At 67.8% G+C, this 51,429-nt stretch carries 53 protein-coding genes and 2 pseudogenes; 33 read left to right on the forward strand and 22 right to left on the reverse strand.

The window, feature by feature from the left end; genetic code table 11:
• Positions 1 to 322: 322 nt before the first annotated feature.
• Together ARC63_RS14695 and ARC63_RS14700 are read right to left on the reverse strand one after the other, a co-directional pair.
• On the reverse strand, positions 323 to 892 hold the full coding sequence (locus tag ARC63_RS14695) for a TlpA family protein disulfide reductase (RefSeq protein WP_019338136.1): 570 nt from the start codon (positions 890 to 892) through the stop codon (positions 323 to 325).
• A complete protein-coding gene (locus tag ARC63_RS14700; protein ID WP_019338135.1) occupies positions 889 to 2,163 on the reverse strand; it encodes a YihY family inner membrane protein in 1,275 nt (424 codons plus the stop codon). The genes ARC63_RS14695 and ARC63_RS14700 overlap by 4 nt, the downstream gene beginning before the upstream one ends.
• Positions 2,164 to 2,240: 77 nt before the next feature.
• Between ARC63_RS14700 and wrbA the strand changes: the two genes are divergently transcribed.
• The 3 genes from wrbA to ARC63_RS14715 all read left to right on the forward strand — a co-directional run bounded on the left by wrbA (position 2,241) and on the right by ARC63_RS14715 (position 3,731).
• Entirely contained in the window at positions 2,241 to 2,834 is a 594-nt protein-coding gene (gene wrbA / locus ARC63_RS14705) for an NAD(P)H:quinone oxidoreductase (protein ID WP_010481764.1), read from the forward strand.
• A complete protein-coding gene (locus ARC63_RS14710) occupies positions 2,831 to 3,166 on the forward strand; it encodes a DUF2069 domain-containing protein (RefSeq protein ID WP_057503651.1) in 336 nt (111 codons plus the stop codon). Before wrbA ends, ARC63_RS14710 begins: the two co-directional genes overlap by 4 nt.
• Before the next feature lie 79 nt (positions 3,167 to 3,245).
• On the forward strand, positions 3,246 to 3,731 hold the full coding sequence (locus ARC63_RS14715; RefSeq protein ID WP_010481766.1) for an asparaginase domain-containing protein: 486 nt from the start codon (positions 3,246 to 3,248) through the stop codon (positions 3,729 to 3,731).
• A 119-nt stretch (positions 3,732 to 3,850) separates the two neighbouring features.
• On the opposite strand, the gene ARC63_RS14720 is transcribed toward ARC63_RS14715, so the two are convergent.
• The 3 genes from ARC63_RS14720 to sufT all read right to left on the reverse strand — a co-directional run bounded on the left by ARC63_RS14720 (position 3,851) and on the right by sufT (position 7,746).
• Positions 3,851 to 5,590 carry a S8 family peptidase gene (locus ARC63_RS14720; RefSeq protein WP_057503652.1) on the reverse strand — a complete coding sequence of 580 codons (1,740 nt, stop codon included), beginning with the start codon at positions 5,588 to 5,590 and terminating at the stop codon, positions 3,851 to 3,853.
• Between the two features lie 450 nt (positions 5,591 to 6,040).
• A complete protein-coding gene (locus ARC63_RS14725; RefSeq protein WP_010481775.1) occupies positions 6,041 to 7,135 on the reverse strand; it encodes a branched-chain amino acid aminotransferase in 1,095 nt (364 codons plus the stop codon).
• A 59-nt stretch (positions 7,136 to 7,194) separates the two neighbouring features.
• Entirely contained in the window at positions 7,195 to 7,746 is a 552-nt protein-coding gene (gene sufT, locus ARC63_RS14730) for a putative Fe-S cluster assembly protein SufT (protein WP_005415385.1), read from the reverse strand.
• A gap of 122 nt (positions 7,747 to 7,868) precedes the next feature.
• Here sufT and ARC63_RS14735 point away from each other — a divergent pair, with 122 nt between their 5' ends.
• Entirely contained in the window at positions 7,869 to 8,192 is a 324-nt protein-coding gene (locus ARC63_RS14735; protein WP_057503653.1) for a hypothetical protein, read from the forward strand.
• 111 nt (positions 8,193 to 8,303) lie between these two features.
• On the opposite strand, the gene ARC63_RS14740 is transcribed toward ARC63_RS14735, so the two are convergent.
• Positions 8,304 to 9,764, reverse strand: coding sequence for an NAD(P)(+) transhydrogenase (Re/Si-specific) subunit beta (locus ARC63_RS14740; RefSeq protein WP_057503654.1), 1,461 nt, complete (start codon positions 9,762 to 9,764; stop codon positions 8,304 to 8,306).
• Positions 9,761 to 10,081, reverse strand: a complete 321-nt coding sequence (locus ARC63_RS14745) for an NAD(P) transhydrogenase subunit alpha part 2 (protein ID WP_019338116.1) — start codon at positions 10,079 to 10,081, stop codon at positions 9,761 to 9,763. Before ARC63_RS14745 ends, ARC63_RS14740 begins: the two co-directional genes overlap by 4 nt.
• A 98-nt stretch (positions 10,082 to 10,179) precedes the next feature.
• Between ARC63_RS14745 and ARC63_RS14750 the strand changes: the two genes are divergently transcribed.
• The 3 genes from ARC63_RS14750 to ARC63_RS14760 are packed head-to-tail and all read left to right on the forward strand — an operon-like array spanning position 10,180 to position 11,543.
• A complete protein-coding gene (locus tag ARC63_RS14750) occupies positions 10,180 to 10,764 on the forward strand; it encodes an RNA polymerase sigma factor (RefSeq protein ID WP_019338115.1) in 585 nt (194 codons plus the stop codon).
• Positions 10,761 to 11,087, forward strand: coding sequence for a hypothetical protein (locus ARC63_RS14755; RefSeq protein WP_049447330.1), 327 nt, complete (start codon positions 10,761 to 10,763; stop codon positions 11,085 to 11,087). Before ARC63_RS14750 ends, ARC63_RS14755 begins: the two co-directional genes overlap by 4 nt.
• Before the next feature lie 3 nt (positions 11,088 to 11,090).
• Entirely contained in the window at positions 11,091 to 11,543 is a 453-nt protein-coding gene (locus ARC63_RS14760; RefSeq protein WP_057503671.1) for a DUF3106 domain-containing protein, read from the forward strand.
• A gap of 85 nt (positions 11,544 to 11,628) precedes the next feature.
• Here ARC63_RS14760 and ARC63_RS14765 read toward each other — a convergent pair whose 3' ends face one another.
• Complete coding sequence (locus tag ARC63_RS14765; protein WP_057503655.1) at positions 11,629 to 12,708, reverse strand: NAD(P) transhydrogenase subunit alpha; 1,080 nt, start codon at positions 12,706 to 12,708, stop codon at positions 11,629 to 11,631.
• A gap of 52 nt (positions 12,709 to 12,760) precedes the next feature.
• Positions 12,761 to 15,082, reverse strand: coding sequence for a DUF1631 domain-containing protein (locus tag ARC63_RS14770; protein ID WP_057503656.1), 2,322 nt, complete (start codon positions 15,080 to 15,082; stop codon positions 12,761 to 12,763).
• A gap of 331 nt (positions 15,083 to 15,413) precedes the next feature.
• On the opposite strand from ARC63_RS14770, the gene ARC63_RS14775 reads away from it, so the two are divergent.
• Genes ARC63_RS14775 through ARC63_RS14790 form a run of 4 tightly spaced genes read left to right on the forward strand, consistent with a single transcriptional unit; the run spans position 15,414 to position 18,268 of the window.
• Complete coding sequence (locus ARC63_RS14775; RefSeq protein ID WP_010481787.1) at positions 15,414 to 15,995, forward strand: nitroreductase family protein; 582 nt, start codon at positions 15,414 to 15,416, stop codon at positions 15,993 to 15,995.
• Positions 15,992 to 16,927: a 5'-3' exonuclease gene (locus tag ARC63_RS14780; RefSeq protein WP_019338109.1), complete on the forward strand. Its 936-nt coding sequence runs from the start codon at positions 15,992 to 15,994 to the stop codon at positions 16,925 to 16,927. The genes ARC63_RS14775 and ARC63_RS14780 overlap by 4 nt, the downstream gene beginning before the upstream one ends.
• Complete coding sequence (locus tag ARC63_RS14785; protein ID WP_057503657.1) at positions 16,924 to 17,478, forward strand: NUDIX hydrolase; 555 nt, start codon at positions 16,924 to 16,926, stop codon at positions 17,476 to 17,478. The genes ARC63_RS14780 and ARC63_RS14785 overlap by 4 nt, the downstream gene beginning before the upstream one ends.
• Positions 17,471 to 18,268, forward strand: a complete 798-nt coding sequence (locus tag ARC63_RS14790; protein ID WP_010481793.1) for an N-formylglutamate amidohydrolase — start codon at positions 17,471 to 17,473, stop codon at positions 18,266 to 18,268. Before ARC63_RS14785 ends, ARC63_RS14790 begins: the two co-directional genes overlap by 8 nt.
• Before the next feature lie 96 nt (positions 18,269 to 18,364).
• On the opposite strand, the gene ARC63_RS14795 is transcribed toward ARC63_RS14790, so the two are convergent.
• Positions 18,365 to 19,036 carry a DUF7716 domain-containing protein gene (locus ARC63_RS14795; RefSeq protein WP_057503658.1) on the reverse strand — a complete coding sequence of 224 codons (672 nt, stop codon included), beginning with the start codon at positions 19,034 to 19,036 and terminating at the stop codon, positions 18,365 to 18,367.
• Entirely contained in the window at positions 19,033 to 20,451 is a 1,419-nt protein-coding gene (locus ARC63_RS14800) for an MFS transporter (RefSeq protein WP_057503659.1), read from the reverse strand. Before ARC63_RS14800 ends, ARC63_RS14795 begins: the two co-directional genes overlap by 4 nt.
• Positions 20,452 to 20,557: 106 nt before the next feature.
• Here ARC63_RS14800 and ARC63_RS14805 point away from each other — a divergent pair, with 106 nt between their 5' ends.
• The gene (locus ARC63_RS14805) at positions 20,558 to 21,442 is read left to right on the forward strand and encodes a LysR family transcriptional regulator (RefSeq protein ID WP_019337039.1); all 885 of its coding nucleotides are present in this window, start codon (positions 20,558 to 20,560) and stop codon (positions 21,440 to 21,442) included.
• A 71-nt stretch (positions 21,443 to 21,513) separates the two neighbouring features.
• Here ARC63_RS14805 and pip read toward each other — a convergent pair whose 3' ends face one another.
• Both pip and prmC read right to left on the reverse strand, forming a co-directional pair.
• Positions 21,514 to 22,455, reverse strand: coding sequence for a prolyl aminopeptidase (pip, locus tag ARC63_RS14810; RefSeq protein WP_049453817.1), 942 nt, complete (start codon positions 22,453 to 22,455; stop codon positions 21,514 to 21,516).
• 48 nt (positions 22,456 to 22,503) lie between these two features.
• On the reverse strand, positions 22,504 to 23,361 hold the full coding sequence (gene prmC / locus ARC63_RS14815; protein ID WP_057503660.1) for a peptide chain release factor N(5)-glutamine methyltransferase: 858 nt from the start codon (positions 23,359 to 23,361) through the stop codon (positions 22,504 to 22,506).
• Between the two features lie 353 nt (positions 23,362 to 23,714).
• On the opposite strand from prmC, the gene ahpC reads away from it, so the two are divergent.
• From ahpC to ARC63_RS14840, 5 genes are all read left to right on the forward strand, one after another.
• Positions 23,715 to 24,278, forward strand: a complete 564-nt coding sequence (gene ahpC, locus ARC63_RS14820) for an alkyl hydroperoxide reductase subunit C (protein ID WP_005408159.1) — start codon at positions 23,715 to 23,717, stop codon at positions 24,276 to 24,278.
• Between the two features lie 225 nt (positions 24,279 to 24,503).
• Positions 24,504 to 26,096, forward strand: coding sequence for an alkyl hydroperoxide reductase subunit F (gene ahpF, locus ARC63_RS14825; protein WP_057503661.1), 1,593 nt, complete (start codon positions 24,504 to 24,506; stop codon positions 26,094 to 26,096).
• 85 nt (positions 26,097 to 26,181) lie between these two features.
• Positions 26,182 to 27,144 carry a LysR substrate-binding domain-containing protein gene (locus ARC63_RS14830; RefSeq protein ID WP_010481807.1) on the forward strand — a complete coding sequence of 321 codons (963 nt, stop codon included), beginning with the start codon at positions 26,182 to 26,184 and terminating at the stop codon, positions 27,142 to 27,144.
• Positions 27,145 to 27,267: 123 nt separating this feature from the next.
• Positions 27,268 to 27,672: a nucleoside diphosphate kinase regulator gene (gene rnk, locus ARC63_RS14835; RefSeq protein WP_005408156.1), complete on the forward strand. Its 405-nt coding sequence runs from the start codon at positions 27,268 to 27,270 to the stop codon at positions 27,670 to 27,672.
• 50 nt (positions 27,673 to 27,722) lie between these two features.
• Positions 27,723 to 28,679, forward strand: coding sequence for a transaldolase (locus tag ARC63_RS14840; protein ID WP_057503662.1), 957 nt, complete (start codon positions 27,723 to 27,725; stop codon positions 28,677 to 28,679).
• A gap of 646 nt (positions 28,680 to 29,325) precedes the next feature.
• Here ARC63_RS14840 and msrA read toward each other — a convergent pair.
• Together msrA and ARC63_RS14850 are read right to left on the reverse strand one after the other, a co-directional pair.
• Positions 29,326 to 29,991, reverse strand: coding sequence for a peptide-methionine (S)-S-oxide reductase MsrA (msrA, locus tag ARC63_RS14845; RefSeq protein WP_057503672.1), 666 nt, complete (start codon positions 29,989 to 29,991; stop codon positions 29,326 to 29,328).
• A 30-nt stretch (positions 29,992 to 30,021) separates the two neighbouring features.
• Complete coding sequence (locus tag ARC63_RS14850; protein ID WP_010481810.1) at positions 30,022 to 30,285, reverse strand: putative signal transducing protein; 264 nt, start codon at positions 30,283 to 30,285, stop codon at positions 30,022 to 30,024.
• A gap of 154 nt (positions 30,286 to 30,439) precedes the next feature.
• Between ARC63_RS14850 and ARC63_RS14855 the strand changes: the two genes are divergently transcribed.
• From ARC63_RS14855 to ARC63_RS14880, 6 genes are all read left to right on the forward strand, one after another.
• A complete protein-coding gene (locus tag ARC63_RS14855; protein WP_019337032.1) occupies positions 30,440 to 32,188 on the forward strand; it encodes a glutamine--tRNA ligase/YqeY domain fusion protein in 1,749 nt (582 codons plus the stop codon).
• 43 nt (positions 32,189 to 32,231) lie between these two features.
• On the forward strand, positions 32,232 to 32,885 hold the full coding sequence (locus tag ARC63_RS14860; RefSeq protein WP_010481813.1) for a membrane protein: 654 nt from the start codon (positions 32,232 to 32,234) through the stop codon (positions 32,883 to 32,885).
• Positions 32,886 to 32,935: 50 nt separating this feature from the next.
• Positions 32,936 to 33,658, forward strand: coding sequence for a DUF6348 family protein (locus tag ARC63_RS14865; protein WP_057503663.1), 723 nt, complete (start codon positions 32,936 to 32,938; stop codon positions 33,656 to 33,658).
• 98 nt (positions 33,659 to 33,756) lie between these two features.
• A complete protein-coding gene (locus ARC63_RS14870) occupies positions 33,757 to 34,317 on the forward strand; it encodes a nucleoside deaminase (RefSeq protein WP_004154307.1) in 561 nt (186 codons plus the stop codon).
• A complete protein-coding gene (rlmM, locus tag ARC63_RS14875; RefSeq protein WP_057503673.1) occupies positions 34,301 to 35,368 on the forward strand; it encodes a 23S rRNA (cytidine(2498)-2'-O)-methyltransferase RlmM in 1,068 nt (355 codons plus the stop codon). The genes ARC63_RS14870 and rlmM overlap by 17 nt, the downstream gene beginning before the upstream one ends.
• Positions 35,369 to 35,417: 49 nt before the next feature.
• On the forward strand, positions 35,418 to 35,813 hold the full coding sequence (locus ARC63_RS14880) for an EF-hand domain-containing protein (RefSeq protein ID WP_057503664.1): 396 nt from the start codon (positions 35,418 to 35,420) through the stop codon (positions 35,811 to 35,813).
• A gap of 107 nt (positions 35,814 to 35,920) precedes the next feature.
• Here ARC63_RS14880 and ARC63_RS14885 read toward each other — a convergent pair whose 3' ends face one another.
• Both ARC63_RS14885 and ubiH read right to left on the reverse strand, forming a co-directional pair.
• Positions 35,921 to 37,102: a UbiH/UbiF family hydroxylase gene (locus ARC63_RS14885; RefSeq protein WP_057503665.1), complete on the reverse strand. Its 1,182-nt coding sequence runs from the start codon at positions 37,100 to 37,102 to the stop codon at positions 35,921 to 35,923.
• Positions 37,099 to 38,307: a 2-octaprenyl-6-methoxyphenyl hydroxylase gene (gene ubiH, locus ARC63_RS14890; RefSeq protein ID WP_019338106.1), complete on the reverse strand. Its 1,209-nt coding sequence runs from the start codon at positions 38,305 to 38,307 to the stop codon at positions 37,099 to 37,101. Before ubiH ends, ARC63_RS14885 begins: the two co-directional genes overlap by 4 nt.
• Before the next feature lie 106 nt (positions 38,308 to 38,413).
• Between ubiH and ARC63_RS14895 the strand changes: the two genes are divergently transcribed.
• The 10 genes and pseudogenes from ARC63_RS14895 (at position 38,414) to ARC63_RS14940 (ending at position 48,303) form a co-directional block, all read left to right on the forward strand.
• Positions 38,414 to 38,998, forward strand: coding sequence for a hypothetical protein (locus tag ARC63_RS14895; protein WP_019338105.1), 585 nt, complete (start codon positions 38,414 to 38,416; stop codon positions 38,996 to 38,998).
• 8 nt (positions 38,999 to 39,006) lie between these two features.
• Positions 39,007 to 39,561 carry a cob(I)yrinic acid a,c-diamide adenosyltransferase gene (locus tag ARC63_RS14900; protein WP_043398096.1) on the forward strand — a complete coding sequence of 185 codons (555 nt, stop codon included), beginning with the start codon at positions 39,007 to 39,009 and terminating at the stop codon, positions 39,559 to 39,561.
• Positions 39,562 to 39,570: 9 nt separating this feature from the next.
• On the forward strand, positions 39,571 to 40,509 hold the full coding sequence (locus ARC63_RS14905; RefSeq protein WP_010481827.1) for a histone deacetylase family protein: 939 nt from the start codon (positions 39,571 to 39,573) through the stop codon (positions 40,507 to 40,509).
• Positions 40,510 to 40,598: 89 nt separating this feature from the next.
• The gene (gene lptD, locus ARC63_RS14910) at positions 40,599 to 43,100 is read left to right on the forward strand and encodes an LPS-assembly protein LptD (RefSeq protein WP_082587878.1); all 2,502 of its coding nucleotides are present in this window, start codon (positions 40,599 to 40,601) and stop codon (positions 43,098 to 43,100) included.
• A pseudogene (locus tag ARC63_RS14915) lies at positions 43,097 to 44,428 on the forward strand (peptidylprolyl isomerase); the annotation flags it as partial. The gene lptD and the pseudogene ARC63_RS14915, both read left to right, overlap by 4 nt.
• Before the next feature lie 18 nt (positions 44,429 to 44,446).
• The gene (gene pdxA, locus ARC63_RS14920; RefSeq protein WP_057503667.1) at positions 44,447 to 45,427 is read left to right on the forward strand and encodes a 4-hydroxythreonine-4-phosphate dehydrogenase PdxA; all 981 of its coding nucleotides are present in this window, start codon (positions 44,447 to 44,449) and stop codon (positions 45,425 to 45,427) included.
• Complete coding sequence (gene rsmA / locus ARC63_RS14925; RefSeq protein WP_005408139.1) at positions 45,424 to 46,227, forward strand: 16S rRNA (adenine(1518)-N(6)/adenine(1519)-N(6))-dimethyltransferase RsmA; 804 nt, start codon at positions 45,424 to 45,426, stop codon at positions 46,225 to 46,227. The genes pdxA and rsmA overlap by 4 nt, the downstream gene beginning before the upstream one ends.
• 13 nt (positions 46,228 to 46,240) lie before the next feature.
• A complete protein-coding gene (gene apaG / locus ARC63_RS14930) occupies positions 46,241 to 46,624 on the forward strand; it encodes a Co2+/Mg2+ efflux protein ApaG (protein WP_005412297.1) in 384 nt (127 codons plus the stop codon).
• Positions 46,625 to 46,639: 15 nt separating this feature from the next.
• A complete protein-coding gene (locus tag ARC63_RS14935; protein WP_010481833.1) occupies positions 46,640 to 47,662 on the forward strand; it encodes a symmetrical bis(5'-nucleosyl)-tetraphosphatase in 1,023 nt (340 codons plus the stop codon).
• Positions 47,659 to 48,303, forward strand: coding sequence for a DUF1287 domain-containing protein (locus tag ARC63_RS14940; RefSeq protein ID WP_010481836.1), 645 nt, complete (start codon positions 47,659 to 47,661; stop codon positions 48,301 to 48,303). Before ARC63_RS14935 ends, ARC63_RS14940 begins: the two co-directional genes overlap by 4 nt.
• An 88-nt stretch (positions 48,304 to 48,391) precedes the next feature.
• On the opposite strand, the gene ARC63_RS14945 is transcribed toward ARC63_RS14940, so the two are convergent.
• The 5 genes and pseudogenes from ARC63_RS14945 to ARC63_RS14965 form a co-directional block, all read right to left on the reverse strand.
• The gene (locus ARC63_RS14945) at positions 48,392 to 48,883 is read right to left on the reverse strand and encodes a dihydrofolate reductase (protein WP_057503668.1); all 492 of its coding nucleotides are present in this window, start codon (positions 48,881 to 48,883) and stop codon (positions 48,392 to 48,394) included.
• A 13-nt stretch (positions 48,884 to 48,896) separates the two neighbouring features.
• Positions 48,897 to 49,460, reverse strand: a complete 564-nt coding sequence (locus ARC63_RS14950; RefSeq protein ID WP_231298644.1) for a hypothetical protein — start codon at positions 49,458 to 49,460, stop codon at positions 48,897 to 48,899.
• Entirely contained in the window at positions 49,457 to 50,251 is a 795-nt protein-coding gene (locus ARC63_RS14955) for a thymidylate synthase (RefSeq protein ID WP_012479193.1), read from the reverse strand. Before ARC63_RS14955 ends, ARC63_RS14950 begins: the two co-directional genes overlap by 4 nt.
• Positions 50,248 to 51,135 carry a prolipoprotein diacylglyceryl transferase gene (lgt, locus tag ARC63_RS14960; protein ID WP_057503670.1) on the reverse strand — a complete coding sequence of 296 codons (888 nt, stop codon included), beginning with the start codon at positions 51,133 to 51,135 and terminating at the stop codon, positions 50,248 to 50,250. Before lgt ends, ARC63_RS14955 begins: the two co-directional genes overlap by 4 nt.
• Before the next feature lie 51 nt (positions 51,136 to 51,186).
• Positions 51,187 to 51,429: pseudogene (locus tag ARC63_RS14965) on the reverse strand (TPM domain-containing protein); the annotation flags it as partial.

Genomic DNA, 51,429 nt, shown 5'->3' on the forward strand with positions numbered 1-51,429 from the left:
ATCCCAACTCATCAAACGGTGGGGTCAGAGCCGGTTACGCAGCAACGGGCCGTGACCCCGTGCCGACCAACGGTCGGCACCCACCATCAGCAGCAGGTTCCGACAGATCGCGGGAAACTGTCGAAGGCGGGGTGGGTCCGGTTGCGGGGGCGTGAGCCGCATGGATGCGGCGACCGAGCTTACATGGACGTACTTGCAGCGGCCCCCGCAACCGGACCCACCCCGCCATCCCTCAGGAGACCCGCCGTTGCTTCGGCTGTTGCTCTTGCTGTTGCCTTGGCTCGTAGCGGGTGCAGGGCCGCAGGCCCTGCCGACCAACCCACTACTTGGCAGCAGCGATCTGCTTTTCGATGTCGGCGGCCGTCACCGGGCCGAGGAAGCTGTGCGCCAGCTTGCCCTGCGGGTCCAGCAGGTGCGTCAACGGCAAACCACGCGGCGTGGCGAAATCCGCCGGCGGGTCGAACGGGTCCACGATCACGATCGGATAGGTCACCGGATGCTTGGTCAGGAACGACTGCATCTCCGGCACCTCGATGTCTTCATAGGCCAGGCCGACCACCTCGATGTTGCTGCGCATCGCGTGCAGCGCCGACAGCTCCGGCATTTCCTTGCGGCACGGTGCACACCAGGTCGCCCAGAAATTCACCACCACCCACTTGCCGCGATGCGCGGCCAAGTCGTAGTCGCTGCCATCCACCGCCTTCATCTTCAGCGTCGGGAATTCGGCAGTGGTGCGCTCGGCCGGGGTTTCATCGACCGGTGCCGGAGTGGTCGGCGTCGGCGCCTGTGCCGGTGGCTGGCTGCTGGCGGGGGTCGGCTCCTGGGCCGGCTTGCAGGCCGACAGCGCCAGCAGCAGGGCCAGCGGGAGCAGCAACGGGGTCTTGCGGGTCATGGCATGTCTCCGGAATCGGTGTAGATATCGCTGACCTTGCGCTTGAGGCGTTCGCGCAGGGGCAGCCGCAGATCGTCCAGTGCCGCCAGCGCAGCACGGCCCAGGCTGTCGTCGCGGTAGGGCAGATGCTGCTCGGCTACCGGGATGCGCAGCTGGGTGCATTCGTACAGATCGGCCAGGCTCACCTGGTCCAGGTCGCGCGAGAGCAGCCATTCGCCGCGTTCATCGCGGCGCAACAGGCCGATTTCCTGCAGGTTGCAGGCCAGGTCCTGCAGCAGCGAGTCGGTCAGCATCGGCTCCAGACGCAGGATTTCATCGTCGGCCAGGCCCTTGCCCTTGGCACGTGCATGGTGGAAGCGGCCGAGCAGGCGCAGCAGGCCATAGAACTCGTAGCCCTGCGGCAGGCGCAGTTCCACCGGCTGGTAGCGGAAGGCCGCCATCGACGAGGACAGCGACGCGCCCAGCAGCACCGCCACCCAGCACAGGTAGATCCACAGCAGCAGGATCGGCACGAACGCCACCGTGCCGTAGAGCTTCTGGTAGGACTGGAAACTGCCCAGATAGGCGCCGATGCCCCACTTCACCAGTTCCAGGATCACCGCCGCCAGGATCGCGCCGGGCACCGCGTGCCGCCATTTCACCGTGTGGTGCGGCACCACCCGGAACATCAGCGTGATGCAGACGAACTCGATCAGGATCGGCGCCAGCCGCAGCGCGAACTCGGCCAGCCAACGACCTTCCTGGGTCCCGAACAATGGCATCGCGAACACACGCGCCGACACGGCCAGCGAAGCGGCAGCGAGCATCGCGCCCAACGTCAGTACGGTCCAGTAGACCAGGAAGCGGGTCAGCTTGGGCCGGGTCGAGCCGACCCGCCAGATCTGGTTGAAGGTCTCTTCAACGCTGTTGAGGGTGATCAGCAGCGATACCACCAGCGCGATGAAGCCAGCGGCGGTGAGCTGGCCGGCACTGGCCGAGAACTGCCGCAGGTAGCCCTCCGCCGCACGCGCGGCGTTGGGCACGAAGTTGGAGAAGACGTAATCGCTGAGCTGGTCGCTCCAGCGGTCGAAGACAGGGAAGGCCGAGAGCACGCCGAACACCACGATGGCCAGCGGCACCAGCGCGAACACCGTGGTGTACGCCAGCGCCGCCGCTGCCTGGAACAGGCGGTCGTCGAGGAAGCGATGCCACAGGAAGCGGCCGAAACTGATGGCCCGTGCGCGATCCCGCGCGCGCTCCATCCACAGGTTGAGCGTATCCAAAGGTTCCATCGGCGAAAGGGTACCCGATGCGGAATGCTCGCAGGATAGCCATACTGGTGGCCACACGACGAGGAGAAGCGGGCACGATGGGCGAGATTCTGGTGCTGTACTACAGCCGGGGCGGTTCGGTGGCACGGCTGGCGCGCCAGATCGCGCGGGGCATCGGCGAAGTGCCGGGCATGACCGCGCGCCTGCGCACGGTGCCGCCGGTGGCCGCGGTGACCCAGACCGCACAGCCGCCGGTGCCCGACGATGGCGCCCCCTACGTGAGCGTGCAGGACCTGGTCGAGTGCCAGGGCCTGCTGCTCGGCAGCCCGACCCGCTTCGGCAACATGGCCGCCCCGGTCAAGCATTTCCTGGATGGGCTGGGCGCCGAATGGGTCAATGGCACCCTTTCCGGCAAGCCGGCCGGCGTGTTCACCTCCACCGCCTCGATGCACGGCGGGCAGGAATCGACCCTGCTGTCGATGCAGGTGCCGCTGCTGCACCATGGCTGCGTGATCGTCGGCATCCCGTTCACCGAGCCGGCGCTGAGCCACACCACCAGTGGCGGCACGCCCTATGGCGCCAGCCACGTCGCCGGTGCCGCCGACGACCCGCAGCCGACCGACGACGAGGCGGTGCTGGCGCGTGCGCTGGGCCACCGGGTGGCCGACATCGCGCAGCGGCTGGCCCGATGAGCCGCCCGCCGCGCACGGTCCTGCTGCTGGCCCTGATGGGGCTGGCCGCGCTGTTCGCCGGCTGGTTCATCAATGACAAGCACTGGCTGGCCACCCAGCTGGTGTTTACCGCGCCGCCACTGGCACTGGCCATCGCACTGCGCCTGGGCTGGCGCAAGGCGGGTTTCTGGGCCTCGGTGCTGGCGCTGGGCTGGTTCAGCCACGGCGTGATGAGCGCCTGGAGCCACCCGGAGACGCGCTGGCTGGCGCTGATCGAGATCGCGCTGGCCCTGCTGGTGATCTTCAGCGCCAGCCTGCCAGGGCTGCGCGCCCGCTTCGGCAAGCGACGCTGACGCTGCGCCCGCCGGGCCGTATCATCTGTGTTCCTGGCCCCGCGCCGCTGTACCTGTCCTGGTTTCGCGCATGCACATGATGGAAGAGCTCCTGGTCGTCACCACCGGTGGCACGATCGACAAGATCTACTTCGACGACAAGTCGGACTACCAGATCGGCGACCCCCAGATCGGCATGATCCTGCGCGAGCTGGGCGTGACGTTCCGCTTCAACGTGATTCCGATCCTGCGCAAGGATTCGCTGCACATCAACGATGAAGACCGCGAACTGATCCGCGCCACCATCGCCGCGCAGCCGACCCGGCACGTGCTGGTGACCCACGGCACCGATTCGATGGTGCAGACCGGCAAGGTGCTGGCGACGATCCCGGACAAGACCATCGTGATGACCGGCGCGCTGAGCCCGGCGCGTTTCCGCGGTTCGGATGCGGAGTTCAACATCGGCTGCGCGATCGGTGCGGTGCAGTCGTTGCCGAGCGGCGTGTACATCGCGATGAACGGGCGGATTTTCGACCCGCAGCACGTGCGCAAGAACGTGGCCGCGAACCGCTTCGAATCGGTTTGAGGAACGGCGTGCCGACCAGGGTCGGCACCCACCACGACGCGGCGGCACGCACACCGCGCGGCCCCATGCAAAAACGCCCCGGCCTAAGCCGGGGCGTGCCCATGGAGAGGGGCTTGGGCTCAGTACTGGGCGTTGAGGGTCAGGCCCGAGAAGGTGCTGTACGCCTTCACCCGCACATACCAGGTGCCGGCGGCGGGGCTGTTGACGGTGCAGGTTTCAGCATTGCCGCTCAGGTACGGACGGCAGGTGTACACCGTGTCGGTCGGGGCACTGCCCTGGCGCAGATACAGGTCGGCGTCACCGCTGCCGCCACTGATCGCCACGCGCAGCTGGGTGCTGCCGGCCGGAACGCTCACGGTGTAACTCAGCGAAGCGCCGCTGGCAGCGCCCAGGCCGGTCACCGGAACGTTGTTCTGCAGCACGTTGCCACCCGGGTTCGGGCCGCCGCCGTTGATCGCTGCAGCGACCGCCGCGTCGGCGTCGATGATGCCGGCGCCGCAGCCACCCGAGCAGGCGCCCGGCAGCGGGCGTGCGGTGCTCTTGATGATGCTCTCCACCTGCGCCGGGCTCAGCGGGCTCGGGGCTACGGATTGCATCAGCGCGACCACGCCGGCCACGTGCGGTGCCGCCATCGAGGTGCCGTTGTACGAAGCGTAGCTGGCACTGCCCGGGGTAGTGGTGCCGCTGTTGAGGGTGGACAGGATGCCCTGGCCCGGTGCCGAGATATCGATGCCGTTGCCATAGTTGGAGAAGCTGGCACGCGCACCGGCCGAGGTGGTGGCCGCCACTGCGATCACGTTCGGGCAGTTGGCCGGCACCGACGAGGACACGTTGGTGTTGCTGTTGCCGGCGGCGACCACCACGGTGGTGCCACGGCCGACAGCGCCATTGATCGCGTTCTGGTAGGTGGTCGAGCAGCTGCCACCGCCGCCCAGCGAGAGGTTGATGACCTCGGCCGGATTGGCATTGGCCGGCACGCCGCTGACGCTGCCGCCGGAGGCCCACACAATCGCGTCGGCGATATCAGAGGTATAACCGCCGCATTTGCCGAGCACGCGCACCGGCACCACCTTGGCGTTGAATGCGGTACCTGCCACGCCGGTGCTGTTGTTGGTCACCGCCGCCACCGTACCGGCCACGTGGGTACCGTGCCAGCTGGAGTTCGAGCCCGGGTAGCCCGCCTGGCACTCGTTGTCGCCGTACCAGTCGCCCTCATCGTTCGGGTTGTTGTCGCGGCCGTTGCCGTCGCGCGCCATCGCCGCGTCGCTGATGAAGTCGTAGCCCGGCAGGATGTTGGCATTGAGGTCGGCATGGTTGGTGATGCCGGTGTCGATCACCGCCACGACCACACCGGTGCCGGTGGCCTTGTCCCAGGCCGGCCGGATGTTGATGCCGGCATTGGAGGTGCCGAAGCCCCATTGCTCGCTGAATCGGGTGTCGTTCGGGGTCAGCGTGGCACGCATGATCTGGTCGACTTCAACGTATTCCACGTTCGGGTCGGCGGCCAGCTTGCGCATCAGTTGCTCGGATTCGGCCTGGTCGAGCGGACGATCGGTCTTGACCAGGGTCGGGCCGACGGCCAGCTTGCGGACCTGCTGCAGGCCCAGCGCGCGGCCCTGGCTGCTGGCCAGGCCGGCGGCGGCACTTTTCAGTGAAGAGGCCAGTGCGGTGGTGTTGGCCACCGGCGCGCTGCCATCGCGGTACTTCACGATGAAGCGCTGGTGGGTCGGCGCGGACTGCAGGCCGCTGAGCTGGACATCACCGGCCAGCGCAGGCGTGGCCAGCAGCAGCGATGACAGGACGGACGCACCAAGGACCACCCACACTCGACGCACACGCGGTTGCGTTACCTGGGACATCGTATTTCCCTTTCTTGTGGTGTGAATGCCGGAATCGGCAGAAGCACCGGCCCGAACCCTGGGCTGGCTTGCATTGGCGAGGTTCGAAGTCCGGCGAGCCAGCGGATCCCCCTTCCGATCCGCCGTGCAGATGACGCTAAAGACCAAAACCGGACACCACAAGATTTTCAGCGTCTTTTCAGCAAGATGAAATGTTCGTTCTGAGACTTCCCGGGTCGAGGGTTTGTGAAGGTGAAGGAACTTTCTCGTGCCCTGCACAGACCTGACTGGGTCGTCACGTGTCCCGGAATGACTTTGCCGACATCGGCGTCCGCTGTTTCGGGGCCAGATCCTTTTCCCATGGAAAAGGGATCTGACCCCCAGGCCCATAACGCAGAAAGCCCGTCACAGGGACGGGCTTTCCAGAGGCGCAGTCGAGCATGGCTCGACGCTACGGTTCGGCGTGGGTGATCAGCCCAGCTTGACCAGCCAGTTGTGGCGGTCCGGCAGGCGGCCGTACTGGATGTCGGTCAGTTCCTTGCGCAGCGACATGGTCACTTCGCCGGCCGGGGCGTTGATGTCCCCCACCGAGAAGCCCTCGCCCTTCAGCTGGCCGATCGGGGTGACCACCGCCGCGGTGCCGCAGGCGAACACTTCGGCGATCTCGCCGGAGGCAACGCCGTCCTTCCACTCGTCGATGCTGACCTTGCGCTCTTCGACCTTCATGCCGCGGTCGCGGGCCAGCTGCAGGATGCTCTCGCGGGTAATGCCCTCGAGGATGCTGCCCGAGAGCTGCGGGGTAACCAGCGTGCCGTCCTTGTAGACCAGGAACACGTTCATGCCGCCCAGTTCTTCCAGGTACTTGCCCTCCACCGGATCGAGGAACAGCACCTGCGAGCAGCCCTGTGCCTGCGCCTTCTGCTGCGGCAGCAGCGAAGCCGCGTAGTTGCCGCCGCACTTGGCGGCGCCGGTGCCGCCCTTGGCTGCACGCGCGTATTCGGTGGACAGCCAGATCGACACCGGGGCGACGCCCTTGGCGAAGTACGGGCCAGCCGGGCTGGCGATGACGTAGTAGCCGGCCTTGTGCGCGCCACGCACGCCGAGGAAGGCTTCGTCGCCGATCATGAACGGACGGAAGTACAGGCTCGACTCATCGGCCGACGGCACCCAGGCGCTGTCGACGGCGATCAGCTGCTTCAGCGATTCGACGAAGATCTCCACCGGCAGTTCCGGCAGCGCCAGGCGCTGCGCCGAACGCTGCAGGCGACGGCCGTTGGCATCCGGGCGGAAGGTCCAGATCGAACCGTCGGCATGACGATAGGCCTTGATGCCTTCGAAGATTTCCTGGCCGTAATGCAGCACGGCTGCAGCCGGGTCCAGCTGCAGCGGGCCGTAGGCGCGCACGTTGGCGTTGTGCCAGCCGGTGTCCTTGTCCCAGCGCACTTCCACCATGTGGTCGGTGAAGTGCAGGCCGAAGCCCGGCTTCTCCAGGATCTGGGCGCGCTCTTCAGCGCTGCGCGGGTGGTCCGAACGGGTGACGGCGAAGCTGGGAATGGACTGGGACACCGGAGATTTCCTGTTCTGGTTGCGGGTAATGCCGGGCCCGCGTCACTGCGGGCCGTGGGTCAAAGCATGCCGGTCTCGAGCCGGGCCGCCTCGGACATCATGTGCTGGTTCCACGGCGGGTCGAATACCAGGTCGACGTCGGCCTCGGCCACCGTCGGGATCATTTCGAGCTTGCTGCGCACGTCGTCGACCAGGATCTCGCCCATGCCGCAGCCCGGTGCGGTCAGGGTCATCTTCACATCGATCTCGCGCTTGCCTTCGTCCAGGTGCTTGATCTCGACTTCGTAGACCAGGCCCAGTTCGACGATGTTCACCGGAATTTCCGGGTCGAAGCAGGTGCGCAGCTGCTGCCACACCAGCTGTTCCACCTGTTCATCCGTGGCATCGGCGGGCAGCTCCAGCGGTGCCGGCGCCTCCTTGCCGATGGCGTCGCCGTCCTTGCCAGCGATGCGGAAGAGGTTGCCCTCGACAAACACCGAATAACTGCCACCCAACGCCTGGGTGATGTACCCATAGCTGCCGGCAGGCAGGGTCACGGTGTCGCCCTGCGGGACCATCACGGCCTCGCAATCGCGTTCGAAGTGGACAGGTTCGCTGCTACGGGAATACATGGGGACCGATATGGGGCCGTGGCCGGGGCCACGCAAGACGGCATTCTAGCCCAGCCGCCCTGCGGCCGCCGGTGCACTGCGGCAAACCACAGTATCCTGTGGGTGATCTTCAGGGAGCTTCGATGTCCTCCAATGCCGCGCGTGCCAGGACCGTGACCTGGCTCTGGCCCATCATGCTGTTGCTGGGTCTGGTTGTTGCTCCCCTTGCCTGGATGGTGCTGGCGCTGATGACCGGCCGGCAGGTCGGCTGGATGGCGGTGGCCGCCGTGGCCAACTGGGCCATCGCCAGCGCCTGGATGGGCGGCTCGATCGGGCTGGATCTGTGGGACGCCACGATGCGGATGGGCCCGCACCTGGCCTGGACCCTGATCACCCTCGCCAATGGCGCAATGGAATGGCTGTGGCTGGCCCTGGGCGTGGCCGTGGGCGCCTGGCTGGCGCGCTGACCGCGCAGATTCACGCCACGCGTGGATGAGGGTAGCGCCGGGCCATGCCCGGCGAGCGCAGCGGTCCGCACGAAACGCCGCCGGGCATGGCCCGGCGCTACCGGTACGGCCTCAATGCCCGCCGTCGAGCGCCTTCAGTTCGCTCACCAGCGAGGCTGCCGCTTCCGCACCGTCGCCGTACAGCATGCGGGTGTTGTCGGCGTAGAACAGCGCATTCTCGATGCCGGCAAAGCCGGTGCCCTTGCCACGCTTGATCACCACCACGTTGCGCGCGTTGACCACGTCCAGCACGGGCATGCCGTAGATCGGGCTGGCCGGGTCGGTGCGCGCCACCGGATTGACCACGTCGTTGGCACCGATCACCAGCACCACGTCGGTGTTGGCGAACTCCGGGTTGATGTCGTCCATGTCGGCGATCAGGTCGTAGGGCACGCCTGCCTCGGCCAGCAGCACGTTCATGTGCCCGGGCATGCGCCCCGCCACCGGATGGATCGCGAACTTCACCTTCACCCCGCGCTGGCCCAGCCGCTGCGCCAGTTCCCAGATCTTGTGCTGCGCCTGCGCCACGGCCATGCCGTAGCCGGGCACGATCACCACGCGCTCGGCGAAGGCCATCATCGCAGCGACGTCGGCCGCCTCGATCGGCTTCTGCGAACCGCTGATCGCCTGCGCTTCGCCACCGGCACCACCGCCGAAGTTGGAGAACAACACGTTGCGGATCGGCCGGTTCATCGCCTTGGCCATCAGCCGGGTCAGCAGGATGCCCGCCGCGCCGACCATCATGCCGGCGATGATCAATGCCTCGTTGCCCAGCACGTAACCTTCGAACGACACCGCCAGGCCGGTGAAGGCGTTGTACAGCGAGATCACCACCGGCATGTCGGCGCCGCCGATCGGCAGCGTCATCAGCACGCCCAGCGCCAGCGCCAGTACGAAGAAGGCGACGATCGCCCAGGTGCTGAGCGTGCTCGCGGCGATGATCGCCAGCACCACCACGGCCAGCGCCACCAGCAGGTTCATCACCTGCTGGCCGGGCCAGGTCACGCGCTTGTCCAGGCGCCCATCCAGCTTGGCCCAGGCGATCACCGAGCCGGACAGCGACACCGCACCGATGGCCGCGCCGACCACCGCCAGCAGCAGCATCGTGCCCGAGGGCTGCCGCGCGGCCAGGTCGGCCAGCGCCTGCGCGCTCCAGTGGCGGGTATCGCGGTGGGCCAGGAAGGCGTAGCGCAGCAGTTCCACTGCACCGATCGCCGCCGCCGAGCCACCGCCCATGCCGTTGTACAGCGCCACCATCTGCGGCATGTCGGTGATGGCAACCTTGCCGGCCGACCACCAGGCCAGGCCGGCGCCGAGCAGCAGCGCCACCAGGATCAGCGGCACGTTGTGCAGTTCGGGCAGGAAGAACGTCGCCACCGTGGCCAGCAGCATGCCCAGCCCGGCCCAGCGGATGCCGCTGCGCGCAGTCAGCGGCGAGGCCATGCGCTGCAGGCCCAGCAGGAACAGCGTGGCGGCGACGAGGTAGCTGGCCTTGACCAGCCAATCGAGCAGTTCGACGGTGCTGATGTTCAAGCCTGCGGCTCCTTCGACTCGTCCTTGCCGCCCTTGGGCGCGCTCGGCTTGAACATTTCCAGCATGCGCGCGGTGACCACGTAGCCACCGGCGGCGTTGCCGGCACCGAGCACCACGGCGAGGAAGCCCAGCGCTTTCTCCAGCGGTGTCTGCGCATGCCCCAGCACCACCATCGCACCGATCAGCACGATGCCGTGGATGAAGTTGGAGCCCGACATCAGCGGGGTATGCAGGATCACCGGCACCCGCGAAATGATCACGTGGCCGGCGATGGCTGCCAGCATGAAGATGTACAGCGCTACGAACCCGTCACTCACTGGCAACGCTCCTGCTCTGTCTTCGTCGTCCCATCATAACCATGGGCTGAACCCGGTGCGCGCCCGGCGTCAACCGAAGCCGCGCTCACGCGTTGTCGATGGTGACCCCGAGCGAGGAACCGTACCCTGTGCTGGTGAGCAGCCCCGTCCCCCCGAGCGCCGAGACCGATGCCCTGCCGGCGTCGCTGGAAGCGTTCCTGGCCAGCGTTGGCCCGCGTGCGTTCCGCTTCGCCGAGGCCGGCCTGCGCCAGCGCGAAGACGCCATGGACGCGGTGCAGGACGCGCTGCTGCGCATGCTGGACTACGCCGACAAGCCGGCGGCCGAATGGGCGCCGCTGTTCTGGAGCATCCTGCGCCGGCGCGTGATCGACGTGCAGCGCCGGCGCCGCTTCCGCCTGCCGTTCTGGCGCGACAACCAGGACGCGGAAGGCGGCGGGATCGATTGGGCCGATCCCGGCCCGGACCCGGCACAGGCGCATGAACAGCGCCAGCAGTACCAGCAGCTGGTGGACGCGTTGCGCCGCCTGCCCGCCCGCCAGCGCGAGGCGTTCACCCTGCGCGTGCTGCAGGATCTGGACGGGGCCACCACCGCCCGCGCCATGGGCTGCAGCGAAGGCGCGGTAAAAACCCATCTGGCACGCGCCCGCCAGGCGCTGCAGGATTACCTGGAGATCCACCCGTGAACCGCTCCCTGCCTTCCGATGACTCCCTGCGCGGCCTGCACGCGCAGTCGCTGCGCGCGCTGTCGCCGGCAACGCTGGCCCGGCTGCGCCAGGCTCGCCACGGCGCCACGGCCACCCATCGCGGGCGCTGGCGCTGGTGGCTGGCCAGTGCCTGTTCGCTGGTGGTGGCGCTGGGCATCGGCCTGCAGTTCACTGGCCATGGCACGCTGACGGGCCCTGCGCCGGCACCTGTGCTTGCCTCGGTGGAAGACAACAGCGCGCTCTACGACGAAAATCCCGATCTGTACCTGTGGCTGGGCGATACCGACCTGGCGATGGAGTGAATGATGTCCCGACTGCACGCCCTGCCCCTGCTAATGACCCTGTTGCTGCTGCCGGCCCTCCCGGCACTGGCGCAGAGCGCCGCGCCCGCCCCTGCCGCACGCCCCGCGCCGCTGCCGGCTTGGGAACAGTTGAGTGAAGCACAGCGGGAATCCCTGCTGGCACCGCTGCGCGACCGCTGGAACAGCGCCGATGCCGGCCAGCGCCAGCGCATGCTCTCGCATGGCCAGCGCTGGCAGTCGATGAGCCCTGAGGAACGCGACAAGGCCCGGCGTGGCCTGCGCCGCTTCGAGCACATGAACCCGGAACAGCGTGAGCAGGCCCGGGCCCTGTTCGGCCAGATGCGGGATCTGCCGCCCGCGCAGCGCGACGCACTGCGCGAGCGCTGGTCGCAGATGACGCCGGAACAACGCAAGGACTGGGTGCGCGAGAACCCGCCGCCGGCGAAGCCGCGGTAACGCCTCCGCTTCGGTAGCGCCGGGCCATGCCCGGCGGATTTCCGCATACCGCTGCGCTCGCCGGGCATGGCCCGGCGCTACCGACTCACGCCTGCCAGCGCGTCTTCGCCAGCAGCTCGTCGTCCCAGTCGAAACCGAGCTGGCCTTCGCGCACGAACAGCGCGACGAAGTTGAGCAGGTTGCGCGCATACATCTCGCTGGCCTGTGTTGCACCGCGGCTGGCCAGACCCAGCGGGCCATCGACGGTCACGCCCTGGTGTTCAATGCACTGCCCTGGCTGGGTCAGTGCGCAGTTGCCGCCGCTCTCCGCCGCCAGGTCCACGATCACGCTGCCGGTGGCCATGCCTTCCACCATTGCGGCAGTCACGATCGTCGGCGCCGGTCGCCCCGGAACCGCAGCGGTGCAGATCACCACATCCACACCACGCAGGTGGTCGGCCAGGCGGCGCTGCTGCTCGGCACGCTCTTCATCGGTCAACGCGCGCGCGTAACCGCCCTCGCCCGCCGCGCTCACCCCGAGGTCGAGAAAGCGCGCGCCCAGCGACTGGATCTGCTCGCGGGTTTCCGGGCGCACGTCGAAGCCTTCCACCTGCGCACCAAGACGCCGGGCAGTGGCAATGGCCTGCAGGCCCGCCACGCCCGCACCGATCACCAGCACCTTGGCCGGTCGCACGGTGCCGGCAGCAGTGGTCAGCATCGGGAAGAAACGGGGCGCGCGTTCGGCCGCGATCAGCGCCGCCTTGTAGCCGGCCATGCCGGCCTGCGAACTGAGCACGTCCATCGCCTGCGCGCGGGTGGTGCGCGGCAGCTGCTGCAGCGGGAACAGCTGCAGGCCGTCGCCAGCGGCCAATGCCGCAAGCGCCGGATCACTGGCCGGGGCCAGCAGGCCAACCACGCTGGCAGCGGGCTTGAGCTGCTCCAGGACCAACGCCGGCGGCGCCTGCACGCACAGCAGGATATCGATCTCGCCCCAACGGCCCGCGTCGAACACACGTGCGCCGGCATCGTCATAGGCCGCATCGGTGAAGCCTGCGGCCAAGCCGGCGCCGGCCTCGTACCAGACGGTAATGCCGAGGGCACCGAGCTTGCGCGCGGTTTCCGGCGTCAACGCCACGCGCCGTTCGCCCGGCGCGGTCTCCTTGATCCCCAGCAACGCCACGGCCATGCAGGTCCCCGCTGATCGGTGAGTTTTCCCGATCCTAGCAGGCAGCCACTGCTCAGTGCAGTGTTGCGCTGCCCGGGTCCAGCCGATCGATCACGCCCTGCATCGCGCTGTCGAAGGCGCCATCGTCGACGTGGGCGCGCAGCCGGCCCAGCCGCACCATCACCGCCAGTTCCTCCGGCGAGGCCACGCAGAAGCGCACGCCGCGGCGGTTGACGAACAGCAGGCGCGAGGAGATCGGGCTGACCCAGGACAGCTTGCCGGCCTGCACCTTGCCGTCCTTGTCGACGAAGTCCAGCCAGTTGCCGATTTCCATGCGGCGGAAGCGGTCGGCGTCGGCATTGTCGAAGTCGTCGGCGTCGATCTGCCCGCCCAGCTCGACCGCGGGCGATTCAGCCACCGGCGGCGCCGGCAAGGCAACCTGCGGCAGTTCCGGCAGCGCGCGCTGCAGTTCCGGGCGCGATTCAGCAATGCCCTGCAGGGTGTCATGCAAGGCGTCGATGGCACCGGTGGCGGCATCGCCGTGCACGCCGACACTGGCAAATACCTTGGCCAGCACCGGCTGCCAGGCCTGCAGCCACGGCTTGCCGACGATCTGGCGGCGGGCCTCGGCCACTTCCTCCAGCAGGCCGTCAGCCAGGCTCAGTGCCTCGGCCACCGACGCGCCCTCCTCGCCCTCGCGCAGCAGCGCCAGGGTCAGGTGGTGCTGCCACGGCTGGCGCAGGAACTCGGCGATGGCCGGCGGCAGGGTGGCATCGCCGATGCGGCGGTCCAGTTCGGCACCGGCACGGCTGCGGGCCATTTCCAGCTTTTCCTGGCCGCGCTGCGTTTCGGCGGCGCGACGCTCGGCGATTTCCACGCGGCGGCGATGCTGCACGAGGAACTCGCGGAATTCTTCTTCCAGGGTCAGGAAGATCGCCAGGTTCTCGTTGAACTCGGCCACCAGCCGTTCGATGATCTCCTCGACCTTGGCCATCAGCATGCGCTCGGCCTGGCTTTCGCCGGTATTGCCTTCGCAGGCTTCGGCCAGCGAGTTGAGCAGCTTGCGTGCCGGGTGGGTCTTCTGCACGAACATGCGGCGGTCGAGCATCGCCACCTTGACGAAGGGCACCACCAGGCGGCCGATCAACTCGCGTGAGCGGCCTTCCAGCTCGCGTTCGTCCAGCATCACGTCGAACAGCATGCCGACCAGATCAATCGCATCCTCGTCCTGTGGGTCCAGCCGGGTCTGGCCGGGATCGACGCCAAGACGGGTGGCGCTGGACAGCACTTCACTCTTCAATCGCTGCGCCAACGATTCGCCGTCCTCGCCGATGGCCGCACGCAGCGTCGCACTGGGCGTGGCCTGCAGCAGCGACAGCACCGACATCATCTCGCGCTGGCTCAACGGGCGGTGCTGGCCAACCGCGACCTGCGCGGCCGAGGTGGCGTCCTCGCGAACGTGGCGGGTCTGCTGCAGCAGCTCATGCAGGGCCTCCAGCAACATCCCCTGCTGGCCGGCATACGCCTCGCCGCTGCCGGCATCCTCGCCCCCGAGGTGCTGCTGCATGTGGCCACGGCGCTCGGACCAGCGCGCGGCGAACCGCTGCGCCCAGGCCGGCGCGGCCTGTTCATCATCGCTGAATTCGGATTCGAAGCCCGCCGCGTGGCGCGGCTCGACCAGATCGTCCGCCCCCGGCGCCATGCGCGGGTCGGGCGCGGCCGACAGCGGACGCCGCGGCGCCCCCATCTGCGACATCACGCCAGCGGCGGCCAGCTGCTCGTCCAGCTTCTCGTAGATGCGGCCCACCGGCGCGCGCAGGTCGCGTTCGCACAGCTTGATCAGCACCAGGTGCACTTCCGGCGCCAGCTCGCAGCCGGCAAAGGCCTCATGGATGGCCACACCCAGGTGCTCGGGGCTGACCGGATTGTGGTCGGCATCCAGCTCGGCGCCGCCGATCAAGCGGCCCAGGCGCCGGTCCAGCCGCGCCAGCACCGGCTTGAAGTCGCGCAGCAGCACGGTGGCGAAATTGCGCACCGCCAGCCGCGATTCCAGTACATGTTCAGCCAGCAGGCTCAGGCCATCCTCGCCCGGTCCGGACAGGGTGGCTTCGGCCGACAGCGGCTCGCCACTGGCCAGTGCATCCCAGGCCCGCTGCAGGTGGCCGGCAAAGGCGGCGGCGATGTCCTCACGGCGGCGGCGCAGCTCGCGCATCGCATCCAGGAACAGCAGCTGCGACGAGCCTGCATTGCCGGCCCGGTCGAACAGTGCATCGTCGAAACGCGCCAGTGCGGCCCCGAAAGCCTGGCACAGCGCCGGCAGGACCATGTCCCGGGCACGCTGAAGCTGGACCGGGTCACGGCCCGGCGACCCCATCGGTGTGGGCGCGCTCATCATTCGGGAAGGCTCCCCACCTTCTCTGATACGACAGACAGCATGGACATCGCGACGACCGGCACACCCCATGTACCGGTACGTCGATGGTAGGCCGGCCAGCCCGTCACGGACAGTGAAACAGTCCTCACTTCAAACCTCATGACCGGCGGCCCGGCAAGATAGATATCGTAAGCCGTGCGAGGCCCACGAGGCGAGAGGAAGCGGTCGTCCCATTCCCGCCAGTGGCATGATGTTCATCACAGTTTGATATCCAGGGGCGAGACGCGACACAGACGGCGTCATTGACCACCCCGACTATAATCAAACACCCGTGATGACCGGTTCAGACTCCATGCCCGACCCCGCTGCCCTGCTTGCCCTGGATGCCCGCCGCTCGGTGCCCTCGCGGCAACTGGGCGAGCCCGGACCGGATCCGGCCACCCTGCAGCGCATGCTGGCTTCGGCCGTGCGCGTGCCGGACCACGGCAAGCGCGTACCGTTCCGCTTCCTGAAAATCGCCGGCGATGCACGTCACACTCTGGGCGACTTCCTGGCCGAGCGCAGCCGCCAGCGCGACCCGCATGCCGGTGAGGCGGTATTCGAAAAGGACCGCCAGCGTTTCAGCCATGCGCCGCTGGTGATCGTGGTGGTGGCCAGTCCGCGCCCGGACCCGAAAGTGCCCGAACAGGAACAGCTGATGACTGCCGGCTGCGTCTGCTTCGCCCTGCTGCAGGCCGCGCAGGCGCTGGGCTTCGGTGCGCAGTGGCTGACCGCATGGATGGCCTTCGACCCGGCCGTGCAGGCCTATCTGGGGCTGTCCGAGGGCGAAGGCATCGCCGGTTTCATCCATATCGGCACGCCGAAGGCCGCCGTCCCCGAACGCGAGCGCCCCGATCCGGCGGCCCTGCTGCGTGACTGGACGCCGCCGGCATGAGCCTGCCGGCAGCGCCGCCCTCGCTGTACCTGGTCGACGCCAGCATCTACGTGTTCCGCGCCTGGCACTCGCTGCCGGACCAGTTCCAGGACGCGCAGGGCTGGCCGACCAACGCGGTGCACGGCTTCGCCCGCTTCCTGCTGGACCTGCTCGAGCGCGAGCGCCCGCGGCACATCGCCATCGCCTTCGACGAAGCACTGGACAGTGGCTTCCGCCACCGCCTGTATCCGGCCTACAAGGCCAACCGCGACCCGGCGCCGGAGGCGCTCAAGCGCCAGTTCGTGCACTGCAAGGCGCTGTGCGCGGCGTTGGGCCTTGCAGTGCTGGCCCACCACGAATACGAGGCCGATGACCTGATCGGCAGCGCGCTGCACGTCCACCGTGGCAGCCACCGCGGGGTGATCATTTCCGCCGACAAGGACCTCTCGCAGCTGCTGCTGGATCACGACGAGCAGTGGGACTACGCACGCAACCAGCGCTGGGACGTGGCCGGGGTGAAGGCACGGCACGGCGTGCACGCTCACCAGATTGCCGACTACCTGGCACTGTGCGGCGATGCGGTGGACAACATTCCCGGCGTCAGTGGTGTCGGCAGCAAGTCCGCCGCCGTGCTGCTGGCCCATTTCGGCAGCATGGATGCGCTGTACGAACGCCTGGACGAAGTGCCGTTCCTGCGCCTGCGCGGTGCCGCGCAGATGGCCGTGCGCCTGCGCGAGCAGCGCGAGCACGCCCTGCTCTGGCGCCAGCTGACCACCATCGCGCTGGACGCACCTCTGGAAGGCAGCCAGCCCGGCCTGCTGCGCCAGGCGGCCGACCCGGAGCTGCTCGGCGGCCTGTGCCAGGCCCTGCGCTTCGGCCCGATGACCCGCCGTCGGCTGTTCGATGCCGCCGGCGTACCCGACATTCTTCCCACCCACAGCGAGCCCGCATGAGCCAGCGCAACACCGAAGCCCCGCGTGTCGTCTATGAAGGCAAGTACCAGCGCATGCTGGTGCGAGGCACCTGGGAGTACAGCGAACGCACCCATGCCGGCGGCCTGGCAGCGATCATCATCGCCGTCACCCCCGAGGACAACGTGCTGTTCGTCGAGCAGTTCCGCGTGCCGCTGCAGGCCCCCACCATCGAGATGCCGGCCGGCCTGGTCGGCGACATCCACGCGGGCGAATCAATCGAAGTTTCGGCCGTTCGCGAGCTGGAAGAAGAAACCGGCTGGACCGCCGACCACGCCGAAGTGCTGATGATCGGCCCGACATCTTCCGGCGCCAGCAGCGAGAAGATCGCCTTCGTGCGCGCTACCGGCCTGCGCCGGATCGGCGAAGGCGGCGGCGATGACAGCGAGGACATCACCGTGCACGAGATTCCGCGCAGTGAGGCTGCGGCCTGGCTGGTACAGAAGATGGGCGAAGGCTACGAGCTGGATGCCAAGCTCTGGGCCGGGCTGTGGATGATCGAGCACCACCTGGACGGACGCCCGCGTGGCTGACGCCGACCTGCATGCGCTGCCGGCGCTGCTGGGCGCCGACGACCCGGCGATCTACACCCTCCACCGGCCGCAGGGCGCCTCACCGTACCTGCTGCTGGCCGACCACGCCGGCCAGCAGGTGCCGCGAGCATTGGAAGGCCTTGGCCTGGCGCAGGCCGAGCTGGACCGCCATATCGGCTGGGACATCGGCATTGCCGGCACCACCCGCGCACTGGCCGAACGGCTGGACGCCTGGGCGATCGAACAGACCTATTCGCGCCTGCTGATCGACTGCAACCGTCCGCTGGCCTCGCCGACGCTGATTCCGGAAGTGAGCGACCACACCGTGGTGCCGGGCAATGCCGGGTTGTCGGCGGCGCAGCGGCAGCAGCGTATCGATGCGATCCATGCGCCCTACCATGCGCGCATCGACGCCGAGCTTGATGCACGCCGTGATGCCGGCCGCCCCACGCTGCTGGTGATGATGCACAGCTTCACCCCGGCGATGAACGGCGCGCAGCGGCCGTGGCATGCTGGCGTGCTGTACCACCAGGACACGCGCTTTGCCCATGCCCTGCTGCAGGCACTACGCGACGAAGGCGACCTGGTGGTGGGTGACAACGAACCGTATTCGGTCAGCAGTACCAGTGACTATGCGGTGCCGGTGCATGGCGAAGGCCGTGGCCTGGTGCACGTGGAGCTGGAGATCCGCCAGGACCTGATTGCCGACGTGGCCGGGCAGCAGGCGTGGGCGGAGCGGCTGGCGCGGATCTTCAGCGCATTGCAGCCGCAGTTGCTGGCGTTCGGTTGAACGTCATCCACCCGACCGAAGCTCGGTAGCGCCGGGCCACGCCCGGCGAGCCGCATCGCGGCGGCGCAACGGAATGCCGCCGGGCATGGCCCGGCGCTACCGCAGCGTAGGCGCGTCCATCCACGGGAACGGTTTGAAACCCTGAACCTGCAGCGTTGCGCCGACGGCGGTGAAATCATCCTTGAACGCCTGCGCGCGGCGACGATCCAGCGCTTTACCCAGCACCAGCGGCAACGCGCGGCAGCACGCCAACGCCTCGCCCACCGGAATCTCCAGCAGGCGCGCCACGCGCTGGGCTGCGGCTTTGATCTGCTCCTCCGGGCACGCTCTCAGCGTCAGATCGAAGGACGCGAAGATGCCTGTGCCCACACCCGCCGCGCGCGCAGCCACCTGTTCCGCAGCTTCCGCTTCGGCCAGGGCCTCGTCGATACCCTCGACCTGCTGGAACGCGTCGTACTCGGCGTAGTACGCCAGCGCCTGTGCGTAGTCCTGCAGCGACGACAGCGGGCGTTGCCGCTTCTGCACATCCAGCACGTCGGCAAACGTCGCCGGTTCCAGATACGGGAACAGCCCCATCGCTGCCGAAGCGGCCGATCGCTCGCCATCGTCATCCAGCGCTTCATCACTGGATGACGGCAACCACAGCCGTGCCGACAGCAGGTCCTCGTCGCTGGCCATCACCCAGCCGAAGGCGTTCCACACCTCATCATCATCGTTGCAGGCGGCGAAGGCATGCAGGGTCTGTCGCAGGTCCAGCAGTTCGATCATGCGTCGGTGCTCAGGCAGGCGGTCGCTGCCGAGTCTACCGGCGCCGGGCGCAGGCCCAGCGCGATCACCACGCCGAGCGCGGCGAACAGCGCGGCGCCGTACTGTGCATTGACCATGCCCTGCAGGGCATCGGGACTGGTTGCTGCCTGCGTGCCGCGCGCGGCGTTGGCGATCATCACCAGTACCGCCAATCCCAAGGCGCCGCCGATCTGCTGGGCGGTGGCCGCCATGCCGGACGCGACACCTTGCTGCGGTCCCGGCACCCCCTGCCCGGCCACGATCCACATCGCCGTCCAGCTCATGCCCTGGCCGATGCTGAGCACCACGATGCCCGGCAGCAGCGGCCAGTAGCCGGCGCCATGCGGCATTGCCAGCGCCACCGCGGCGATGCCGATGGCACCGGCGGCGAAGCCCCGGGCCAGCACCTGCCGTGGCGAACGGCGCCGCAGCATGCGTTCGGCAATACGGATGCCGAAGGTGCACACCAGCGTCGGCAGCAGGAACGCCATGCCAGCCTGCAGCGGGCTCCAGCCATAGCCATCCTGGAAGTACAGCGCCAGGAAGTAGTACTGCACGCCGTAGCTGCTCATGAAGGCAAAGGTCAGGCCCAGTGCCGCGCGCAGGCCGGGCAGGCGCAGCAGCGAAAACTGCATCAGCGGATCACGGCTGCGCTTCTCGATCTGCACGAACACGGTCAGCAGTACCGCTGAAAGCAGCAGGCAGATGAGCGTGGCCGGCGCCGTCCAGCCCCACTCCGGCCCTTGCACCAGGGTGGTAACCAGCAGGCTGCCGCCGGCGGTGACGGTGAGGCAGCCGGCCAGGTCGAACGAGCGCCCCTGCACTCGGGGACCATCGGCCGGCAGCCACGCACCGGCGGCGACGGCGCAGGCGGTGGCCAACGGCACGATCACCGCCAGCACCGCCGGCCAGCCGAATGCCTGGGTCAATACGCCACCCAGAAGCGTGCCCAGCGCCAGGCCGACAGCGCTGGCCATGCTCCAGATCGCCAGCGCGCGGTTGCGCACCGGGCCTTCGGCGTACAGCGTGTTGATCAATGCCAGCGTAGCCGGGAACAGCAGCGCCGCACCGACGCCCTGTGCGGCACGCGCGATGATCAGCAGGGTCGCATTCGGCGCCAGCGCACCAAGCAGCGAGGCCAGTGCGAACAGCAGCATGCCCAGCCGGTAGAAACGGCGGCGGCCGACCAGGTCGGCGGCACGGCCCCCCAGCAGCAGGCTGCCGCCGAAGGCGACGGTGTAGGCACTGACCACCCATTGCAGCTGCTGCGCATTGATCTGCAGCGCGCGGCCCATGTCGTGCAGGGCGACGAAGATGATGGTGGCGTCCAGGGCGATGATCAGCTGCGCGGCGGCCAGCAGGGTCAGCGCCCAGCGCGGGTATTTGAGGGGAGGCATCGGCGGGTTGGAGCGGTGGGGGGAGCGCAGTCTCATTGATGCGGGCAACTCAATAAACCCCCTGCCGCCCATATCTGTCATGATTTTCAGCATGAATGCAGCCTCGATGGACCTCAATGCGGTGCGCATGCTGGTGCAGGTCGCCGAAGCACGCAGCTTCACGGTGGCCGCCGGCCAGCTCGGCCTGAGCCAGTCCGGCCTGTCCCGCGCGATCGGCCGGCTGGAGGCCACGCTGGGGGTGAAGCTGCTGCAGCGGAACACCCGCAACGTGGCGCTGACCCCGGATGGCCGCCAGTTCGTGGAACAGGTGGCCCCTCTGCTGGCCGGCCTGGACGATGCCGAGCGGCAACTGGCCGACCGCCCGTGCACGCCCTCGGGCACGTTGAAGATCAGTGCGCCGTCGATGTTCGGGCGCAAGGTGCTGGTGCCGATGCTGGCGCCGTTGCTGCAACAGCATCCGCAGCTGCAGGTGGAAGCCGTGCTCAGCGACCGCCTGGTCGATCTGGTTGAAGAAGGTTTCGATGCCGCGCTGCGCACCGGCGTCATCGCCGACCAGCGCATCGTCGCGCGGCCCTTGCGGCCGCTGCGCTGGGTGACGGTGGCCAGCCCCGCCTATCTGGCCCGCTGTGGCGCACCGGGCGATGTAGCCTCGCTGCAGGATCACGCCTGCCTGGCGGTGCGCAACCTGCGCAGTGGCCGGCTGGTGGACTGGCAGTTCCTGCAGGACGGGCAACTGCGTGAGGTCACACCACCGACGCGGATGGTGTTCGACAGCGGCGATCCGCTGGTGGAAGCGGCCATCGCCGGTATCGGCATCGTGCAGGTGATGGATTTCGCGGTGGCCGATGCGTTGGCCGACGGCCGCCTACAGCGCGTGCTGCAGCCCTTCGAGGGCCGCAGCCGCGAACTGTCGTTGATCTACCCGCCGTCGCGCCAGCATTCGCCGAAGCTGCAGGTGCTGGCCGACGCGTTGCTGGCGGGGGATTGGTAGCGCCGGCCGCTGGCCGGCGTCTGCGCGATCCAACCCTTTCCCGGTTGCCGGCCAGCGGCCGGCACTACCGATCAGGCAAAGCTATCGGTGGCGCGTACCAGCGCATCCACGTTCTCGGCCTCGAACGCCGAATGACCCGAGGCCGGGGTGATTTCCAGCTTCGCCTTCGGCCACACCTTGGTCAGGTCCCAGGCGTTGGCCAGCGGGCAGACCACGTCGTAGCGGCCGTGCACGATCACGCCCGGAATATCGGCGATGCGGTGCGCGTCGCGCAGCAGCTGGTCTTCCACTTCGAAGAAGCCGCCGTTGACGAAGTAGTGGTTCTCGATGCGGGCGAACGCCAGCGCGAAGTGCGGGTCTTCATGGCTGTTGATGAAGTCGTCATCGACGTGCAGGAAACTGGTCGCGCCTTCCCACACCGCCCACGCCTTGGCCGCTTCCAGGCGGGTGGTTTCGTTTTCGCTGGTCAGGCGGCGGTGGAAGGCCGAGATCAGGTCATGACGTTCCACCGGCGGAATCGGCTTGAGGTAATGCTCCCACGCATCCGGGAACAGGCGGTTGGCGCCTTCCTGGTAGAACCATTCCAGCTCCCAGCGACGCAGCATGAAGATGCCACGCAGGACCAGTTCGGTCACGCGCTGCGGGTGGGTTTCGGCATAGGCCAGGGCCAGGGTCGAACCCCAGCTGCCACCGAACACCTGCCAGCGATCGACCTTGAGGTGTTCGCGCAGCTTCTCGATATCGGCAACGAGGTCCCAGGTGGTGTTGTCCACCAGGTCCGCGTGCGGGGTGGAACGGCCGGCACCGCGCTGGTCAAACAGGATGATGCGGTACTTGGACGGGTCGTGGAACTGGCGCATCTTGTCGCTGCAGCCGCCGCCCGGGCCACCGTGCAGCATCACCACCGGCTTGCCATCCGGGTTGCCGCACTGTTCGAAGTACAGGGTGTGGCGATCGTCGACCTTCAGGGTGCCGACGTCGTAGGGGGTGATGGCGGGGTACAGCGTACGCATGCGTGCAGCTCCAGGGTGATGCCCTGCCGGGGCAGGAGAACCTCCATTCTAGGCCGGACGCCGGCCCAGGGTGATGCGGTCGCGCTGCTCCAGGTCCTGCACGGTCTGCACCTCGGTAAAACGCGCCGCGTCGAACAGCGCGCGGATCGCCTCGCCCTGGTCCCAACCGTGCTCGATCAGCAGCCAACCATCAGGCAGCAGGTGGGCCTGGCCACCGTCGACGATGCGGCGGATGTCATCCAGGCCATCCGGACCCGAGGCCAGCGCGGTGGCCGGTTCGAAGCGCAGGTCACCCTGTTCCAGGTGCGGGTCGTCGCTGGCGATGTACGGTGGGTTGCTGGCAATCAGGTCGAAACGCGCGCCCTGCAGCGGCGCATACCAGTCGTGCCCGCCCTCGGCGAAGCGCACGTTGCGCAGTTCATGGCGCGCGGCGTTGCGCTTGGCCACGGCCAGCGCGCCCGGGCTGGCATCGGTGGCCAGCACCTGCGCCTGCGGCCGCTCGCTGGCCAGCGCCAAGGCGATCGCACCGCTGCCGGTGCCGAGGTCGGCCACCTGCAGGTCGCGATCGGCCGGCAGGCGCTCGAGCGCCAGTTCCACCAGCAGCTCGGTTTCCGGGCGCGGAATCAGCGTGGCCGGGTCGACCTCCAGGTCCAGCGTCCAGAAACCGCGGCGGCCGGTCAGGTAGGCCACCGGCTCACCGGCCACGCGGCGGGCCAGCAGTGCTTCGAAGGTGGCCTGATCGGTGGACGGCAGCGGGTCGGTGGCGTGCGCGAACAACCAGCTGCGCGGGCGCTCCAGTACGTGCAGCAGCAGCAGTTCGGCCTCGTGGCGGGCGTCGATGCCGCCCAGGCGGGCGCTGGCCTCGGCCACGATCTGGCGCAGGGTGGGTTCGGTTTGGGAAGACATGCCTCAATTGTAGAGCCGAGCCCATGCTCGGCTGCTTCTGGGACAGCCGAGCGTGGGCTCGGCTCTACAGATCCGCAACCGAGCGTAGGCTCGGCTCTACAACAGCGGAATCCGTTCAGGTTCTGGCGAACGGAATAAGGACGGGCTATCGGCCGCATTCACCTGCCGGGAAAGATTTTCCTTGTCATACAGGCAGTTGCAGGATGGGAGCAGCAAGGTTCAGTGCCGGCTCATGGCCATTTGATAGACTCCATCTATCGAATAGATGCAATCAATGGATTGTTCTTATCGCCAGCGAGTCGGTAACCTAGCTCCTGTCGATTCACCCACTCCCCTTCACCAGAGGAAAAACGATGTCCCTGATCAACACCCAGATCCAGCCGTTCGAAGCCAACGCTTACCACAATGGCGAGTTCATCAAGGTTTCCGACGCCAGCCTGAAGGGCCAGTGGTCCGTCCTGATCTTCATGCCGGCCGCCTTCACCTTCAACTGCCCGACCGAGATCGAGGACGCGGCTGACCATTACGCCGAGTTCAAGAAGGCCGGCGCCGAGGTCTACATCGTCACCACCGACACCCACTTCTCGCACAAGGTGTGGCACGAAACCTCGCCGGCCGTCGGCAAGGCCCAGTTCCCGCTGGTCGGCGACCCGACCCACCAGCTCACCAATGCCTTCGGCGTGCACATTCCGGAAGAAGGCCTGGCCCTGCGCGGCACCTTCATCATCAACCCGGAAGGCGTGATCAAGACCCTGGAGATCCACTCCAACGAGATCGCCCGTGACGTGTCCGAGACCCTGCGCAAGCTGAAGGCTGCCCAGTTCACCGCCGCCAACCCGAACCAGGTCTGCCCGGCCAAGTGGAAGGAAGGCGAGAAGACCCTGACCCCGTCGCTGGACCTGGTCGGCAAGATCTAACGCAGTACCGGCCTGCCGTGGCCCCACGCCACGGCGCGCCTTTCATCCCCGTGCCGGTCCCCCCGCCGGCGTGGGGGTGAACCCAAGACAGCCAACGCGCGCCAGCCTTGGCCAGCCAGCCCCTTCCACGGTCGCTGTCTTGGGTTCACCCCTACCCCCTGCTGGTCCGCTACCTTCTACAGCGGTGCCACGCCCCCTGTTTGCCTGAAGCCAGGAGATGACCCGATGTTGGACGCCAACCTGCAGTCGCAGCTGAAGACCTATCTGGAGCGCGTGACCCGCCCGATCCAGATCACCGCGCACGCCGACGACGGCGCCAAGTCGCAGGAAATGCTGGAACTGCTGCAGACCCTGGAAAGCCTGTCGGACAAGATCTCGCTGCAGGTGCTGCGTGACGGCCAGGGCCGCGTGCCCTCGTTCGACCTGGGCACGCCGGGCCAGGATATCCACCTGACCTTCGCCGGCCTGCCGATGGGCCACGAGTTCACCTCGCTGGTGCTGGCCCTGCTGCAGGTGGGCGGCCACCCGTCCAAGGCCACCGCCGAGCTGATCGAGCAGGTGCAGAACCTGGAAGGCGAGTACCGGTTCGAAACCTACTTCTCGCTGTCCTGCCAGAACTGCCCGGACGTGGTGCAGGCGCTGAACCTGGCGGCGGTGCTCAACCCGCGCATCCAGCACGTGGCCATCGACGGTGCCCTGTTCCAGGACGAAGTCGAGAAGCGCGAGATCATGTCGGTGCCGACCGTTTACCTCAACGGTGAAGTGTTCGACCAGGGCCGCATGACCCTCGAGCAGATCGTGGCCAAGCTGGACACCAATGCCAGCAAGCGCGATGCCGAGAAGATCGCCGCCAAGGACGCCTTCGACGTGCTGGTGGTGGGCGGAGGCCCGGCTGGTGCGGCAGCAGCGATCTACGCCGCACGCAAGGGCATCCGCACCGGCATCGCCGCCGAGCGTTTCGGTGGCCAGGTGCTGGACACCATGGCGATCGAGAACTTCATTTCGGTGAAGGAGACCGAAGGCCCGAAGCTGGCCACGGCGCTGGAACAGCACGTGCGCGAGTACGAGGTGGACATCATGAACCTGCAGCGCGCCAGCGCGCTGGTGCCGGCCGGTGATGACGGCCTGGTGCAGGTGCAGCTGGAGAACGGCGCGGTGCTGAAGTCGCGTTCGGTGATCCTGTCCACCGGCGCACGCTGGCGGCAGATGAACGTGCCGGGCGAGGACCAGTACCGCAACAAGGGCGTGGCCTACTGCCCGCACTGCGATGGCCCGCTGTTCAAGGGCAAGCGCGTGGCGGTGATCGGCGGCGGCAACTCCGGCGTGGAAGCGGCCATCGACCTGGCCGGCATCGTGTCGCATGTGACCCTGCTGGAATTCGATTCCAGCCTGCGCGCCGATGAAGTACTGCAGAAGAAGCTGCGCAGCCTGGCCAACGTCACCGTGCTGACCAGCGCACAGACCACCGAGGTGCTGGGCGACGGCAGCCGTGTCACCGGCCTGGTCTACAAGGACCGCGTCGGCGGCGACGCCCACCGCGTCGAGCTGGAAGGCATCTTCGTGCAGATCGGCCTGCTGCCCAACACCGAGTGGCTGAAGGACACCGTGGCGCTGTCGCCGCGTGGCGAGGTCGTCATCGACGACCGCGGCCAGACCAACCTGCCGGGTGTGTTCGCTGCTGGCGATTGCACGACGGTACCCTACAAGCAGATCATCATCGCCATGGGCGCCGGTTCGACCGCCGCACTGAGCGCGTTCGACCACCTGATCCGCTCGTCGGTGAGCAGCAGCAGCGGTGCCGTTGCTGAAGCTGCCTGATCCACCGTTCCCAGATCACCGGGAACATTGTCTGCCTGTCGGGTAACCACGCCGTCAGCCGGTCCGTTACCCCTGGGGTGTAAGGATGAACCTACGTGATCTGAAGTACCTGGTAGCCCTGGCCGACCACAAGCATTTCGGCCGGGCTGCCGCCTCCTGCTTCGTCAGCCAGCCAACGCTGTCCACGCAGATCCGCAAGCTGGAAGAAGAGCTGGGCCTGCCGCTGGTGGAACGCGCACCGCGCAAGGTGATGCTGACCCCGGCCGGCCAGGAGGCTGCCGCGCGGGCGCGGGTGATCGTGTCCGAAGTGGAACAGCTGAAGGAAGCGGCGCGACGCAGCCGCGACCCGGAAGCCGGTACGGTGCGCCTGGGGATCTTCCCGACCCTGGGCCCGTACCTGCTGCCGCATGTGATCCCGCGCATCCGCGATCGCTTCCCGGAGCTGGAACTGCTGCTGGTCGAGGAAAAGAGCGATGTGCTGCTCGACCGCCTGCGCGAAGGCAAACTCGATGCTGCGCTGCTGGCCCTGCCGGTGATCGACGACCAGCTGCACGCCGAGTTCCTGTTCGAAGAACCGTTCCTGCTGGCTGTTTCCGGGCGCCACCCGCTGGCCCGCCGCGAACACCTGGACGTGCAGGAACTGGCCACGCAGAAGCTGCTGCTGCTGGAAGACGGGCATTGCCTGCGCGACCAGGCACTGGAAGTCTGCCGCCTGTTCGGCGCCAACGAGAAGTCCGAGTTCCGCGCCACCAGCCTGGAGACGCTGCGGCAGATGGTTGCCGCCGACGTCGGCATCACCCTGCTGCCGAGCCTGTCGGTGCAACCGCCGGTCCCGCGCTCGAACAACATCCGCCTGCTCGATTTCACCGGCGAAGGCCGTCCCAGCCGCCGCATCGCCATGATCTGGCGCCGCAGCTCGGCCATGAACGACTTCCTGATGGAGCTGGCCGACCAGTTCAAGCGCCTGCCGCAGGCGCTGTTCACCCTGGAGGCGGTCAACACCGCCGGCGACACTGCCGCCCTGCCCGGCCCCGCGCTGAACGGCTGAGCCCCCGCAGTACCGGCCTGGAATCGGCAGGAGTCGATTCCGGCCGCATTTGTCCCCACAATACAGACAGGCGGCGCCAGCAGGTGCCGCCTTTTGCATGGCTTTCAACCAAGGAGCTTCACCATGAGTACCGCCAGCGGCCTGCCGCCGTCGATCACCGTTTCCACCTTCGACATGGACCGCCTGGACGCCATGCTCGAATCCCCTGCGCTGAGCCAGACGCCTGCCGCGCTCGCGCTTGCTGAAGAACTCAACCGTGCCACCGTGCTGGCACCGGACCAGATTCCCGAAGGCATCGTCATGATGCATTCGCGCGTGGAGTGCGAAGATGAAGTCTCGGGCGAGAAGCACGTCCTGACCCTGGTCTTCCCCCGCGAAGCCAACGTCGATGAAGGCAAGGTTTCCGTGCTGGCCCCGGTCGGCAGTGCCCTGCTCGGCCTTTCGATCGGCCAGAGCATCGACTGGAACGCGCCCGGCGGCCGCAAGCTGCGCTTGCGCGTGACCGCGGTCCACAACGACCGCCCCTGATTACCGCTGCGCACCGCGCGCGATTCGATCCCCCTGCACCAGGAGCCGTAATGAGTACCCCGTCCAAACTGTCCCAGCTGCGCGAACTGTCCGTGGTCGTTGCCGATACCGGTGACTACGACGCCATCAAGCGCCTGCAGCCGGTGGACTGCACCACCAACCCGACCCTGGTGAAGAAGGCGCTGGACCTGCCGGTCTACGCCGAGCTGATCGAACGCGAACTGGCCTGGGGCCGCCAGCAGAGTGGCGACCGCGAAGCCGTGGTGCATGCCGTGGCCGACCGCCTGACCATCGGCGTCGGCGCGCTGCTGAGCACGCTGGTACCGGGCCGCGTGTCCACCGAAGTGGATGCCGACCAGGCTTACGACACCGCCACCACCGTGGCCAAGGCCCGCCAGTTCATCCAGATGTACGCTGATGCAGGCGTGCCGCGCGAGAAGATCCTGATCAAGATCGCCGCGACCTGGGAAGGCGTGGAAGCCGCGCGCATCCTGCAGGCCGAGGGTATCGACTGCAACCTGACCCTGATCTTCAACCCGACCCAGGCGCTGGCCTGCAGCGAAGCCGGCGCGTTCCTGATCTCGCCGTTCGTCGGCCGCATCCTCGATTGGTACGTGGCCAACGGCCAGACCCCGGCCAGCATCGACGAAGACCCGGGCGTGAAGTTCGTGCGTGGCGTGTATGCCGAATTCAAGCGTCGCGGTTCGTCGACGGTGGTGATGGGTGCCTCGTTCCGTTCGACCGCGCAGATCGAAGCACTGGCCGGCTGCGACCGCCTGACGATTTCGCCGGACCTGCTGGAGAAGCTGGACGCCGACCACGGCGAGCTGCCGCGCAAGCTGGTGGCCGGTGCCGCCGACGGCGTGGCGGTGACCCCGATCGATGCAGCGAAGTTCGCGGCGGATCTGGCGGCCGATCCGATGGCGACCGAGAAGCTGGCAACCGGTATCGAGGCGTTTGCCAAGGATCTGGAAGCACTGCGCGAGCGGATCCGCGCGGCACTGTGATTCCGGCCAACGGCTGAGCCCCTCGTGGCGGGGGGCTTGGTCGCGAAGAGCGGGTCATGTGGTTGGCAGGGTGGGTAGGCCGTGCAGGGGACGCTGCAAGTACGTCCCTGTAAGCTCGGTCGCCGCATCCATGCGGCTCACGCCCCTGCACGGCCTACCCACCCTGCCTTCGACAGTTTCCTGCGGCCGCCCGCCACGGAAGAAGGAAAGAAGAGCAACAGCGGGTCGCGCGCTTCGCTTGCTCGGAGCCGAGCATGGCTCGGCTCTACAAGGGCAATGCAGAACCAAACAAAAAGGACGCGGCGAACGCCGCGTCCTTTTTGTTTTCCATCAGTTCGTCAGTAACCCAATGCTCTTTCCCACCGTCACCGGGAAACTGTCGAAGGGGGGACGGGGGCGGCTGGCAGGACCGTTGGCGCCATGGGCCCGAGGCATGCCTCTGGCGGGTTGGGCAGGACGCCCAACCCCGGTCTTGCCGTGTGCGCAGGACAGCGCACACGAGCAAGGCGCCATCGAGCCCCCATGGATGGGTTTACGGCGTGTCCTGCCAACCCACACCGCCCCACCCAACAAGCAGCAACCCAGAGCCGCTTTGGCTTTGGCTTTCAGCCGTTGACGTTGCCCGCCGCAGGCGGACCACCGCGCGTCAGCGCGGCGCCTCCACATCCAACCCGATCGGGCAGCTCACGCCGGTGCCACCAATCCCGCAGTAACCGTTCGGGTTCTTCGCCAGGTACTGCTGGTGGTAATCCTCGGCGTAGTAATACTCAGGCGCCGGATACACGATCTCGGTGGTGATCGGGCCGTAGCCAGCCGCGTCCAGCTGCGCCTGGTAGGCCTCGCGGCTGGCCAGCGCTGCCTTGTACTGCGACTCGTCGGTGGCGTGGATCGCCGAGCGGTACTGGGTGCCGGTGTCGTTGCCCTGGCGCATGCCCTGGGTCGGGTCGTGGCTCTCCCAGAACAGCTGAAGCAGCCGCTCCAGGCTCACCACCGCCGGGTCGAACACCACCTGCACCACTTCGGTGTGGCCGGTCAGGCCCGAGCAGACCTCTTCATAGGTCGGGTTCGGGGTAATGCCGCCGGCATAGCCGACCGAGGTGCTGTACACGCCCGGTTCGGCCCAGAACTTGCGCTCGGCGCCCCAGAAGCAGCCCAGCGCGAAACGGATCTGCTGCAGGCCGGCGAAACGGTCCTTCAGCGGATGGCTGTTCACGAAGTGCTGGTTGCTGTGCAGCGGCAGCGGTTGGTCACGCCCCGGCAGTGCTTCTTCCGGGCGCGGCAGGCGCTGCTTGAAGGCGCCGATGCCGAGGATGCCCTGGCCAATTCCCAACATGATGCGCTCCTACGCCGGAAGTCCGGCTATGTCGTCTGCATCTGAGATGGGGGCGTCCGGTGCGTGGCCCAAGTCCAGCGCCGCCACGATGTCCTCGGCCTGCGGCCGCGCCGCGTCGGGGATGCCCACCCGCAGCACGCCGAACAGCGGCAGCTCGCCCATGCCACCCAGCAGCGACTCGCCGAACACGAAGGCCGGGATGCCGGCATCTTCCAGCGCGTGCTTGACCAGGTGGGCGTCGAACAGGTTGTCGGCCTTGTACACGATGTGCATGCGGCGGCTCCATGGGACATGGGGTCCAGCATACGCCCGGGGGCTGAATGGTGGTGGTGACGGCGCGTGACCATTCCGCCGGCCAGCCCTACCGGGCAGCCCTGCCCCGTACGCGCTAGACTGTTGGTCTTTCTGCCTTTCTTTTCGCCGACTCATGTCCGAGCACACCCCCGCCAGCCCCGAGACCCCCGCCGACAGCCACGAAAAGCGCGATTTCATCCGCCAGATCGTGCGCGAGGACCTGGCCAGCGGAAAGCACCAGGCGATCAAGACCCGCTTCCCGCCGGAGCCGAACGGCTACCTGCACATCGGCCACGCCAAGTCGATCTGCCTGAACTTCGGCATCGCCGGTGAATTCAGCGGCGTCTGCAACCTGCGTTTCGACGACACCAACCCGGCCAAGGAAGATCCGGAATACGTGGCCGCGATCCAGGACGACGTGCGCTGGCTTGGCTTCAGCTGGAACGAGCTGCGCCACGCCTCGGACTACTTCCAGACTTATTACCTGGCCGCCGAGAAGCTGATCGAACAGGGCAAGGCCTATGTCTGCGACCTGTCGGCCGAGGAAGTGCGCGCTTACCGCGGCACCCTGACCGAGCCGGGCCGCCCGTCGCCGTGGCGCGACCGCAGCGTCGAGGAAAACCTCGACCTGTTCCGCCGCATGCGGGCCGGTGAATTCCCGGATGGCGCGCGTACCCTGCGCGCCAAGATCGACATGGCCAGCGGCAACATCAACCTGCGCGATCCGGCGCTGTACCGCATCAAGCACGTCGAGCACCAGAACACCGGCAACGCGTGGCCGATCTACCCGATGTACGACTTCGCCCATGCGCTGGGTGATTCGATCGAGGGCATCACCCACTCGTTGTGCACGCTGGAATTCGAAGACCACCGCCCGCTGTACGACTGGTGTGTGGACAACGTCGATTTCGCCCATGACGATGCGCTGACCCAACCGCTGGTCGACGCCGGCCTGCCGCGCGAAGCAGCCAAGCCGCGCCAGATCGAGTTCTCGCGCCTGAACATCAACTACACGGTGATGAGCAAGCGCAAGCTGATGGCGCTGGTCACCGAACAGCTGGTGGACGGCTGGGAAGACCCGCGCATGCCGACCCTGCAGGGCCTGCGTCGCCGTGGCTATACCCCTGCGGCGATGCGCCTGTTCGCCGAACGCGTGGGCATCAGCAAGCAGAACTCGCTGATCGACTTCAGCGTGCTGGAAGGCGCGCTGCGCGAAGACCTGGACAGTGCCGCGCCGCGCCGCATGGCGGTGATCGATCCGGTCAAGCTGGTGCTGACCAACCTGCCGGAAGGCCACGAAGAACAGCTGACCTTCAGCAACCACCCGAAGGACGAGAGCTTCGGCAGCCGCGAAGTACCGTTCGCACGCGAAGTGTGGATCGACCGCGAGGACTTCGCCGAAGTACCGCCGAAGGGCTGGAAGCGCCTGGTCCCGGGTGGCGAAGTGCGCCTGCGCGGCGCCGGCATCATCCGCTGCGACGAAGTGATCAAGGATGCCGACGGCACCATCACCGAGCTGCGCGGCTGGCTGGATCCGGAATCGCGTCCGGGCATGGAAGGCGCCAACCGCAAGGTCAAGGGCACCATCCATTGGGTCAGCGCCGTGCACGGTGTGCCGGCCGAGATCCGCCTGTATGACCGCCTGTTCTCGGTGGCCAATCCGGACGACGAATCGGAAGGCAAGACCTACCGCGACTACCTCAACCCGGAATCGCGCCGCACCGTCACCGGCTATGTCGAGCCGGCCGCGGCCAGCGCCGCGCCGGAGCAGTCGTTCCAGTTCGAGCGTACCGGCTACTTCGTGGCCGACCGCCGCGACCACACCGAGGCCAAGCCGGTGTTCAACCGCAGCGTGACCCTGCGCGACACCTGGTCGGCCTGAGGACCTGCGCGGGCGCCGGGAAGGCGCCCGCACGAACCCTACGATGATCACCGCCCTTTCCGCCCTGCTCTGGTTCATCTCGCAGCATCCGCTGCTGACGTTCTTTTCGGCGATGGTGCTGGCCGGGCTGGTCTCGTGGTGGCGGCGCTTTCCGGGCTACGCCATCGTGGTGTTCCCGCTGGCGATGCTCAACATCTTCCTCGGCCACTTTCTCAACGCCGCCTTCCTCAACGTGGTGGGCGAGCGCGGTGAAGCGGTGATCGTGAAGTCCGAGCGGACCAGCTCGACGATGAACGAGCAGTACATCTGGCGCTACGAAGCGGTACTGCGCACTGCCGAAGGCCGCGATGTGGAAGTGGTGTTCCACACCAACACCGCCTCGCTGTGGCCGCTGGAGAACGCGATCCGCATCCCGGCGCCCGACCAGCCATTCGTGGTGAAGTACACGCCGGGTTTCCCGCGCAACTTCGTCATCCTCACCAACGAATCCCCGCACGGCATCGCCCAGGCCCGTGCCACTGCGCGCGAGCGCGTGGAGGTGGCGGCACGCAAGCTGCACTTCAGCCCAGGCAATGCCGGTTTCCGCGCGGACTATCGCCGCGAGCTGGAAACCTGGCTGCGCGACCACGGCAACGATCCGCAGCAGCAGCCCGACGCGCTGCGATATCGCGCCGAACTCGACGCGCTCGACCGCTAGATCCCCAGGCCCTGCCTGGATGTTTCACCCCATCCACCCACAGGCCTGACATGACCACGACCTCCGCCGCCCTCCTCCCGCTGCTGCAGCAGGTCCTGCAGGACGCCGGCATCGCCAGTCGCGTCGACGGCGGCGCGCTGCTGCTGGACAGCGGCCTGCGCCTGACACCGCATGCGATGGCGGCACACGCGCGCGACAACGGCGGGTGGCAGACCTCCACGGTCATCGAGATCGAGCACCCCGTGCTGTTCGCCGATGGCCTGTTCGAGTACCAGCACGCCAACGGTGCCGATGAGCAGGCGTCGCTGCTGTCCGGCTTCCAGACCTGGGTGCGGGTGGATCTGGCGACCCTGCAGACCGCGATCGGCGCCGAAGATGCACAGGGCCTGCCGATGCTGGGCCTGACCTATCCGGCCAGCGACGACGGCGAGGAACACGAACGCACCGTGGTGCTGGGGCCGTTGGCGCACTACCGCGCGCAGGAGGTGGATGCCTCCACCTGCAGCGAGGACGACCACGGTTCCTGCCCCTGCTGTCTGTTCACCAAGAGCATGGACGCCTTCGACGACCTGCTGAAGGCGCGCCAGTTCCTTGCCATCCGCCTGTTCGCCTCGCGCGATGCCGATGGCCTGTGCGAGGCCGATTGCCGGGTCAACGGCCACGACTTCGCCGGCGCCCTTCCCCTGCTGCGCGCCTACGCGGCCAGCTGGCCGCCGGCCGGGCTGGAATTCCGCAAGCAGTACGTGGTGATCCGTACCGGTTCACCGGGCTGATCCGCCGCCACACCCGATACAGGCCGGTGCAGCTACACTGCGCGCCGGTTTCCCAAGCAACCGCACTTTCCTCCATCCCACTACGAGGCACCCCCGCGATGCTGTACGCGCAAGTCCACCTGACCCTTCCCGCCTGGATCCACGACCAGATCGACCTGGATCGTCGATATCCGGGCGATGAAGCCAAGGTCGCGCTGGCGATCGAGCTGTCGCGGCTGAACGTCGAACACGCCAGTGGCGGCCCGTTCGGTGCCGTGGTGTTCGGCCCGGATGACAAGGTCATCGCCGCCGGCGTGAACCGGGTGATGCCGCATGCGACCTCGCTGGCGCACGCCGAGAACATGGCCTACATGCTGGCCCAGCAGCGCCTGCAGACCCCGCGCCTGAACGCGGTGCTGTCGCCGGTCACCCTGGCCACCAGCTCGCAGCCGTGCTGCCAGTGCTACGGCGCCACCGTGTGGGCCGGCATCGACCGCCTGCTGATCGGCGCCAACTCGGCCGACGTCGAGGAACTGACTCCGTTCGACGAAGGCCCGCTGCCGGCGGACTGGGTGGGTGAACTCAACAAGCGCGGCATCGAAGTCGTGCAGGGCTTGAACCGCGACGCTGCGCGCAGCGTGCTGCGTGCCTATGGGGAAAGCGATGGCGCCCGTTACTGAAACCGGCATCGGCCTGCTGTGCCTGTGCCGCCAGGGCTTCGAGCCCGAGCTGGCCGGCGAGCTGCAGTTCCGCGCCGGTGAAGCCGGTTTCGCCGGCTACGCGCGCACCCAGCGCAATAACGGCTACGTGCTGTTCATGTGCGACGAGGCGGCTGCGCTGGCACCGCGCCTGCGCTGGCGCGAGCTGATCTTCGCGCGGCAGAAGCTGGTGGTACTGGCCGAGCTGCCGCAGCTGGACCCGGCTGACCGGATCACCCCGATGCTGGAGGTGCTGGCCGATGCGCCGCGCTTCGGTGACCTGTGGGTGGAGCACCCCGATTCGGACGCCGGCAAGCCGCTGTCCGGGTTGGCCCGTGCCTTCGGCAATGCACTGCGCCCGGCGCTGCGCAAGGCCGGCAAGCTGACCGACAAGCCCAATACGCGCCTGCCGCGCCTGCACGTGGTGTTCGTCGACGGTACCCACGCCTTCGTCTGCGTGGCCGACCCGGCCGACAGCGCGCCGTGGGCGCTGGGCATCCCGCGCCTGAAGCTGCTGCCCGAAGCGCCTTCGCGTTCGGCGCTGAAGCTGGACGAAGCGCTGCTGACCCTGCTGACGCCGGAAGAGCGCGAAGCGCTGGCCAAGCCCGGCATGCGTGCGGCCGACCTGGGCGCCGCACCGGGCGGCTGGACCTGGGTGCTGACCCGCCAGCACATGCACGTACTGAGCATCGACAACGGTCCGCTGCGCCAGCACGTGCTGGACACCGGCCTGGTCGAGCACCTGCGCGCCGATGGCTTCCACTGGCATCCGGAGCAGCCGCTGGACTGGATGGTCTGCGACATGGTCGAGCAGCCGCGGCGCGTGGCCGAACGCATGGCCACCTGGTTCCGCGAAGGCTGGTGCCGGCACGCGATCTTCAACCTGAAGCTGCCGATGAAGAAGCGCTGGGACGAGACCCGGCTGTGCCTGGACTTGTTCCAGGACCAGGCCGGCAGGCCACTGGTGGTACGCGCCAAGCAGCTGTATCACGATCGGGAAGAAATCACGGTGCTGGCCTCGCCGCTGCGCTGAACCCATTGCATCCGCCGGGCATGGCCCGGCGCTACCGGGGAACGGAACCATGCGCTACCACTCGCTCACCCTGCTGATCACTTTGCTGGCAGCCGCACCGGCCACGGCCCAGCACCTGCCGCACACCCCTGCGCAGAGCCAGCCGCTGGGCCCCACCGGCGGCGCGATCCGCCAGCAACCGCTGGATGCTGGCCGGGTCAGCGGCAGCGTCGAGATTGCACGACCAGCTGGCGAGGCACAGGTGACCGTGCGTTCGCTGGAACCGAGCAGCGTGGTCGGCCAGTACCGCATCCACTTCGCCGCGCTGGATGTGAACGGCGATGGTTTCATCAGCCGCGAGGAAGCACAGGCCAACCCGGCGCTGGCCGATGAGTTCAATGCATTGGACGTGAAGCGTCGCGGCAAGCTGGATCGTGCAGACCTGGCCGGTTGGCTGGTCGACTGAAAAAAGGGACGGAGGGGATCAAGTCGTTTGTGGCACAAACGACTTGATCCCCTCCGTCCCCTTTTTTGTTCACTGATGCCGGAAGCGTCGTGCGGCATGTATTCCGCTTACACCCCAGCGGCGCGCTTCCAGAACGCCTGCACCAGCGGCGGCCATTTGCCGACACAGCCCAGCGCACGACCGCGGGCCAGGGTCAGGTGCATTTCGTCATTGGAGAACAGGCGGTTGATCGCATCGAAGCTGTAGGCGGCGATGTGGTTGTCGCTGCGCCGTTCGCGCGCCCAGCGCTGCAGGCGCTGGGGCGACAGCCGCGGCTGGCCCCGACGCTCGGCGGACGGCGCCAGCCACTGCTGCAGGGCGGCGGCATCGCGCAGCCCCAGGTTCACGCCCTGCCCGGCCAGCGGATGCACCACATGTGCGGCATCGCCCAGCGCCAGCACCCGGCCGGCCACATAGTGACGGGCCAGCTGGCGGCGCAGCGGGAACGCCGCACGCGGCGAGGCCAGACGCAGTTCGCCCAGGCGTGCAGCGAAGGCGCGGGTCAGTTCGCGGTTGAAGCTGTCCTCGTCCAACGCCAGCACGCGAGCCGCTTCATCCTCGGGCAGGGTCCAGACGATGGAGCTGCGGCGCTCGGCCACCGGCAGCAGCGCCAGTGGACCGCTCGGCAGGAAACGCTGCCAGGCCGTGGCCTGGTTGGGAAGATCGCTGTCCACGTAGGCCACCACGCCACGCTGGTGGTAGTCATGCTTTTCAACCTCGATCCCGGCCAGCTGGCGCAGGGTCGATTCGGCACCGTCGGCGGCCACCGCCAACGCCGCTTCCAGGCGGCGACCGTCATCCAGGCGCAGGCGCACGCCATCCTCGTCCTGCTCCAGTGCTTCCACCCGTGCCGGGCAGTGCAGCTGCACGCCCGCCGCCGGCAGCGCCGCCCACAGGCGGTCCTGCAGCAGGCCGTTCTCGACGATGTAGCCCAGTTCGCGCCGGCCGAAACGATCAGCGTCGAACAGCAGATCCTCGCCACCGGCCGCGTCCCACACCTGCATGCGCCGGTAGGGCCAGGCGCGGGCCTGCGCGATCGCCGGCCACACGCCCAGGCGGTTCAACAGCTGCACGTTGTCGGCGGCAAAGGCGAACACGCGCAGGTCAGGCTGTGCGGCCTGCCACGGCGCGGGTTCACGGCCTTCCACCAGCGCAACCGACAGGCCGGCATCGGCCAGCGCCAGCGCACACGCGGCACCGACCACGCCACCACCGACGATGGCCACATCAAGACGCGTGCGCCGGCTCATGCGGCTTCTCCACGGCACAGGCGCGGCACGTCGCCACGGAAGCCCATCGCGCCACCGACCAGCATCGACTGCACAGAGGCGCGTTGCGCGGCCACCAGGCCGAGGCTGCGCAGCGGCCGCATCAGCGGCGCCGGGTTGCTGGTCAGGCGTGCCAGCCCACCGGAGAACGCCACCGTCTGCCGGCGGTCTTCCTCGCGGCGCGCGACGTAGGCCTGCAGCAGTGCATCACTGCCGGCATCCTCATGCGCATCCTCCAGCAGCTCGGCCAGGGTCAGCGCATCGCGCAGGCCCAGGTTGAAGCCCTGTGCACCCAGCGGATGAATGGTCTGCGCGGCATTGCCCAGCAGTACCGTGCGTTCACCGGCCAGCGCGCGCGCCAGTACCTGGATGAGCGGATAAGCACTGCGTGGACCGGATTCGAGCAGGCGGCCGGCACGCCAGCCGATCGCGTTCTGCAGGCGTTGCAGCCACGCCGCATCGTCCAGCGCCATCACCGCATCGGCGTGGTCGCGCGCTACGCCATGCACAGTGCCGAAGTGACGATCGCCACGCGGCAGCAGGGCAGTCGGGCCGGTATCGGTGAACCGCTCCCAGGCCGTGCCGTCCGGCGCGCGCTGGCTGCGCACGCGGGCCACGAACAGGGTCTGCTGGAAATCATGGCGGTCGACCTCGATGCCCAGCGCGCCACGCACGCCGCTGGTGGTGCCATCGGCCCCCACCACCAGACGTGCCAGCAGCACGCGTTCACCCGCCTCGTCAGCCACCCGCACCTGGCGGTAGCCGTCCACCACCTCGCCCAGTCCCAGGAACCGCATCGGCCGGTAACGGCGCAGGCGCGGCAGCTCCTGAAGCCGCGCTTCCAGCGCCTGGCCGAAATCGCGCGCGACCACCACCTGGCCGAACCACGGCCGGTCGTAATCGGCCGCTTCGAGCTGCACACGGCCGAAATCGCCGGCACGACTGACATGGATGCGCCGGATCGGGCCCGGTGCCATCGCCAGCTTCTGCATCACCCCCAGCGCGGTCAGCGCATTGACGGTGGCAGCGGCGAAACTGAGATTGCGCTGGTCGAACACCGCAGGCAGCTCGCCGGCCGGGCTGGCCTCGAGCAGGCCCACGTCGCGGCCCAGGCGGTCCAGGGCAATGGCCAGGCTGGCACCGACCAGGCCACCACCGACGATCAGCACGTCATGTCGTTCACTCATGTGTTCATGATACGCGCTCGTCCCGACTGTACGCCGAACGGGCGGCACCTGCGCCAACCTGCGCGGCGGGCTAGAATGAAACCTGAATCCGCTCCGGGCCCCCGCCATGTCCGATACCGCCAACCGCGCCTTCGTCCTGTCCGTACTCGTACTGCTGCTGGCGGCGACCCGGGTCAACCACTTCGCGGCCATTCCGGATGCCTCCTGGGCCGTGTTCTTCATCGGTGGCTTCTACCTGGCCCGCTGGACGCGCTGGGCGTTCCCGCTGCTGATGGTGTTCGCCGTGCTGGTCGACTGGATCGTGATCCGCAGCAGCGGACTGGATTTCTGGCAGCACTACTGCGTGTCGCCGGGCTACTGGCTGCTGCTGCCGGCCTACTTCTCTTTGTGGGCCGGCGGCATGCTGCTGGGCCGCAACTACCAGAGCGCGCGCTGGCCGGTACTGGCCAAGGGCGCACTGCTGCTGGTCGCCTCGGTGGCGGTCTGCCACCTGCTGGCACAGGGCGGCTTCTACTGGTCCAGCCGCAACGTGGCCGAGCCGACCCTGGCCGGCTGGGCGCAGAACTACGCGCAGTGGTTCGGGCCCTACCTGCGCACCACGGCGATCTATGTAGCGCTGGCCGCCGCCCTGCAGCTGGCCGTGGAGCAGGTGTTGAAGCTCCAGCAGGCCCGCCGCGACATCCGCCACTGAGCCGCGCCATGGGTCATCGCCTCTCGCGCATCTACACCCGCACCGGCGACGACGGCAGTACCGGCCTTGGCGACGGCCAGCGCGTGGCCAAGGATGACGCCCGCGTGGCGTCCTTCGGCACCGTCGACGAGGCCAACGCCGCGCTCGGCCTGCTGCTGGCCGCTCCCCTGCCCGAGGATGTGCGCGCGCTGGTGGTGCATCTGCAGCACCAGCTGTTCGACCTGGGCGCCGAACTGTGCATCCCCGGCCACGCTGCGATCCATGCCGCCGACGTTTCGGCCCTGGAACAGCAGCTGGACCATTACAACGCCGACCTGCCGATGCTGAAGGAATTCATCCTGCCAGCCGGCGGCGAAGCCGCCGCGCGCTGCCATCTGGCCCGCACCATCGTCCGCCGCGCCGAGCGCGAAACGGTCACCCTGGCCCGCCACGAAGCCGTGCGCAGCGAGGCGCTGCAGTACCTCAACCGGCTGTCGGACCTGCTGTTCGTGCTGGCCCGGGTGCTGGCCCGCGCCGATGGCCAGGGCGAAGCGCTGTGGCAACCGCAGCAGCGCCAGCGCTGAGTCGGCACGATGCTGGTCTATACCCACCCGTCCTGCCTGCTGCATGACCCCGGTCCCGGCCATCCCGAATGCCCGCAACGCCTGCAGCATGTGCTGGACGCGCTGCACGCGGCCTTCCCCGGCCAGCTGGACTGGCGCGAAGCACCGCCGGCCAAGTTCGGCGAACTGACCCGGGTCCACGACAGCGCCCTGCTCGACTTCGTGCTGCAGCCGCAGACCGCGCCGTTGCGCCAGCTGGACATGGACACCTGGACCTCGCCCGGCTCGGCCAGCGCCGCCGTGCACGCCGCCGGTGCCGGTGTGGCCGCAGTCGATGCGGTGATGCTGGGCGAGGACCCGCTGGCCTTCTGCGCGGTGCGCCCGCCGGGCCACCACGCCACCAGCAGCACGGCGATGGGCTTCTGCCTGTTGAACAACATCGCCATCGCCGCCGCCTATGCCCGCGACCGCCATGGCCTGGAGCGGATCGCGGTGGTCGATTTCGACGTGCACCACGGCAATGGCACCCAGGACATCTTCCAGCACGATGCCCGGGTCTCGTACTACAGCACCCATCAGGCCGGGCTGTTTCCCAATTCCGGCCTGCGCCGCGACCGCGGTGCCGGCAACCTGATGAACATCCTGCTGCCGCCGGGCAGCGGCGGCTTCCGCTTCCGCAACGTCTGGGCCGACGAGATGCTGCCGGCCATCGACGACTTCCGCCCGCAGCTGCTGCTGATCTCGGCCGGCTTCGACGCCCACCTGCGTGATCCGCAGGCGGACCTGATGCTGGAGACCGACGATTTCGCCTGGATCACCCGTGAACTGCACGCGTTGGCACGCCGGCACGCGGCCGGCCGGGTGGTCTCGATGCTGGAGGGAGGCTACGACCTGCAGGCCCTGGCCGAGTGCAGCGTGGCCCATGTCCAGGCCCTGATCACCCCCTCTGCGGGTGCCTCCGCCGGATGAACCCAAACCGGCAGGCTCCGGCGCCCTTCATTGCCCCTATGCAAGGGATGGGGCAAGCTACCGTCCGTTTTCGCCCGAATCCGAACCGCGTGCGCCGAGCCCTCCGCCTGCTTCCCCTGCCTCTGAGCATCGCCATCAGCCTGCCGGCGATGGCCGATGATAAGCCGCTCAACTGGGGCCTGTGCCCGGCCACCGACGTCATTCCCGCGTTCACAGACGCCCCCACCCCGGTCCCGGCCCAGGACAAGGCTGCCGCCGCGGCCGCCCGCGAGAACCAGCCGACCGACATCGAAGGCGACCAGCTGCTGGGCACCACCACCGTGCCGCAGTACGAGGGCAACGTGGCGCTGCGCCGCGGTGACCAGTTCGTCGGTACCGACAAGCTCAGCTTCGACACCGAGACCGGCAACTACATCGCCGACGGCAATGTCCGCTACCAGGACGGGTCGATCCGGATGGTCGCCAAGCGCGCCGAAGGCAACCAGGAAAGCGACACCCACAAGATCTCCGACATCAAGTACCAGCTGGTGTCGCGCCGGGGCAACGGCGATGCCGAGTCGGTCGACCTGCAGGGCGCGGTCGGCCAGATGCACCGCTCCACCTACACCACCTGCGACCCGTCGCAGCCGGTATGGAAGCTGTCGGCGCCGCAGATCGAAGTGGACAACGACGAAGGCTTCGGCACGGCCCGCAACGCGGTGCTGCGCATCGGCAAGGTGCCGGTGCTGTGGGCGCCCTACTTCAAGTTCCCGATCGATGACCGCCGCAAGACCGGCCTGCTGTTCCCGCAGCTGGGCATGTCCGGCCGCAACGGTTTCGACTACGCGCAGCCGATCTACTTCAATCTGGCGCCGAACTACGATGACACCCTGACCCCGCGCTACATGAGCCGGCGCGGCCTGCTGCTCGACAACGAGTTCCGCTACCTCTACAACGGCGGCCGTGGCGAGGTGCTGACCAGCTACATGCCCAGCGACAAGCTGCGCGACCGCGACCGCGGCCGGGTGATGTTCGACGGCTACCACAACGTGAACAGCCACTGGCAGGCCCGCGCCAACCTGGCCTGGGTGAGCGACGAGCGCTATGTCGAGGACTTCGCCAACCGCCTGGTGGGCGTGACCGCCTCCAACCTGCAGAGCACCATCGGCCTGTATGGCACCGGCCAGAACTGGACGGCCGGCATCATGGCCGACCGCTGGCAGCTGACCGACTACACCCTCGACGAGCGCGCCCTGCCCTACAACCGCGAGCCACGCCTGTTCTTGAACTGGAACAAGCCGGTGCTGCCGTGGCTGGAAACCGGCATCTACACCGAAGCGGTGCGCTTCACCCACGACGACGTCAACTTCAAGTACGGACCGGACCGGGGCACGGATCTGCAGTACACGCGGAACGGCATCCAGCAGACATCCGGTCTTGGCATCAGCGGTGGCTCGCGCCTGGACGTGAAGCCGTACGTGTCGTTCCCGATCAGTGGCGCGGCCTGGTACATCACCCCGACCCTGGCCTACCGCTATACGGCCTACCAGCTGGACCGCGGCCTGGTCGACGGCGTCAACGGCATCCAGGCCCAGATCCTGCGCTCGCAGGGCATCGACCCGGCCACGGCCACCCCGGAACAGCTGCGCGGCAATACCTCGCCCAGCCGCAGCCTGCCGATCGGCAGCCTTGATGCCGGCCTGTTCTTCGATCGCGAGACGTCGATCGGTGGCAAGTCATTCCTGCAGACCCTGGAGCCGCGCCTGTTCTACCTGCGCACGCCCTATCGCAACCAGGACGAGCTGCCGATCTTCGACACCCGTGACTTCACCTTCAGCTGGGGCCAGCTGTTCCGCGACTCGCGCTATACCGGCGCCGACCGCCAGAACGATGCCAACCAGCTGACCCTGGCACTGGGCACCCGCTTCATCGACCAGACCACCGGCAAGGAACGCTTCTCGGCCGCGATCGGCCAGATCCAGTACTTCGACGAATCGCGGGTCAGCACCACGCCGGGCGGCGCACCGGTGGAGAAGGGCAAGTCGGCCTGGATCGCCGACGGCAACTACATGATCAACGACCGCTGGACCCTGGGCGCCACCTACCAGTGGGACCCGAAGTACAAGCGCGAGGATCTGGCCAGCGTCCGCGCCCGCTATCTGATGCCCAACGATGGCGTGATCAACCTCAGCTACCGCTACCGCATCAACGCCGGCGCCCCGGCGACCGCCAACAAGCATGACCGGACCCTGCTGGAGCAGGCCGACCTGTCGTTCCTGTACCCGCTGAATGCGCGCTGGAGCCTGGTGGGCCGGTATTACTACTCGCTGCAGGACAAGGAACCGCTGGAGATCATCGCCGGCGTGCAGTGGGACAGCTGCTGCCTGGCGGTCCGTGCGGTGGCCCGCCGCTACGTGCGCAACCGCGAAGGCGACATGAACAACTCCTTCCAGCTGGAGTTCGTGCTCAAGGGCCTCAGCTCCATCGGCCAGGACACGGACCGTACGCTGCGCCGTGCTATCCTCGGCTACAACCGCGACGACCTCTATCTCGTGCCGCCCAGCAACACCGGGGCGACCCGGGATGACTACGATCCGAATCAGATCCCATGACCAAGCGCTTCCCCGTTCTTCTCGCCTCCCTGCTGGCGGTGTCCAGCGTGTCCGCCCCCCTGCAGGTGCTCGCGCAGGAGGCGCAGCCGTTGGACCGCATCGCCGCCGTCGTCGACGAGGACGTGATCCTGCAGAGCGAGCTCCAGCGTGCGATCGCCAACATCAAGGCGCAGTACGCCGGCCGTGAAAACCAGCTGCCGCCGGAAGACGTGCTCAGCCGCCAGGTGCTCGAGCGCCTGGTGCTGGTCAAGCTGCAGGTGGCCCGCGCCCAGGGCAGCGGCATCCGCGTCAGCGACCAGGAGCTGAACCAGGCGATGAATGCCATCGCCCAGCAGAACGGCTCGGACCTGGATGCACTGCGCCAGCGCCTGGCCCACGACGGCATCGATTTCAACGATTTCCGTGCTTCGGTGCGCGATGAAATCACCGTGCAGCGCCTGCGCCAGAGCTTCGCGCAGAGCCGCATCAGCGTCAGCGAGGGTGAAGTGGACGCCGCGCTGAAGCAGCAGGCCACGGTGGGCAACCAGTACCACCTGGCACACATCCTGATCGCCCTGCCCGACGGCTCCAACGCCGACCAGATCGCCACCGGCCAGAAGAAGGCCGAGGGCGTGAAGGCCCTGCTGGACAAGGGTGAGCTGGACTTCAACGCGGCCGCCGTGCGTTATTCGGACAGCCCGAACGCGCTGGAAGGCGGCGATCTGGGCTGGCGCAGCCTGGATGAAATCCCGCAGGCCTTTGCCCAGCTGATGGAAAAGATGAAACCCGGCGAAGTGGTCGGCCCGATCCGCGGCCCCAGCGGCTTCCAGTTGCTGAAGCTGGTGGAAGTGCGTGATGCCAGCGCCGCCAGCGGTGGCGCGCACACGGTCACCGAATACCACGGCCGCCACATTCTGGTGCGCGTGGACGATCACCAGACCGACGCTGCCGCCAAGGCCAAGATCGATACCCTGCGCGCCCGCATCGCCGGCGGCGCGGATTTCGAAACCGTGGCCAAGGAATCCTCCGAGGACAACAACAGCAAGGGCCAGGGCGGCGATCTGGGCTGGTTCCCGGTCGATGCGTTCGGTCCGGCGTTCGGCCAACAGGTGGCCGGCATCCAGGACGGCGGCGTCAGCCAGCCGTTCCGCACCGATGCCGGTTGGCACATCGTGCAGCGCGTGGCCACCCGCCAGACCGACGTAACCAACGACAACCAGCGCGCCCAGATCCGCGAGACCATCGGCCGCCGCAAGCTGGAAGACGAGTACAACCGCTTCCTGCAGGAACTGCGCGGCGAAGCCTATGTCAGCTTCCGCAGCGGCGACCGCGCGGAAAACACCGCCACGCCGCCGCAGTCCTGACCGATGCGTCCCGAGCTCGCTCTGGTACCGGGCGAGCCCGCCGGGATCGGCCCGGAGCTGTGTGTCCGCCTCGTCCAGCAACCGCGTGAAGATTGCCGGCTGCTGGCCTTCGCCGACCCGGATACCCTGCGCGCGGCCGCCGCCGCGCTGAACCTGCCGCTGCAGCTGCTGCCCGAGGACGCCGAAGCACGCGTCCCCGGCGATCTGCGTGTGCGCGTTGTGGCCAATACCGTGCCCAGCCACTTCGGCCAGGCCAGCCCGGCCAATGCCGGCGCCGTCATCGGTGCCCTGCTCGGTGCTGGCCAGGCCTGCCTGTCCGGCGAACTGCACGGCGTGGTCACCGGCCCGGTGCACAAGGCGGTCATCAACGAAGGCGGCATCGCCTACAGTGGGACCACCGAACTGCTGGCCGACCAGGCCGGGGTGAAGGTGGTGATGATGCTGGCCAACCACATCGTCCGCGTGGCCCTGGCCACTACCCACCTGCCACTGCGCGAGGTGGCCGACGCGATCACCGCGCCCCGCCTGGAACACATCCTGCGCACCGTGCATGCCGCCCTGCGCCGCGAGTTCGGCCTGCCTGCGCCGCGCATCGCCGTGCTCGGCCTGAATCCGCACGCCGGCGAAGACGGCCATCTGGGTCGTGAGGAGCTGGACCTGATCATCCCGCTGCTGCAGCGTCTGCGCGCCGAGGGCATGGACCTGATCGGGCCGCTGCCGGCCGATACCGCCTTCCTGCCGGCCAAGCTGGCGGGCTTCGACACCGTGCTGGCGATGTACCACGACCAGGGCCTGCCGGTGCTGAAGTATTCGGGCTTCGAGCAGGCGGTGAACCTGACCCTGGGCCTGCCCTACCCGCGCGTGGCGGTGGACCATGGCACGGCACTGGATATGGCCGGGCGCGGCATTGCCGATCCTTCCAGCCTGCAGGCGGCAACGACGTTGTGTGCGCAGCTTGCGCGGCAACGTACACTGAGCGCATGAATTCCCCGCATTCCCCCTCCGGCCCGGTGTTCACCGCCCCGGCCAAGAAGCAGCTTGGCCAGCATTTCCTGGCCGACCGCCACTACATCGACAAGATCGTGATGGCGGTCAACCCGAAAGACGGTGACCGCCTGGTCGAGATCGGTCCCGGCCAGGGCGCGATCACCCTGCCGCTGCTGCGCGTGCATCCGAAACTGACGGTGATCGAGTTCGACCGCGACCTGATCGCGCCGCTGACCGCCGCCGCCGAGCCGCTGGGCGAGCTGACCATCGTCCACCGCGACGTGCTGCGCGTGGACTTCACCGAGCTGGCTGCCGGCCAGCCGATCCGCCTGGTCGGCAACCTGCCCTACAACATCTCCTCGCCGATCCTGTTCCATGCACTGGAACATGCCGCGGTGATCCGCGACATGCACTTCATGCTGCAGAAGGAAGTGGTCGACCGCATGGCCGCCGGCCCCGGCAGCAAGGTGTACGGCCGGCTCAGCGTGATGCTGCAGGCCTACTGCCAGGTGACCTCGCTGTTCGTGGTGCCGCCGGGCGCGTTCCGGCCGCCGCCGAAGGTCGATTCGGCCGTGGTGCGGCTGGTGCCGCGTGACCCGGCCACAATCAACATCAACGACCACAAGCGTTTCGCCGAGGTGGTCAAGGCCGCCTTCGGGCAGCGCCGCAAGACCCTGCGCAACGCCCTGAACAACGTGGTGTCCGCCGAACAGTTCGTTGCCGCCGGCGTGCGTCCCGATGCCCGCGCCGAACAGCTGGACGTGGCCGAATTCATCGCCTTGGCCAATGCCTCCTGATTACACTGCCGGTATGGAAGACGCTGACGTTTATGCCATCTCCGTCGAAGTCGCACCGCGCTTCCTCGACGATCAATCCGCGCCGGAAGACGGGCGCTATGCGTTCGCCTACACGATCCGCATCCACAACCAGGGACGTGTTGCCGCGCGCCTGGTCGCACGGCACTGGCGCATCACCGATGCCAACGGCCGCGTCGAGCATGTCGACGGCGACGGGGTGATCGGCGAGCAGCCGCGCCTGCGTCCCGGTGAAGACTTCCATTACACGTCCGGTGTCATGCTGGGGACCGATCACGGGACCATGCAGGGCCACTACGACATGGTCGCCGACGACGGCACCGAATTTGCCGCGCCGGTCGCACCTTTCGTGCTGGCCATCCCGCGTACCCTGCACTGACACGGAGGCCGAACGATGAGTGTGTGGGCGATCGGCGACCTGCAGGGCTGCTATGACGTCACCCAGCGACTGCTGGAAAAGATCCGTTTCGACCCGGCGCAGGACACCCTGTGGTTCTGCGGCGACCTGGTGAACCGGGGTGGCCAGTCGCTGGAAACGCTGCGGCTGGTGCATTCGCTGCGCGATCACAGCGTGGTGGTGCTGGGCAACCATGACCTTTCGCTGCTGGCCGTCGGTGCGCGCACCGAAGAGGAACAGCGCAAGGTCAACCCGGACCTGCTGCGCATCGTGCAGGCCGAGGACCGCGACGAACTGCTGGACTGGCTGCGCCTGCAGAAGCTGGTGCACGTGGACCGCGAACTGGGCTGGATGATGGTGCACGCCGGCCTGGCGCCGAAGTGGACCACGCAGATGGCCGAGAAGCATGCGGCTGAAGTCGAGGCACAGTTGCACGGCGCCGGCTACCGCAAGTTGTTCCGCAACATGTACGGCGACAAGCCGAGCTGGGCCCCCAACCTGTCCGGCTACGACCGCTCGCGCGCGATCATCAACGTGCTCACCCGCATGCGCTACTGCACCCCGCGCGGACGCATCGGCATCGAGGACAAGGGCACGCCGGGCACGCAGGAACAGGGGCTGTATCCCTGGTTCGAAGTGCCGGGCCGGGTCGAGCGCGACCTGAAGGTGGTCTGCGGCCACTGGTCGGCGCTGGGCCTGACCATCACCCAGGGCGTGCACGCCATCGACACCGGCGCGGTCTGGGGCGGCAAGCTCACCGCGATCCAGCTCGATACCGATGAACTGCGCGTGGTGCAGGTACCAGGCCGCGATGTACCCGCCCCCGTGCCCAACGCCCGCCCGCCCGCGCGCCCGGCGCACGAGCGCCCGGCTGCGTCGGCGCAGGGCAAGGAACAGGGCGGCGGTAACGCTCCGGCCGCCCCCCCGGGCAATCGCGGCCCGCGCCGTCGTCGTCGCCGTGGTGGCGGTGGTGGTGGCTCCGCGGGCCCCGGCAACAACAGTCCTCCGCCGCAGGCATGACGCGGCGCGGCTGGGCACCATGGATGGTGCTGCTGACGCTGGCCCTGGCCAGCGGCTGCCAGCCCACTTCGGCCCCGGCCCCCACCGGCGGCGGAAACGTCGGCCACACGCCATCGCAACCGCAGGCGCCTTCGCCGCCACTGGTGGCTGCAGCGCGCGCGCAGATCGGCGTCACCACCCGCTACGACCCTGCCTACCAGGTGCTGGCCTATCCCGGTGGAGACGTCCCGGTTGATCGCGGCGTGTGCACCGACGTGGTGGTGCGCGCGCTGCGCAGCCTGGACGTGGACCTGCAGGCCCGCGTGCATGAGGACATGCGCGGCAACTTCAGTGCCTATCCGGCGATCTGGGGCCTGTCACGACCGGATCGCAACATCGATCATCGCCGCGTACCGAACCTGATGCGCTGGTTCGAACGGCAGGGCTGGCAGCAGCCGATCACGGCCCTCGCCGCCGACTACGCGGCCGGCGACATCGTCGCCTGGAAGCTCAACGGCAACGGCCTGCTGCACGTGGGCATCGTCTCCGACCGCAGGCTGGCCAACGGCACGCCGCTGGTGCTGCACAACATCGCGCGCGGCACGCGCGAAGAGAATCTGCTGTTCCAGCACGCCATCATCGGGCATTACCGGATGCCGTAGGCAATCCTGTAGAGCCGAGCCATGCTCGGCTACGGGATGTGTCCGGCAACAGCAGCCGAGCATGGCTCGGCTCTACAGGAAACCATCTTCAGCGGCGCACGTAGTGCACGAAGCGGAACGCGTGGGCATGGCGTTCGTCGGCCGGGTGCGGCTCGCTGCTCACTTCCCGCCAGTCCTGCGCATCCACCACGGGGAAATGGGTATCGGCGGGGACTTCGGCATCCACCCAGGTCAGGTACAGGTCACTGGCCTGGTCCAGCAGCTGGTGGAAGATCTCGCCGCCGCCGATGATGCACAGCTCGCTGGCGCCCTCGCGTTCGGCAATCGTCTTCGCCTCATCCAGCGACGCTACCGCGCGCATGCCCTCGAACGGCACCTGCCCGCTGCGGGTCAGCACCAGGTTGGTCCGCCCCGGCAGCACGCGGCCGATCGACTCGGCCGTCTTGCGCCCCATCAGGATCGGCTTGCCCAGGGTGAGCGCCTTGAAGTGCTTGAAATCATCCGGCAGGTGCCAGGGCATGGCATTGCCCTGGCCGATGCCACGATTACGATCCAGCGCCACGATCATCGACAGCTTCATTGCTACCACCTCCTCAGCTGGCGTCGATCTGCAGGCGTTCGCAGGCAGCGTTGGCGGCACTGGCAGCCTGCAGCGCCGCTGCCAGCCCGGGGCTGGATGTGGACTGCTCATCCAGGCCATCGAGGATCTTCTGCTTCTGCGCCTCTTCGATATCCTTCAGGCCCGGTCCTGACAGGATGTCTGCCGACAACGCAGCAGTGTCGGTGCTGGCACGACGTGCCAGAAATGCCTGCAACTGGTCACTTGAATAGACGGTGGCAAGCTGCTGCTCGAGCACGCGCTGATAGGCCGGATCCTCGACACCCGCCTTCAGGTGCTCGGTCATCGCCGTGTACATGCCGGTTACCGCCTCACGCATCTGCGCCCGGCAGCCTTCCGGCACATCCTGGGGCATCATCGTGCTGCCGTTGAACGCCCCAGCGAACGCCTGCACTTCCTCGCGCATGTGCTTGTGCACGATCTGCTCATTGACCTGCCGGGCCAACGACAGCGCATCGGCCGGTCCCGCCTGCACCATGGCCAGCGGCAACATGCCGCACAGCGCCAGCAGGCCGCTGGAAATCAATCGGGAACTCATACCGCCACCGGCGCCTTGATCGCCGGGTGCGGATCGTAGCCGTCGATGCGGATGTCGTCGAACTGGAAGCCGAACAGGTCGGTCACCTCCGGGTTCAACCACAGCTTCGGCAGCGCGCGCGGTTCACGCGACAGCTGCTCGCGCGCCTGCTCGAAGTGGTTCGAATACAGGTGCGCATCGCCCAGCGTATGCACGAAATCACCCACGCCCAGGCCGGTGGCCTGCGCCACCATGTGGGTCAGCAGCGCGTAGCTGGCGATGTTGAACGGCACGCCGAGGAAGATGTCGCCGCTGCGCTGGTAGAGCTGGCAGCTGAGCTTGCCGTCCACCACATAGAACTGGAACAGGTTGTGGCACGGCATCAGCGCCATCTGCGATAGCTCGCCTACGTTCCAGGCGCTGACCACCAGCCGGCGCGAATCGGGGTTGCGCTTGATCTCGTCCACCAGCCACTGCATCTGGTCGATCTCGCGACCATCGGCGGTGGCCCAGCTGCGCCACTGCTTGCCATAGACCGGGCCGAGGTCGCCGTTCTCGTCGGCCCACTCGTCCCAGATCCGCACCTGGTTGTCCTTCAGGTAGCCGATGTTGGTGTCGCCCTTCAGGAACCACAGCAGCTCATGGATGATCGAGCGCAGGTGCAGTTTCTTGGTGGTGACCAGCGGGAAGCCGTCGGCCAGGTTGAAACGCATCTGCCAGCCGAACACGCTGCGGGTACCGGTGCCGGTGCGGTCGCTCTTCTCGGCGCCGTGCTCGAGCACGTGCGAGAGCAGGTCCAGGTAAGCCTTCATGCCTTGCCCTCGGCAGCCATCGGCAGCTGCGGCTGCAGTACCGGCGCGCGGCGCGACATCACCAGCAGCACCAGGCCGAAGGCGATCAGCGGCAGGCTGAGGATCTGGCCGCGGGTCAGCCAGTCGAAGGCCACGTAGACACCGTTGTCGGGCATGCGCACGAACTCCACCGCGAAGCGGAACAGTCCGTACAGCAGCGCGAACAGGCCACCCACCAGGTAACGGTGGCGCGGCTTGGCCGACACGGCCCACAGCACCACGAACATCACCAGGCCTTCCAGGAACGCTTCATACAGCTGCGACGGATGACGCGCGAACTGGTTCAGCGCACCGGTCGCGAACTGCGTCTGCAGGGTCGCGTGGTCCAGCTGGTTCAGCGGCGCCGGCAGGCCGGACGGGAACACCACGCCCCATGTGCCGTCGGTGTACTTGCCCCACAGCTCGGCGCCGATGAAGTTGCCGATGCGGCCGAAGCCCAGGCCCAGCGGCACCAGCGGCGCCATGAAATCCATGGTGTCGAAGAAGTGCAGCGCGTGCTTGCGTGACCACCACCAGCAGGCACCGAGTACGCCGAGCAGGCCGCCGTGGAAGCTCATGCCGCCATCCCAGACCTTGAACAGCAGCAGCGGGTTGTGCAGGAAATCGCCCAGCGCGTAGAACAGCATGTAGCCGATGCGTCCGCCCAGCACCACGCCGAGCATGGCGTAGAACAGCAGGTCGGAGAACCCGTTGGCATCGACGCCCGGCAGGCGACCGGCGGCGATGCGCTTGCGGCCCAGCAGCCAGGCCGCGGTGAAGCCGAGCAGGTACATGATGCCGTACCAGTGCACCTTGATCGGCCCCAGCGAGAGGGCGATGGGGTCGATGTCGTGGAAATAGATCATGGAAGGTGCCTTGCGGTTGAACGCCTATTCTCGGGCCAGTGCCGCCCCGGCTCAACCAAGGAGCTGGGGCGAGTTCGGCAACGCGTCATCGTTCGACCGCGTCGAGGCCGGAAAGTGCCCTTCGATCAGGCTGGAGACCTCGTCGATGGCATCCTGCAGCGCTTCCACCGGATGGGAACCACGCAGGCCCTCGCGCAGATGGGTGCAGACCCGCTGCCACTGCGCCGGGCTGACCCGGCCGTGCAGGCCACGGTCGGCGACGATCTCGATGGCGTGGTCGGCCAGCAGCAGGTA

Origin of the sequence: Stenotrophomonas geniculata ATCC 19374 = JCM 13324 (genome assembly GCF_001431625.1) — a bacterium.
Classification (GTDB): Bacteria; Pseudomonadota; Gammaproteobacteria; order Xanthomonadales; family Xanthomonadaceae; genus Stenotrophomonas; species Stenotrophomonas geniculata.

Bases quoted from the DNA above. Each gene is read 5' to 3' on its own strand.
- ARC63_RS14905 (WP_010481827.1), top strand. From the start codon at position 39,571: ATGCTGGTCTATACCCACCCGTCCTGCCTGCTGCATGACCCCGGTCCC.
- ARC63_RS14750 (WP_019338115.1), top strand. From the start codon at position 10,180: ATGGTGACCCCGAGCGAGGAACCGTACCCTGTGCTGGTGAGCAGCCCC.
- rsmA (WP_005408139.1), top strand. From the start codon at position 45,424: ATGAATTCCCCGCATTCCCCCTCCGGCCCGGTGTTCACCGCCCCGGCC.
- ARC63_RS14830 (WP_010481807.1), top strand. From the start codon at position 26,182: ATGAACCTACGTGATCTGAAGTACCTGGTAGCCCTGGCCGACCACAAG.
- ARC63_RS14780 (WP_019338109.1), top strand. From the start codon at position 15,992: ATGAGCCTGCCGGCAGCGCCGCCCTCGCTGTACCTGGTCGACGCCAGC.
- ARC63_RS14715 (WP_010481766.1), top strand. From the start codon at position 3,246: ATGGAAGAGCTCCTGGTCGTCACCACCGGTGGCACGATCGACAAGATC.
- ARC63_RS14840 (WP_057503662.1), top strand. From the start codon at position 27,723: ATGAGTACCCCGTCCAAACTGTCCCAGCTGCGCGAACTGTCCGTGGTC.
- ARC63_RS14935 (WP_010481833.1), top strand. From the start codon at position 46,640: ATGAGTGTGTGGGCGATCGGCGACCTGCAGGGCTGCTATGACGTCACC.
- ARC63_RS14865 (WP_057503663.1), top strand. From the start codon at position 32,936: ATGACCACGACCTCCGCCGCCCTCCTCCCGCTGCTGCAGCAGGTCCTG.
- ARC63_RS14800 (WP_057503659.1), bottom strand. From the start codon at position 20,451: ATGCCTCCCCTCAAATACCCGCGCTGGGCGCTGACCCTGCTGGCCGCC.
- ARC63_RS14950 (WP_231298644.1), bottom strand. From the start codon at position 49,460: ATGAGTTCCCGATTGATTTCCAGCGGCCTGCTGGCGCTGTGCGGCATG.
- lgt (WP_057503670.1), bottom strand. From the start codon at position 51,135: ATGATCTATTTCCACGACATCGACCCCATCGCCCTCTCGCTGGGGCCG.
- ARC63_RS14765 (WP_057503655.1), bottom strand. From the start codon at position 12,708: ATGGCCGTGGCGTTGCTGGGGATCAAGGAGACCGCGCCGGGCGAACGG.
- ARC63_RS14885 (WP_057503665.1), bottom strand. From the start codon at position 37,102: ATGAGCCGGCGCACGCGTCTTGATGTGGCCATCGTCGGTGGTGGCGTG.
- ARC63_RS14720 (WP_057503652.1), bottom strand. From the start codon at position 5,590: ATGTCCCAGGTAACGCAACCGCGTGTGCGTCGAGTGTGGGTGGTCCTT.
- ARC63_RS14795 (WP_057503658.1), bottom strand. From the start codon at position 19,036: ATGATCGAACTGCTGGACCTGCGACAGACCCTGCATGCCTTCGCCGCC.
- prmC (WP_057503660.1), bottom strand. From the start codon at position 23,361: ATGTCTTCCCAAACCGAACCCACCCTGCGCCAGATCGTGGCCGAGGCC.
- apaG (WP_005412297.1), top strand. From the start codon at position 46,241: ATGGAAGACGCTGACGTTTATGCCATCTCCGTCGAAGTCGCACCGCGC.
- ahpC (WP_005408159.1), top strand. From the start codon at position 23,715: ATGTCCCTGATCAACACCCAGATCCAGCCGTTCGAAGCCAACGCTTAC.
- ARC63_RS14805 (WP_019337039.1), top strand. From the start codon at position 20,558: ATGGACCTCAATGCGGTGCGCATGCTGGTGCAGGTCGCCGAAGCACGC.
- pip (WP_049453817.1), bottom strand. From the start codon at position 22,455: ATGCGTACGCTGTACCCCGCCATCACCCCCTACGACGTCGGCACCCTG.
- ARC63_RS14860 (WP_010481813.1), top strand. From the start codon at position 32,232: ATGATCACCGCCCTTTCCGCCCTGCTCTGGTTCATCTCGCAGCATCCG.
- wrbA (WP_010481764.1), top strand. From the start codon at position 2,241: ATGGGCGAGATTCTGGTGCTGTACTACAGCCGGGGCGGTTCGGTGGCA.
- ARC63_RS14775 (WP_010481787.1), top strand. From the start codon at position 15,414: ATGCCCGACCCCGCTGCCCTGCTTGCCCTGGATGCCCGCCGCTCGGTG.
- ARC63_RS14900 (WP_043398096.1), top strand. From the start codon at position 39,007: ATGGGTCATCGCCTCTCGCGCATCTACACCCGCACCGGCGACGACGGC.
- ARC63_RS14955 (WP_012479193.1), bottom strand. From the start codon at position 50,251: ATGAAGGCTTACCTGGACCTGCTCTCGCACGTGCTCGAGCACGGCGCC.
- ARC63_RS14850 (WP_010481810.1), bottom strand. From the start codon at position 30,285: ATGCACATCGTGTACAAGGCCGACAACCTGTTCGACGCCCACCTGGTC.
- ARC63_RS14760 (WP_057503671.1), top strand. From the start codon at position 11,091: ATGTCCCGACTGCACGCCCTGCCCCTGCTAATGACCCTGTTGCTGCTG.
- ARC63_RS14785 (WP_057503657.1), top strand. From the start codon at position 16,924: ATGAGCCAGCGCAACACCGAAGCCCCGCGTGTCGTCTATGAAGGCAAG.
- ahpF (WP_057503661.1), top strand. From the start codon at position 24,504: ATGTTGGACGCCAACCTGCAGTCGCAGCTGAAGACCTATCTGGAGCGC.
- ARC63_RS14895 (WP_019338105.1), top strand. From the start codon at position 38,414: ATGTCCGATACCGCCAACCGCGCCTTCGTCCTGTCCGTACTCGTACTG.
- ARC63_RS14880 (WP_057503664.1), top strand. From the start codon at position 35,418: ATGCGCTACCACTCGCTCACCCTGCTGATCACTTTGCTGGCAGCCGCA.
- ARC63_RS14695 (WP_019338136.1), bottom strand. From the start codon at position 892: ATGACCCGCAAGACCCCGTTGCTGCTCCCGCTGGCCCTGCTGCTGGCG.
- ARC63_RS14945 (WP_057503668.1), bottom strand. From the start codon at position 48,883: ATGAAGCTGTCGATGATCGTGGCGCTGGATCGTAATCGTGGCATCGGC.
- ARC63_RS14770 (WP_057503656.1), bottom strand. From the start codon at position 15,082: ATGATGAGCGCGCCCACACCGATGGGGTCGCCGGGCCGTGACCCGGTC.
- ARC63_RS14735 (WP_057503653.1), top strand. From the start codon at position 7,869: ATGTCCTCCAATGCCGCGCGTGCCAGGACCGTGACCTGGCTCTGGCCC.
- rlmM (WP_057503673.1), top strand. From the start codon at position 34,301: ATGGCGCCCGTTACTGAAACCGGCATCGGCCTGCTGTGCCTGTGCCGC.
- ARC63_RS14855 (WP_019337032.1), top strand. From the start codon at position 30,440: ATGTCCGAGCACACCCCCGCCAGCCCCGAGACCCCCGCCGACAGCCAC.
- ubiH (WP_019338106.1), bottom strand. From the start codon at position 38,307: ATGAGTGAACGACATGACGTGCTGATCGTCGGTGGTGGCCTGGTCGGT.
- sufT (WP_005415385.1), bottom strand. From the start codon at position 7,746: ATGTATTCCCGTAGCAGCGAACCTGTCCACTTCGAACGCGATTGCGAG.
- rnk (WP_005408156.1), top strand. From the start codon at position 27,268: ATGAGTACCGCCAGCGGCCTGCCGCCGTCGATCACCGTTTCCACCTTC.
- ARC63_RS14710 (WP_057503651.1), top strand. From the start codon at position 2,831: ATGAGCCGCCCGCCGCGCACGGTCCTGCTGCTGGCCCTGATGGGGCTG.
- ARC63_RS14940 (WP_010481836.1), top strand. From the start codon at position 47,659: ATGACGCGGCGCGGCTGGGCACCATGGATGGTGCTGCTGACGCTGGCC.
- ARC63_RS14870 (WP_004154307.1), top strand. From the start codon at position 33,757: ATGCTGTACGCGCAAGTCCACCTGACCCTTCCCGCCTGGATCCACGAC.
- ARC63_RS14700 (WP_019338135.1), bottom strand. From the start codon at position 2,163: ATGGAACCTTTGGATACGCTCAACCTGTGGATGGAGCGCGCGCGGGAT.
- pdxA (WP_057503667.1), top strand. From the start codon at position 44,447: ATGCGTCCCGAGCTCGCTCTGGTACCGGGCGAGCCCGCCGGGATCGGC.